This is a genomic window from Virgibacillus salexigens, from assembly GCF_000723585.1.
Taxonomy (GTDB): Bacteria; Bacillota; Bacilli; order Bacillales; family Amphibacillaceae; genus Virgibacillus; species Virgibacillus salexigens.
On record NZ_CCDP010000004.1, the window covers coordinates 57,672 to 115,342 of the forward strand.

At 37.0% G+C, this 57,671-nt stretch carries 54 protein-coding genes, 3 pseudogenes and 1 riboswitch (1 of these 58 only partly in view); of the genes and pseudogenes, 38 read left to right on the forward strand and 19 right to left on the reverse strand.

Translation table 11 applies throughout. From position 1 onward, the window contains the following. The first annotated feature begins 14 nt into the window (after nucleotides 1–14). Nucleotides 15–287: a hypothetical protein gene (locus BN990_RS20805; RefSeq protein ID WP_021290672.1), complete on the forward strand. Its 273-nt coding sequence runs from the start codon at nucleotides 15–17 to the stop codon at nucleotides 285–287. A gap of 13 nt (nucleotides 288–300) precedes the next feature. Here BN990_RS20805 and BN990_RS20810 read toward each other — a convergent pair whose 3' ends face one another. Continuing rightward, entirely contained in the window at nucleotides 301–504 is a 204-nt protein-coding gene (locus BN990_RS20810; protein WP_021290671.1) for an aspartyl-phosphate phosphatase Spo0E family protein, read from the reverse strand. 443 nt (nucleotides 505–947) lie between these two features. On the opposite strand from BN990_RS20810, the pseudogene BN990_RS22790 reads away from it, so the two are divergent. The 3 genes and pseudogenes from BN990_RS22790 to BN990_RS20820 all read left to right on the forward strand — a co-directional run. Continuing rightward, nucleotides 948–1,061: pseudogene (locus BN990_RS22790) on the forward strand (N-acetyltransferase); the annotation flags it as partial. Nucleotides 1,062–1,512: 451 nt separating this feature from the next. Beyond that, on the forward strand, nucleotides 1,513–2,286 hold the full coding sequence (locus BN990_RS20815; protein WP_021290670.1) for a GNAT family N-acetyltransferase: 774 nt from the start codon (nucleotides 1,513–1,515) through the stop codon (nucleotides 2,284–2,286). 5 nt (nucleotides 2,287–2,291) lie between these two features. Next, nucleotides 2,292–3,335 (forward strand): S66 family peptidase, encoded by a 1,044-nt coding sequence (locus BN990_RS20820; RefSeq protein ID WP_038247389.1) that lies wholly within the window; start codon nucleotides 2,292–2,294, stop codon nucleotides 3,333–3,335. A gap of 276 nt (nucleotides 3,336–3,611) precedes the next feature. Here the strand turns inward: BN990_RS20820 and BN990_RS20825 are convergent, their stop codons facing one another. The 3 genes and pseudogenes from BN990_RS20825 to hmpA form a co-directional block, all read right to left on the reverse strand. Then, the gene (locus BN990_RS20825; protein WP_021290668.1) at nucleotides 3,612–4,355 is read right to left on the reverse strand and encodes an SDR family NAD(P)-dependent oxidoreductase; all 744 of its coding nucleotides are present in this window, start codon (nucleotides 4,353–4,355) and stop codon (nucleotides 3,612–3,614) included. A gap of 18 nt (nucleotides 4,356–4,373) precedes the next feature. After that, nucleotides 4,374–5,114, reverse strand: a pseudogene (locus BN990_RS20830) (SDR family NAD(P)-dependent oxidoreductase). 325 nt (nucleotides 5,115–5,439) lie between these two features. After that, complete coding sequence (gene hmpA, locus BN990_RS20835; RefSeq protein ID WP_038247399.1) at nucleotides 5,440–6,657, reverse strand: NO-inducible flavohemoprotein; 1,218 nt, start codon at nucleotides 6,655–6,657, stop codon at nucleotides 5,440–5,442. A gap of 132 nt (nucleotides 6,658–6,789) precedes the next feature. Between hmpA and nsrR the strand changes: the two genes are divergently transcribed. From nsrR to BN990_RS20850, 3 genes are all read left to right on the forward strand, one after another. Continuing rightward, nucleotides 6,790–7,242 (forward strand): nitric oxide-sensing transcriptional repressor NsrR, encoded by a 453-nt coding sequence (gene nsrR, locus BN990_RS20840; RefSeq protein WP_031335407.1) that lies wholly within the window; start codon nucleotides 6,790–6,792, stop codon nucleotides 7,240–7,242. Between the two features lie 109 nt (nucleotides 7,243–7,351). Beyond that, a complete protein-coding gene (locus BN990_RS20845; RefSeq protein ID WP_021290663.1) occupies nucleotides 7,352–7,627 on the forward strand; it encodes a GNAT family N-acetyltransferase in 276 nt (91 codons plus the stop codon). Nucleotides 7,628–7,764: 137 nt separating this feature from the next. Further along, complete coding sequence (locus tag BN990_RS20850) at nucleotides 7,765–7,995, forward strand: excisionase family DNA-binding protein (RefSeq protein ID WP_021290662.1); 231 nt, start codon at nucleotides 7,765–7,767, stop codon at nucleotides 7,993–7,995. Between the two features lie 53 nt (nucleotides 7,996–8,048). On the opposite strand, the gene BN990_RS20855 is transcribed toward BN990_RS20850, so the two are convergent. Beyond that, complete coding sequence (locus BN990_RS20855) at nucleotides 8,049–9,479, reverse strand: aldehyde dehydrogenase family protein (RefSeq protein ID WP_021290661.1); 1,431 nt, start codon at nucleotides 9,477–9,479, stop codon at nucleotides 8,049–8,051. Between the two features lie 93 nt (nucleotides 9,480–9,572). Continuing rightward, nucleotides 9,573–10,559 carry a DmpA family aminopeptidase gene (locus BN990_RS20860; protein ID WP_021290660.1) on the reverse strand — a complete coding sequence of 329 codons (987 nt, stop codon included), beginning with the start codon at nucleotides 10,557–10,559 and terminating at the stop codon, nucleotides 9,573–9,575. A 107-nt stretch (nucleotides 10,560–10,666) separates the two neighbouring features. On the opposite strand from BN990_RS20860, the gene BN990_RS20865 reads away from it, so the two are divergent. The 11 genes and pseudogenes from BN990_RS20865 to BN990_RS20910 all read left to right on the forward strand — a co-directional run bounded on the left by BN990_RS20865 (nucleotide 10,667) and on the right by BN990_RS20910 (nucleotide 21,194). Next, the gene (locus tag BN990_RS20865) at nucleotides 10,667–11,233 is read left to right on the forward strand and encodes a TlpA family protein disulfide reductase (protein ID WP_021290659.1); all 567 of its coding nucleotides are present in this window, start codon (nucleotides 10,667–10,669) and stop codon (nucleotides 11,231–11,233) included. Between the two features lie 97 nt (nucleotides 11,234–11,330). Beyond that, the gene (locus BN990_RS20870) at nucleotides 11,331–12,440 is read left to right on the forward strand and encodes a CdaR family transcriptional regulator (RefSeq protein WP_158295269.1); all 1,110 of its coding nucleotides are present in this window, start codon (nucleotides 11,331–11,333) and stop codon (nucleotides 12,438–12,440) included. Between the two features lie 117 nt (nucleotides 12,441–12,557). After that, nucleotides 12,558–13,973: a glycolate oxidase subunit GlcD gene (glcD, locus tag BN990_RS20875; protein WP_021290657.1), complete on the forward strand. Its 1,416-nt coding sequence runs from the start codon at nucleotides 12,558–12,560 to the stop codon at nucleotides 13,971–13,973. A gap of 44 nt (nucleotides 13,974–14,017) precedes the next feature. Further along, nucleotides 14,018–15,343 (forward strand): (Fe-S)-binding protein, encoded by a 1,326-nt coding sequence (locus tag BN990_RS20880; RefSeq protein WP_051170060.1) that lies wholly within the window; start codon nucleotides 14,018–14,020, stop codon nucleotides 15,341–15,343. 85 nt (nucleotides 15,344–15,428) lie between these two features. Then, nucleotides 15,429–15,576, forward strand: a riboswitch (FMN riboswitch). Nucleotides 15,577–15,842: 266 nt separating this feature from the next. Further along, complete coding sequence (ribE, locus tag BN990_RS20885; RefSeq protein ID WP_021290654.1) at nucleotides 15,843–16,484, forward strand: riboflavin synthase; 642 nt, start codon at nucleotides 15,843–15,845, stop codon at nucleotides 16,482–16,484. A gap of 12 nt (nucleotides 16,485–16,496) precedes the next feature. Continuing rightward, a pseudogene (gene ribB, locus BN990_RS20890) lies at nucleotides 16,497–17,093 on the forward strand (3,4-dihydroxy-2-butanone-4-phosphate synthase); the annotation flags it as partial. 19 nt (nucleotides 17,094–17,112) lie between these two features. After that, nucleotides 17,113–17,577: a 6,7-dimethyl-8-ribityllumazine synthase gene (ribH, locus tag BN990_RS20895; RefSeq protein WP_021290652.1), complete on the forward strand. Its 465-nt coding sequence runs from the start codon at nucleotides 17,113–17,115 to the stop codon at nucleotides 17,575–17,577. Between the two features lie 261 nt (nucleotides 17,578–17,838). Then, nucleotides 17,839–18,018 (forward strand): hypothetical protein, encoded by a 180-nt coding sequence (locus BN990_RS20900; RefSeq protein WP_021290651.1) that lies wholly within the window; start codon nucleotides 17,839–17,841, stop codon nucleotides 18,016–18,018. A 13-nt stretch (nucleotides 18,019–18,031) separates the two neighbouring features. Beyond that, the gene (locus BN990_RS20905) at nucleotides 18,032–19,906 is read left to right on the forward strand and encodes an ABC-F family ATP-binding cassette domain-containing protein (RefSeq protein ID WP_021290650.1); all 1,875 of its coding nucleotides are present in this window, start codon (nucleotides 18,032–18,034) and stop codon (nucleotides 19,904–19,906) included. A 133-nt stretch (nucleotides 19,907–20,039) separates the two neighbouring features. Beyond that, nucleotides 20,040–20,525 carry a hypothetical protein gene (locus BN990_RS22795; RefSeq protein ID WP_148530750.1) on the forward strand — a complete coding sequence of 162 codons (486 nt, stop codon included), beginning with the start codon at nucleotides 20,040–20,042 and terminating at the stop codon, nucleotides 20,523–20,525. 87 nt (nucleotides 20,526–20,612) lie between these two features. Beyond that, nucleotides 20,613–21,194: a hypothetical protein gene (locus BN990_RS20910; RefSeq protein ID WP_021290649.1), complete on the forward strand. Its 582-nt coding sequence runs from the start codon at nucleotides 20,613–20,615 to the stop codon at nucleotides 21,192–21,194. Between the two features lie 25 nt (nucleotides 21,195–21,219). Here BN990_RS20910 and BN990_RS20915 read toward each other — a convergent pair whose 3' ends face one another. Next, nucleotides 21,220–22,938, reverse strand: a complete 1,719-nt coding sequence (locus tag BN990_RS20915) for a hypothetical protein (protein WP_021290648.1) — start codon at nucleotides 22,936–22,938, stop codon at nucleotides 21,220–21,222. A gap of 136 nt (nucleotides 22,939–23,074) precedes the next feature. Between BN990_RS20915 and BN990_RS20920 the strand changes: the two genes are divergently transcribed. Continuing rightward, the gene (locus tag BN990_RS20920; RefSeq protein WP_021290647.1) at nucleotides 23,075–24,127 is read left to right on the forward strand and encodes a C45 family autoproteolytic acyltransferase/hydolase; all 1,053 of its coding nucleotides are present in this window, start codon (nucleotides 23,075–23,077) and stop codon (nucleotides 24,125–24,127) included. 125 nt (nucleotides 24,128–24,252) lie between these two features. After that, on the forward strand, nucleotides 24,253–24,924 hold the full coding sequence (locus BN990_RS20925) for a hypothetical protein (RefSeq protein WP_021290646.1): 672 nt from the start codon (nucleotides 24,253–24,255) through the stop codon (nucleotides 24,922–24,924). Nucleotides 24,925–25,024: 100 nt separating this feature from the next. Here BN990_RS20925 and BN990_RS20930 read toward each other — a convergent pair whose 3' ends face one another. The 5 genes from BN990_RS20930 to kynU all read right to left on the reverse strand — a co-directional run bounded on the left by BN990_RS20930 (nucleotide 25,025) and on the right by kynU (nucleotide 30,686). Continuing rightward, a complete protein-coding gene (locus BN990_RS20930) occupies nucleotides 25,025–26,371 on the reverse strand; it encodes a CoA-disulfide reductase (RefSeq protein WP_021290645.1) in 1,347 nt (448 codons plus the stop codon). A 27-nt stretch (nucleotides 26,372–26,398) separates the two neighbouring features. Beyond that, nucleotides 26,399–27,742 (reverse strand): sodium-dependent transporter, encoded by a 1,344-nt coding sequence (locus tag BN990_RS20935; protein WP_021290644.1) that lies wholly within the window; start codon nucleotides 27,740–27,742, stop codon nucleotides 26,399–26,401. A gap of 184 nt (nucleotides 27,743–27,926) precedes the next feature. Continuing rightward, nucleotides 27,927–28,775, reverse strand: coding sequence for a tryptophan 2,3-dioxygenase (gene kynA / locus BN990_RS20940; RefSeq protein WP_021290643.1), 849 nt, complete (start codon nucleotides 28,773–28,775; stop codon nucleotides 27,927–27,929). Next, nucleotides 28,768–29,415 (reverse strand): arylformamidase, encoded by a 648-nt coding sequence (gene kynB, locus BN990_RS20945; protein ID WP_021290642.1) that lies wholly within the window; start codon nucleotides 29,413–29,415, stop codon nucleotides 28,768–28,770. Before kynB ends, kynA begins: the two co-directional genes overlap by 8 nt. Next, the gene (gene kynU / locus BN990_RS20950; protein WP_021290641.1) at nucleotides 29,415–30,686 is read right to left on the reverse strand and encodes a kynureninase; all 1,272 of its coding nucleotides are present in this window, start codon (nucleotides 30,684–30,686) and stop codon (nucleotides 29,415–29,417) included. Before kynU ends, kynB begins: the two co-directional genes overlap by 1 nt. A gap of 450 nt (nucleotides 30,687–31,136) precedes the next feature. Between kynU and BN990_RS20955 the strand changes: the two genes are divergently transcribed. The 6 genes from BN990_RS20955 (at nucleotide 31,137) to BN990_RS20980 (ending at nucleotide 37,928) form a co-directional block, all read left to right on the forward strand. Beyond that, complete coding sequence (locus BN990_RS20955) at nucleotides 31,137–32,306, forward strand: aminotransferase class I/II-fold pyridoxal phosphate-dependent enzyme (protein WP_038247409.1); 1,170 nt, start codon at nucleotides 31,137–31,139, stop codon at nucleotides 32,304–32,306. A 6-nt stretch (nucleotides 32,307–32,312) separates the two neighbouring features. Beyond that, entirely contained in the window at nucleotides 32,313–33,974 is a 1,662-nt protein-coding gene (locus BN990_RS20960) for a thiamine pyrophosphate-dependent enzyme (protein WP_370459223.1), read from the forward strand. Between the two features lie 25 nt (nucleotides 33,975–33,999). Next, the gene (locus tag BN990_RS20965) at nucleotides 34,000–35,493 is read left to right on the forward strand and encodes an aldehyde dehydrogenase family protein (protein ID WP_038247419.1); all 1,494 of its coding nucleotides are present in this window, start codon (nucleotides 34,000–34,002) and stop codon (nucleotides 35,491–35,493) included. A gap of 65 nt (nucleotides 35,494–35,558) precedes the next feature. Next, nucleotides 35,559–36,731, forward strand: coding sequence for a saccharopine dehydrogenase family protein (locus tag BN990_RS20970; protein WP_038247421.1), 1,173 nt, complete (start codon nucleotides 35,559–35,561; stop codon nucleotides 36,729–36,731). Between the two features lie 86 nt (nucleotides 36,732–36,817). Further along, complete coding sequence (locus BN990_RS20975; protein ID WP_021290636.1) at nucleotides 36,818–37,570, forward strand: IclR family transcriptional regulator; 753 nt, start codon at nucleotides 36,818–36,820, stop codon at nucleotides 37,568–37,570. Between the two features lie 28 nt (nucleotides 37,571–37,598). After that, the gene (locus BN990_RS20980; RefSeq protein WP_038247424.1) at nucleotides 37,599–37,928 is read left to right on the forward strand and encodes a DUF3870 domain-containing protein; all 330 of its coding nucleotides are present in this window, start codon (nucleotides 37,599–37,601) and stop codon (nucleotides 37,926–37,928) included. A 285-nt stretch (nucleotides 37,929–38,213) separates the two neighbouring features. On the opposite strand, the gene BN990_RS20985 is transcribed toward BN990_RS20980, so the two are convergent. The 4 genes from BN990_RS20985 to mreBH form a co-directional block, all read right to left on the reverse strand. Further along, nucleotides 38,214–39,665 (reverse strand): NAD-dependent succinate-semialdehyde dehydrogenase, encoded by a 1,452-nt coding sequence (locus BN990_RS20985; RefSeq protein WP_038247427.1) that lies wholly within the window; start codon nucleotides 39,663–39,665, stop codon nucleotides 38,214–38,216. An 88-nt stretch (nucleotides 39,666–39,753) separates the two neighbouring features. Next, entirely contained in the window at nucleotides 39,754–40,962 is a 1,209-nt protein-coding gene (locus BN990_RS20990; protein ID WP_021290633.1) for an acyl-CoA dehydrogenase family protein, read from the reverse strand. A 17-nt stretch (nucleotides 40,963–40,979) separates the two neighbouring features. Beyond that, a complete protein-coding gene (locus BN990_RS20995) occupies nucleotides 40,980–42,128 on the reverse strand; it encodes a CaiB/BaiF CoA transferase family protein (RefSeq protein ID WP_021290632.1) in 1,149 nt (382 codons plus the stop codon). Nucleotides 42,129–42,782: 654 nt separating this feature from the next. Further along, entirely contained in the window at nucleotides 42,783–43,790 is a 1,008-nt protein-coding gene (gene mreBH, locus BN990_RS21000) for a rod-share determining protein MreBH (protein ID WP_021290631.1), read from the reverse strand. 429 nt (nucleotides 43,791–44,219) lie between these two features. Between mreBH and BN990_RS21005 the strand changes: the two genes are divergently transcribed. The 4 genes from BN990_RS21005 to BN990_RS21020 all read left to right on the forward strand — a co-directional run bounded on the left by BN990_RS21005 (nucleotide 44,220) and on the right by BN990_RS21020 (nucleotide 47,411). Beyond that, entirely contained in the window at nucleotides 44,220–45,071 is an 852-nt protein-coding gene (locus BN990_RS21005; RefSeq protein ID WP_021290630.1) for a CAP domain-containing protein, read from the forward strand. A gap of 66 nt (nucleotides 45,072–45,137) precedes the next feature. Further along, nucleotides 45,138–45,389: a hypothetical protein gene (locus BN990_RS21010; protein ID WP_148530751.1), complete on the forward strand. Its 252-nt coding sequence runs from the start codon at nucleotides 45,138–45,140 to the stop codon at nucleotides 45,387–45,389. 323 nt (nucleotides 45,390–45,712) lie between these two features. After that, the gene (locus BN990_RS21015) at nucleotides 45,713–46,708 is read left to right on the forward strand and encodes a glutaminase (protein ID WP_021290628.1); all 996 of its coding nucleotides are present in this window, start codon (nucleotides 45,713–45,715) and stop codon (nucleotides 46,706–46,708) included. Nucleotides 46,709–46,739: 31 nt separating this feature from the next. Further along, the gene (locus tag BN990_RS21020; protein WP_021290627.1) at nucleotides 46,740–47,411 is read left to right on the forward strand and encodes an SOS response-associated peptidase; all 672 of its coding nucleotides are present in this window, start codon (nucleotides 46,740–46,742) and stop codon (nucleotides 47,409–47,411) included. A 37-nt stretch (nucleotides 47,412–47,448) separates the two neighbouring features. Here the strand turns inward: BN990_RS21020 and BN990_RS21025 are convergent, their stop codons facing one another. Continuing rightward, nucleotides 47,449–48,804, reverse strand: coding sequence for an alanine/glycine:cation symporter family protein (locus BN990_RS21025; RefSeq protein WP_021290626.1), 1,356 nt, complete (start codon nucleotides 48,802–48,804; stop codon nucleotides 47,449–47,451). A gap of 233 nt (nucleotides 48,805–49,037) precedes the next feature. On the opposite strand from BN990_RS21025, the gene BN990_RS21030 reads away from it, so the two are divergent. Genes BN990_RS21030 through BN990_RS21040 form a run of 3 tightly spaced genes read left to right on the forward strand, consistent with a single transcriptional unit; the run spans nucleotide 49,038 to nucleotide 50,697 of the window. Then, nucleotides 49,038–49,514 carry a low molecular weight protein-tyrosine-phosphatase gene (locus BN990_RS21030; protein ID WP_021290625.1) on the forward strand — a complete coding sequence of 159 codons (477 nt, stop codon included), beginning with the start codon at nucleotides 49,038–49,040 and terminating at the stop codon, nucleotides 49,512–49,514. Nucleotides 49,515–49,526: 12 nt separating this feature from the next. Continuing rightward, the gene (locus BN990_RS21035) at nucleotides 49,527–49,823 is read left to right on the forward strand and encodes a hypothetical protein (protein WP_021290624.1); all 297 of its coding nucleotides are present in this window, start codon (nucleotides 49,527–49,529) and stop codon (nucleotides 49,821–49,823) included. Between the two features lie 49 nt (nucleotides 49,824–49,872). Next, the gene (locus BN990_RS21040) at nucleotides 49,873–50,697 is read left to right on the forward strand and encodes a YihY/virulence factor BrkB family protein (RefSeq protein ID WP_038247433.1); all 825 of its coding nucleotides are present in this window, start codon (nucleotides 49,873–49,875) and stop codon (nucleotides 50,695–50,697) included. Here the strand turns inward: BN990_RS21040 and BN990_RS21045 are convergent, their stop codons facing one another. After that, nucleotides 50,698–52,614, reverse strand: coding sequence for a heavy metal translocating P-type ATPase (locus tag BN990_RS21045; RefSeq protein ID WP_021290622.1), 1,917 nt, complete (start codon nucleotides 52,612–52,614; stop codon nucleotides 50,698–50,700). Nucleotides 52,615–52,801: 187 nt separating this feature from the next. Between BN990_RS21045 and BN990_RS21050 the strand changes: the two genes are divergently transcribed. Beyond that, nucleotides 52,802–53,680, forward strand: coding sequence for a transporter substrate-binding domain-containing protein (locus BN990_RS21050; protein ID WP_038247438.1), 879 nt, complete (start codon nucleotides 52,802–52,804; stop codon nucleotides 53,678–53,680). Between the two features lie 40 nt (nucleotides 53,681–53,720). Further along, entirely contained in the window at nucleotides 53,721–54,404 is a 684-nt protein-coding gene (locus BN990_RS21055) for an amino acid ABC transporter permease (RefSeq protein ID WP_021290620.1), read from the forward strand. Between the two features lie 112 nt (nucleotides 54,405–54,516). On the opposite strand, the gene BN990_RS21060 is transcribed toward BN990_RS21055, so the two are convergent. After that, a complete protein-coding gene (locus BN990_RS21060) occupies nucleotides 54,517–55,701 on the reverse strand; it encodes an MFS transporter (RefSeq protein WP_038247439.1) in 1,185 nt (394 codons plus the stop codon). A 164-nt stretch (nucleotides 55,702–55,865) separates the two neighbouring features. Between BN990_RS21060 and BN990_RS21065 the strand changes: the two genes are divergently transcribed. The 3 genes from BN990_RS21065 to BN990_RS21075 form a co-directional block, all read left to right on the forward strand. Then, nucleotides 55,866–56,258, forward strand: a complete 393-nt coding sequence (locus BN990_RS21065) for an OsmC family protein (RefSeq protein WP_021290618.1) — start codon at nucleotides 55,866–55,868, stop codon at nucleotides 56,256–56,258. 70 nt (nucleotides 56,259–56,328) lie between these two features. Next, nucleotides 56,329–57,132, forward strand: coding sequence for a YfkD famly protein (locus BN990_RS21070; RefSeq protein ID WP_021290617.1), 804 nt, complete (start codon nucleotides 56,329–56,331; stop codon nucleotides 57,130–57,132). A 158-nt stretch (nucleotides 57,133–57,290) separates the two neighbouring features. Further along, on the forward strand, nucleotides 57,291–57,671 hold the 5' end (the start) of the coding sequence (locus BN990_RS21075; RefSeq protein WP_038247441.1) for a long-chain-fatty-acid--CoA ligase. 1,215 nt of this gene lie beyond the right edge of the window; the window shows 381 of its 1,596 coding nt (coding positions 1–381); the start codon lies at nucleotides 57,291–57,293; its stop codon lies off the right edge, out of view.

Genomic DNA, 57,671 nt, shown 5'->3' on the forward strand with positions numbered 1-57,671 from the left:
GGAGTGTGGTTCATATGTATTTAAATGGTAAGCTTATATCAGGTGAACTTGATTTAAACACAAATGATTTTATAGTAAAGCAATTTAAACAGCTCGCTACCGAATCTAATCTCTCTGAGAATCAGTTAACCAAAATCATGAGGTACTTAGACAGTCATCCTAATGTTGATGGTCAAGTATTAACTTTATATGATCAAATGCCAATCTTCTTAAATCAGGAAGAAGTGGCAAACGTTCTTGATGATTTAAGGTATATTCAATCGATGTACCAATCAAATAATGAATGATAACTCATTCAGTTCATACCCAAAACATGACAATAAATCCAGTTAAATATACTGGTTTTAAATTGTTTTGCAAATTTAATAGCGTATCAAGCTGTTGACTACATTTAACCGTTCGCTTATCAGTCAGTCCATATTTTAGACCCAATTCTATCATCTCTTTTTTTTTCTTACTAATCGCCTTGCTTAATCTTGTAACTTTTGGTTCAACGATCTTCATTTTCCTTCTTCCTTTCTTGATTATAAAAATGTTAGGGCATAAGTCTCAGAACACACAAGTGTAAGTATGATTATTTCTATATGAAAATGCAATAGTTTCAACAAAGAAAGTCAAAATGATATAAATTACGACATATTACTACTAATTTGTTTGTTATTTTATAGTAATCACTTCATAAATGTAGGGTATTTGTCTCATTTATTGTATATTTTGGTTTCAAAGTAAATAATTGGATTTACTTTGAATGTATGTTGACTTTTACACTTCATACTGCTGGGAAATTTTTATTTGGTACTCATAAAAAAGGTGATTAGAGACAGATCATTTGGCAATCAGAGGAAGATAATGTTCAAAATAACAAAATGAATTAATATTATAACACAGTACTTCGTGAGGCAATGAAGGAGGAATAAGCTGCATTTTGGCTAACCGATTGTTTTGAACTAGTAGAATTGGCCGTGGAACCTAGCTTTCAAGGAAGTGGATATGGACAACAATTTTTAGAGGAGATCTTGAAAAGAATCCCTAATCAGACAGTAGTATTAACCACACAGTAAATAATATCATTGGTCAATCATTATATAAAAAGTAAGAGTGGCGGGTATTAGCAACTCCTTCTTTCCAGATCATACAATTCCCTTTACGATTATGGGAAGAAAGATTAACGATTTTGTAAAATGATTAAGATAACGGGAAGTAACGTGGTGATTGAAGATAAGGGAAATACGCGAAGCACCTTGTGTAACTGTTTTATGACATGTTTATCTTTCCTGCTGTAACTCATTAATGGAATGTATCACATGTTACGTAAGGGCTTAACCAATTTGGGTGTTACATTGGCTATTATCAATGGATGTAAAAAAGGCTAATCATTCCATGACGAATATGATAATATGGATTTGTGTGGATTATTCAAATAATTACTAAATTAAAGTGTTCCATTACTGATAGTTTACTATTATTCTATTTTTTTGTGTGAAGAAATGATAAATAGAGGATGTTTTATGAATGATCGTGAAGACAGACTTTAAAGTTAAGCAAAAACTGTATCCCTTATTTAAAGGTCTCAAAGATACACAGATTTTAAGTTGTCTACAAGGCCATATGGGAGAAGCTTGGGTTGATGATCCAGTGCATCCGACTGTAGCTCAGATTACAGTTGGTGACTTTACCTTCTTTGCTGGAGATGCTTATTCCAATACAGCAACTGAATTATTAGGCAATATTCCTGATCGAATACTAGCTATTGTTCATACCAAAGAATGGGCAGACCAGCTAGAGGCAAGGTATCAGGGAGCCTTTGAAAAAATCAAACGATATCGCTTTCGAAAACAGGCTACCGACTTAAAGATAAAGCCACTAGAAGATTATGTCGCTAAACTACCAGAGAACTATGAATTAAAACGTATCGATCGAAGCAATATTCTAAATCCATCGTTACATGCTATTTCAGAAGATTTCACGGGAAATTTTCATTCTATAGAGGATTTTTTAGAAAGAGGGATAGGATATTGTGTTTTATATAATGGAAAGGTCGTATGTGGAGCATCGTCTTATAGTGTATATAATGATGGGATTGAAATCGAAATCGGTACAAATCCTGATTATAGAAGAAAAGGTTTGGCTAAAATTACAGCATCTGCATTAATACTAGAGTGTCTTGAAAAAGGGTGGTATCCAAGTTGGGATGCTGCTAATTTAGCATCTGCTAGATTAGCAGAACAATTAGGTTATGTGATGGAGGGAGCATATGATAGTTATTTTATAGTCAAGGAGGAATAAGAAAGGTGTTAAAAAAACCTAAACATTTATTGTCAGGAGATAAAGTAGCAACTGTTAGCCCAAGCTGGGGTGGAGCGGGAGACCCTGAATTGAGAACGCGATATGAGATAGGAGTAAAGCGTTTAAAAGACGTGTTTGGTCTACATGCTGTACCGATGCCGAATAGCTTGAAAGGGACCTCCTACTTATATGAAAATCCACAAGCACGTGCGGAAGATTTAATGATCGCATTTAAAGATCCTTCCATTAAAGCAATCATTGCTAACATCGGAGGTGATGATAGTATCCGGTTATTGCCATATTTAGATTTAGAAGTGATTCATGATAACCCCAAAATTTTTATGGGGTATTCGGATAGTACCATTCAACATCTAATCAACTTGAAAGCTGGCATATCATCATTCTATGGACCAGCAATTCTAACGGATTTTGCTGAAAATGTAGAAATGCATGCTTATACCATTCATTCCATTAAGCAAACGCTGTTTACAAGCACACCTATTGGTGAAATAGAACAGGCGACGGCTTGGACAAGTGAATTTCTAGATTGGACAGTCGAAACTAATAATCAGATTAAACGGAAGATGCAACCAAACAAAGGGTACGAGCTGCTTCAAGGTTCTGGTACTGTATCTGGACGATTAATTGGAGGGTGTATGGAGGTATTAGAATTTACAAAAGGGACCGAGCTTTGGCCGACTAGTAATCACTGGGAAAATAGTATCCTTTTTTTTGAGACTTCTGAAGTAAAATCATCACCTGTTCTACTGACCTATTGGCTGCGTAATTATGCTGCACAGGGGCTATTACAAAACACCAATGGAATTGTATTTGCAAAGCCTAAAGATGAAGCCTTTTATGAAGAATATAAAAGAGCGATACGCATGGTAATGCGTGAGTATAAGCTAGAGGATTTGCCAATATTATATAATTTGAACTTTGGTCATACCGAACCTAAAATTGTTATCCCGTATGGAGCGATGGCCGAGATCGATTGTGAACATCAAACGTTCTCCATTTTGGAAAGTGGTGTGGAACCGTTTAAATAATTATAGAGAGTTTGTAAATTTCGATATGGAGAATATGAATATTATAAAATTATTATTTTTACTAATTGCATATAGGCTACTTTTATTAGGATTATTCTATGTCTTTCGTAGGTTTCCACAACCATGCAAAAATGGATGATCCATTTAGATTTGGGCTGGACTCCTTATGATACCGATAATGCTATCTCAAACTTGGTTATCAAAACAAGAACTAGAAGAGCCTATCATGAACAAAGAGGATCAGTAAAATTTGATCCTCTTTGTTTTCCTTCTAAATTATTGTGCTGTATAGCCACCATCAACTAATAAAGTAGTTCCAGCAATAAATGACGCATCTTCACTTGCGAGGAATAGCACTGCTTTTGCCACTTCATCCGCTCGACCGAGTCTACCCATAGGGTGTAAATTGACAAGATGTTCTTTTACTTCCTTCGGCGAATCAGCAATTAACGGAGTGTCGATATACCCTGGACAAACTGCATTAACACGGATGCCTTCTTTTGAATACGTAATTCCTAATGTTTGGGTGAGTAATTTAACTCCACCTTTGGCGGCAGCGTATGCTGTCACCCCATCTTTCCCGACAAAACTATGAATGGAACCACTATTAACGATAGCTCCTCCGGTTCCTTGTTTCCGCATTTGTTCAATCGCATATTTATCGGAAAGATAAACACCTGATAAGTTAATATCCATGGTTTTTTTCCATTGCTCGTATGACATTTCATGAATATTAGCTTCATTGGCAATTCCAGCATTCGCAAACATGATATCAAGCTGTCCAAATTGACGAACCGTCTGTTCGATCATATTCTTTGTATGTTCTTCATTGGTTACATCAGCTTTAACAAATAGGGATTCATATCCTTGTTGAATTAAATCATGTGAAATCTCCTGACCACGATCGGCTAAATCAGCAATAACTACTTTAGCGCCTTCCTGTGCGAATAAACGAGCTGTAGCCTCGCCAATTCCACTAGCTCCACCTGTAATAATTGCTACTTTGTTCTCTAGTCTCATTTGCAAAAACTCCTTAAATTAATTTACTGTCGATCCATCATCAATTAGAAACTGCTCCAGTTGAAAAAGATGAATCGTCGCAAGCTAAGAATAATACCATTTTGGCAGGCTTTCCCATTCGTCCTAAGAGATAGGTTTTGTCCAATTCTTCCTTAGAACGGCCAATTTGTTCAGAAGCATAATCTGCCATTGCAGTTTCTATATACCCTGGATGGATAGAAATTACACGTACATCTGCTTGAGCGTATTCCATCGCACCATCCTTGGTCATAATCCGAACTGCACCTTTACTAGCGCCATATAAAACATGGCCAGGTGTACCGATGATTCCTGCTTCGCTGGAGGCATTAATTATGGAACCATTTTTTTGTTCGGCCATGATTGGAACATCATGTTTCATTCCTAAAAACACACCAGTTACATTAATGGACATTAGTTTATTCCAATCTTCTAATTCTGTCTCTATTAATAGTTTATTAATTGAGATTCCAGCATTATTAAATAAAATGTCGATCTGTTTATGGCTAAATAGCGTTTTTTCAACTGTTTATTTCCAACCTGCATCTTTACTAACATCATGCTTTATAAAAGTAGCTTCAGCCCCTATTGCCTTTATTTCATCTACCGATCGTTTCCGGAGTCTTCATTAATGTCAGTGAAGACAACTTTCGCTCCTTCTTTAGCAAATATCAGAGCAGTTTCTTTTCCAATCCCTGCTCCTCCACCAGTAATAATAGCGACTTTATCTTTTAATTTCATGTTATCATCTCATTTCTAGTATGATTAAAAGTGAATCAATCATGTATCTATTCTTATTTATTTCTAAGATAAAGCGATAGAGGTATACGGAAACGAAAGCTCTAAATTTAACTATTTATTTTATGTTTTCCATTCCGATTTGACCGGCCATGCTCTCAGCTACTTTCACGTCACTGGTTGCCTTAATTCATTTGATAAACGGTACCTCATTACATTCGGTGGCAATAATGTTACTTCTTAGAAAAATTCCGAACTACTTTCCGGATATAATTTTGTATCCTTGGATGGTAGTTCGGAATTAAATTTATTCTTGTTTCTTTTGCCTTTAGGCGCTAATATCTGCAGATGGTCCAAATGTTTCATAGTGAATAGCGCCGTCTTTCACCTCCATTTTTCTTAAAATACGAAGGATGGTTTGCATAAATCCATTTGGACCACAAACATAAAAAGATGCATTCGTGGTAGGAATTACACGATGGAGCCATTCATAATCAATATGACCATGTTTATCACAATCATCATGATCGTTACCATAGACAACATAATTTGTTATATTTGCATATTCCTTTGTAAGGTTTTTCACTCTGTCTTTCATTGCATGATGTTTGGCTGACCTTGCCGCATGGATAAAGATAACCTGTCGATGGGGCTGCTTTTCAATAACGGTTTCTAACATACTCATTAACGGAGTGAATCCCACGCCCCCACTAATTAGAACTAAAGGTGTTTGGCATTCTGAATCTAAGGTAAAGTCTCCAGCAGGAGCACTTATTGGCAGAATAGATCCCTCATGTATCGTTGTATGAAGAAAATTCGAAACGATCCCTTTGGGATATGCATTTCCCGGTTCACGTTTTACACTAATTCTATAAAATTCGGCATTCGGAGCAGTTGATAAACTATATTGTCGTAGGTGATCAAAGGGCTCATCTTCTATTTGTGCCTTAATGGTTATATATTGTCCTGGTCTGTATTTAGGTATTGGTAAACCATCCGTTGGTTTTAGGTAAAAAGAGGTAATTACTTCGCTTTCTACAACTTTTTTAATCACCGTGAAATCACGGTATCCTACCCAACCACCTATTTTTTGTTGTGTTTGTTCATACATTTCTGTTTCTATGGTTATAAACATTTCTGCGATGACGTTATATGCCATTTCCCAAGCTTTTAATATTTCCTCATTTGCTGTATCCCCTAAGACTTCTTTAATCGCTAATAGCAGATATTTTCCAACAATTGGATATTGTTCAGCTTTTATATTTATGCTCGTATGCTTATGTGCGATTTGTTTTATATGAGGAACTATTTCTTCTAAGTGTTCAATATTTGCTGCAGCTGCATAAATAGTATTTGCTAATGCTTTTGATTGTGCACCTTTTTGTTGATTCGTTTGATTAAAGATATTGTTTAATTCCGGATGATTCGCAAGCATCAGACGATAAAATTGTTTTGTTATTTTTTCTCCGTGTTCTTGTAATACTGGTACAGTCGCTTTAATAACGTCTATTGTTCTCTTGTCTAAGCTTTCCGTGGCATTTGTCATAAAAACTACTCCTTTAAAAGATGTATTTTTAATACACCTTTATTGTATGGAACTATTTTTCCTATTACAATGGGGATGAAGTCAATATGTGTTACAATAATGTGAAGTTATTAACAAGTGAGTGTGATGAGGGTGAATTTAAAGAAATATACAGACTATGCATTACGTGTGTTAATATTTACAGGATTAAAATCAAAGCAAGAACTGGCAACCATTAAGCAAATTTCTGACGTATATAATATTTCTCAGGAGCATTTAAAAAAAGTAGTTCATGAACTTTCAAAAAGAGAATTAATCGTGTCTGTAAGAGGTAGAAACGGTGGTATCAAGTTAGCTAAACCTGCAAATGAAATTAATGTCGGAATATTAATTCGCCAGCTTGAAAATGATTTTATAATGCTAGAGTGTTTTGATAAAGGAACAAATCACTGTGTGATTTCTCCGGGTTGTACGTTAAAACATGTAATTAATAAGGCGCTAGTTGCTTTTTTTAAAGTTCTTGAAGCGTATACTTTAGATGACTTAATAAAAAATGAAGAAGAACTTCAAAAACTAATGGGAATTACCATTCAAAAAGGGGAATAATTTAAGGGGATAACTTGGAAATAATTGATTGGATTACTGTATATTGCATAGATTCCTCGTTTTGTTTAAGACTAGTATATAAAACATTTCGAAGAAGGAGTAGTATCGCATGAACATTCAAAAAGGTGACCAAAAATTTTTTCTTGGGGAAGATGAACAGTACCCAAAAGCTGTCATAACGTATGGTTTTTCTGACGATGGGGATGTTGTTATCAATCATACAGAAGTCTCGGATGACTTACGTGGTCAAGGAGTGGCGGGGAAGTTGGTAGAGGAAGTCGTGAATTATGCTAGAGAAGAAGGGAAAAAAGTAAATCCTGTTTGTCCCTATGCCAAAAATAAAATGGAAAGAACGCCGGAATATAGGGATATCCTGGTACAATAATGAGTTGAAATTGACTAGGGATTCTCTTGTTTTTAGACTAGGTATTGGAATAGTATAATGAAGGACATAAGCAAGGTAGTGGTACAATTTCTTAGGTAAGTTACATTTCCAAAATGTATAGAAAGGGATGGAGGACAATGTATCTAACCATATCGGAGACAGCGGATTATTTATCTATGGAGGAACAAAAGATTAATGCGCTTGTTTTACAGGGAAGAATTCGAGCGGTTCACGATGGAGATCAATATTTAATTAATAAAGAACAATTCACTACTCATCTTGAACAAATGGAGAAATATCGAAAAATGATACAAGATTATTTAAATGAGCCTATTCCTGAGGATATAGATGTGAAGGATGAAGATTAACGAATATGTAAAGAGGTTCTTCCAATATGGAAGAACCTCTCCTTTGTGTTTGCTTAAGAAGGTAACCCGAGCACTGCTTTTTCTTCTAGATATTCTTCAATTCCAAAGTCGCCCCATTCGCGGCCAATGCCAGATTGCTTATATCCGCCAAATGGTGCAAAGAAGTCAGTTGGTGCATTATTTATTTGGATTTGGCCAGCCTTAATATGATTAGCTACAAAGGTTAATGTTTCTTTATCCTTTCCAACTACATAACCCGCAAGTCCGTAAATGGTGTCATTAGCAATTTCGATTGCTTGATCTAAATCATCATATGTGATGATTGTTTGAACTGGACCAAAAATCTCTTCTTGAGCAATTGCCATATCATTGGATACATCCGTAAATACGGTGGGTTTAGCGAAGTATCCTGTTTCTAGACCTTCTGGTTTTCCTTTACCGCCAACTAGCAATGTTGCACCTTCATCTATCCCTTTTTGGATATAGGATTGAACAGTATCCCATTGATCTTTGGAGACAAGTGGGCCTGTTGTATTTTCTTTTTGTTGAGGATCTCCATACTTAAAGGAAGGTAATACTTTCTTAATCGCTTCTTCAAAATCCGATTTCATAGAGCTTGGAATAATGGCACGTGTTGCCGCTGAACAAACTTGTCCTGTATTCATCATAATATTGGAAACTGCTGTTTTTGCAGCTTCTTCAACATCGGCATCTTCTAGAACAACAAGTGGTGATTTACCACCAAGTTCTAGAGCTACTTTTTTAATTGTTTTTGCTCCATTTTGCATAATTTTCTCCCCAACTTTTCCTGATCCTGTAAAGGATACAAAGTCAATATCTGGATGTGCACTAATCCCATTGCCAATGGTAGAACCAGTGCCATTTACAAGGTTGAATGCACCTTTTGGAACACCAGCTTTATCAATAATTTCAGCTAGCATAATTGCCGCAAACGGGGTCATGGATGCAGGTTTTAGAACAACTGGGCTCCCTGCTGCTATCGCTCCTGCAATCTTCGTAGATGTTTGATTGGTAGGGAAGTTCCATGGCGTAATTAAACCACTAACACCAATGGATTCTTTACGGATCGTATGTCCACCTCGCTCCTCTTCAAATGTAATGGATTTTAATGCTTCTGCTGCATGAGTAAAATGATTATATCCCATTTGATAATGCACATCTTCAGATATTGACAGGGGAGCACCTAATTCAGCAGTCATGACCTCAATAAATTCATCTTTTCTTTTTTCATATTCCGCAGCAATGCTTTCAAGCATTTGAATACGTTCTTCTTTCGTTGTTTTTGAAAATGCTGGAAGTACAGCTTTAGCTGCATCTACTGCTTTATCTAAATCTTCGCTTGTACCTGAACTAATTTGACCGATTATTTCTTCTGTTGCTGGATTAATAACATCAATGGTTTCGGAACCAGTCGATTCCACCCATTCGCCATTAATAAAATGTTTTAAATTTGTGCGTTTCATATGAGAACTCTTCCTTTCCATCAGAGTTTTTCTTATAACGTTGTACTCTGTGTATTCCCAGTGCATTAAATTTAAAACATTCGTACCAAGTGATTATACTAAAGGTGCTCTTTCAATAATTCTTCCTTTTCTCCCAACCGTAGTTACGGCTGTTTTTAATGACCGCACGACTGCTTCTTCAATTATTTCTGTAACTGCTTGAAATAACTGATTCATAATTGGATGCTCATCACGCAAGTAGGTCAAGGATGCTTTCATAGATTGCTTATTCTGGTGATAGGTATGTGCGGTAGAAAACGCAATAGCGATATCTCCACTACCATTATCTAAGTGACTTCCAGTTCGTCCAAGACCAGCTGCACAACGTTTGGCTATTCGATTCAATTGACGATCATACAGAGGAGCATCCGTTGCAATTATCATCATAATCGATCCATCAGGGGTATCTAATTCTATAGTTGGCCAGGAAGCAAATTGTGCATCCTCGCGTTTACCATAGTTACTGACAATTAAACAGCCAATGTGATACTGTTCATTTTGATCTTCTACTATTCGTGATGCAGTACCTACTCCTCCTTTATAACCAAAACAGACCATCCCTTTTCCGGCACCAATTGCACCTTCTTCTACAGGGGAAGTACTTGCTGTCTGAATGGCTTCTATAGCATGAACTGGAGAAATGGCTGGATACCTTGCTGAATTTAAATAACTGTCATTACATTCACCAACGACAATATTAATTGAACTAGCGGTATCACCAATTTCTTCTGTTGTTTTAAGCATGTATTCCATGGTTCCTTGCCATACATAACCAACACTAAAAGTGTTCGTCAACATAATTGGTGATTCAATGAGACCTAGCTCATTTACTTGGATCAGCCCTGTTGTTTTTCCATATCCATTTAGTATAGCACTACCAGCATGCACTTTATCTCGAAAAACATTTCGATTATGTGGGAGGATGGCTGTCACTCCAGTACAAACTGTTGTTTCCTTATCGATTTGATGATGTAAAGTAACATGCCCAACGGATACCCCAGAAATATCAGTAATGCAATTGGATTTTCCTTTTCTCAACATCCCATTTAGTCCCCCTTTTTTAGTATTATATCAAAGTAGTATGTTGACGTAATTGATGTGGAATAATAAAGCCAAATAATATATGAAGGAATTCAAGGAGGACATGTATGAAACATAGTAAACGAATATTGGTTTCCATTATTGCTGTTGCTGGAATTATCTATTTCCTTTCTGTTAGTGATTTTTCAGCTCGCCAAGAAGAAAAAAACACACAGCCAGTGAATAATACAATAAAGCCAACTAACCTGGATACAGGTATTCATGTCGGGAAGCTTGCTCCTGATTTCACACTGAAGGGACTGGATGGAAAGGAATATCGATTAGAAGATTTTAAAGGGAAGAAAGTAATGGTAAACTTTTGGGCATCTTGGTGCCCTCCTTGTAGAAATGAAATGCCGGATATGCAACGTTTTTATGAGGATAAAGATATCGTTATCCTAGCAGTTAATTTAACCGATACGGAAAGAAAGGCAGAAGATGTTCAGCAATTTGCCAAGGAATATAAGTTATCTTTTCCTATACTTTTAGATAAAGACGGAAAAGTCAGTGAGAATTATCAAATAAAACCAATTCCCACAACGTATTTAATTGATTCAAAAGGTTATATTCATTATAAAGCGTTTGGGGCAATGTCTTATGAGTTAATGATTCAAGAATTTGAAAAGATGAAGTAGGGTGAAAACAGTTGGAAGGAAATTTACTTCTGGCTGTTTTATTTTTTAGTCTATTTTATACTAAGAATAGTATATAAAAGGAATTGGGTGAATGGAAATGGACAGTCTATTTCAAACCGATCGATTATACCAATCGATTGTACTGGAAATTAATCGTTTAATAAAGGAACAAGTAATATTAACAAACGATCAAGGAGTTATTGTGGCAAGCACGAACACAGAAAGGCTTGGCATCTTTCATGAAGGTGCTTTTCTTGCAATGCAAAAAAAAGAAAAGATGATTATGACGGATCAATTGGTTCATCAGTTGCAAGGTGTAAGGCACGGCATTGTTATCCCCATCATTATTAACGATGCTCCCTTAGGAGTGCTGGGTATTACTGGTGATCCACAAATTGTTGAACCATATGCAATGCTTGTCCAGAAAGTAACCGAATTATTTATCCATGATTCCCTAACAAGAATCAATCAGGAAAGTAAGATGCGTGATATTGAATTTTTTATATTTGATTGGCTAAATCATACCATTGATCTAACAAGTTTAGATGAGAGAAGTAATTTTTTACAAATTAATATGTACCAATACCATCAAGTTATCGTGCTTAAAAGCAAGGAGACCCATTTTAATCTTTCTTATCACCAATTAGAAATGGTCAAGAATATTTGGGATTATACAATAGAGGTGCTGTTTATTCGATGGGGACAAGATAGAATTGTTATGCTTATTGAAGATATCGATCAATACAGACTATCAAAAAAAATCAATTACTTCTTAGAACGAGTGGAGCAAATAAATGGGTTCCGATTATATGCTGGAATTGGGAGACAGACAAGTACGGAGCGGCTATCTGATTCATTTTCACAGGCAATAAAGGCATGTGAACATGCGAATCAGCAATCACCTGTTGTATTTGAATCTGATTTACGATTCGAGATGCTTCAACATGAATTATCTTCTGAAACGAAACATCAATTTGTTAAGCGGACATTAGGGAAGTTAATCACCGATAAGGTCTTGATGCATACACTAAACAGTTGGTTTGAACATGATATGCAGATGCAGGTTACTGCTGATCATTTACATATTCATAAGAATACCTTAACCTACCGTTTAAATCGAATTGCTTCATGGACGCAGCTTGATCTAAAAAGTATTGATGATTTAATGCTCCTATATATAGGATTCCGATTTTCTCTGGAAGAATAGTAACTGTGCATATGTACAAATGTATCCGTTATCTAATGAAAATATTTGTGTTTATAGACATATTTTTTTTCGTTAATATTTTATAAAATAAAAATAGTATGAAATAGGAGAATGCATATGTTACATAGTGAAGTGAAAGGGAAATTGCTAGCCATTGTTGGAGCTGAGAATGTAGAGGATAATAATGCGAGCTTATTAGCTTATTCTTATGATTCTACAGCAAGATTCCAAGCATTACCTGATGCCATGGTTGCCCCTCGCAACACAGAAGAGGTAGCTGGTGTGGTGAAGGTTTGTAATGAACATAAGATTCCAATTGTCCCGCGTGGTTCTGGGACAAATTTATGCGCTGGTACGACACCAACAAAAGGTGGAATTGTTCTTATATTTAAACACATGAATCACATATTGGAAATAGATCAAGAAAATCTAACCATGACTGTAGAACCAGGCGTTTATACGAAAGATATTTTAAATGCTGCTATCGATGTTGGTTTGTTTTACCCTCCCGATCCCGGATCCATGCATATTTCACAAATTGGCGGCAATATTAGTGAAAATTCTGGAGGTCTTCGTGGATTGAAGTACGGTGTTACTAGAGATTATGTGCTTGGTCTCGAGATTGTTTTACCTAACGGTGAAGTCATCCAAACAGGTGGGAAATTGGCTAAAGATGTTGCAGGTTATGATTTAACTAGGTTATATATAGGAGCGGAAGGGACACTTGGAGTCATTACGAAAGCTATCTTGAAGTTAATCCCTCAGCCAGAAACAAAAAAGACAATGCTAGCACTTTATGAGGATTTAGAAGCAGCTGCTGAAACCGTTTCTGCAATTATTGCGAATCGAATTATTCCTGCAACATTAGAATTTCTTGATCAAGCAACTGTTCAAGTAGTTGAAGATTTTGCTGAAATCGGTTTGCCAGTTGAGGCGAAGGCGGTATTATTAATTGAACAAGATGGTCCACCTGAAGTAGTAGACCGTGATATGGATAAGATTGAAGAACTATGTAAGGATAATCGCGCATTTGACGTCCAAGTAGCGAAAACAGTGGAGGAAGCAGAGCAATTAACCGCTGCAAGGAGATCCGCATTATCTGCGTTATCCCGTTTAAAGCCGACTACGATTTTGGAGGATGCTACCGTACCACGGTCTGAAATTGCAAAAATGGTAAAAGCAATTGGTGAAATTGCAGAAAAATATCAATTAAACATTTGTACATTTGGTCATGCTGGGGATGGTAATTTACACCCTACTTGTCTAACAGATGCTAGGGATGAAGCAGAAATTGAATTAGTAGAAAAAGCGTTTGAAGAGATTTTTCAACAGGCAGTAGCATTAGGTGGCACAATTACCGGAGAACATGGAGTAGGCATGATGAAGCTGCCTTATTTACACCTGAAAGCTGGAGAACATGGGATTGAGGCAATGCGAAGTATTAAACAGGCGATTGATCCAAATGGAATTATGAATCCTGGGAAAATGATTGAACCAAAAGGGAGACAGAGAATGGTGGTGGAACACCAGTGAATATACAAGAAAAACAACAAATTCAGCAAGCTTTTCAAGAGACGATGGATTATGATGAATTAATGAATTGTACACGATGCGGCTTCTGTTTACCAAGCTGTCCGACATATATCGAAACCGGAAGAAACGAAGTGCATTCCCCCAGGGGGCGGATTGCTTTAATGAAAGGGCTTGTAGATGGAGTGATTGAGCCTAGCCAAGAAGTAAAGGATTCGATTGATATGTGCCTAGGCTGTAGAGCATGTGAACCAGTTTGTCCATCTGGCGTAAAGTTTGGTAGGTTATTAGAACAGGCAAGAGATGCCATATATCAACATAAGAAACAAACTTTACCTGAAAAACTAATCAAAGGCATCTTCTTTAAAAATATATTTCCATATCAAAATCGAATGATGGGGGTAACAGGGCTGTTAAGTTTTTATCAACGGTCTGGTGCGCAGAAGCTTGCCCAAGCAACAGGGGTTATGAACTTGTTTCCTGAAAGTATGCGTTCAATGGAAAAGGTGTTGCCAAGCGTCCCAAAGAAAAGTCAAATGAAAGATCGTCCTCGGCATTTACAACCTCTAAAATTAGAGAAAAAAAAGAAAGTAGCTTTTTTCTCTGGCTGTCTCATGGACACGATGTTTATGCATACCAATGACGCTACTGTAAAATTGCTGCAGTATGCAGGTTGCGAAATTGTCGTACCTTCTTTACAAGCATGCTGTGGTGCTCTACATGGGCATAGTGGAGAAATGGAGCAGGCAAGAGAAATGGCCAAACGCAATATTCAGGCATTTGAAGAAGTGGAAGTGGATTATATAATTTCGAATGCTGGAGGGTGCGGTGCCTTTTTAGTAGAATACGATCATTTATTAAAGAATGATTCAGAATGGAGTACTCGTGCAAAGCGTTTTTGTAATAAGGTTAAAGACATAACAAGTATATTAATTGAATTGGATTTTCATAAACAGCCACTATCTTTGGATAATCAAATCGTTACTTATCAAGATTCCTGTCATTTGAAAAATGGTCAAAGAACATTTATGGAACCTAGACAGCTGCTTGAATCCATCGATGGTGTACATTATGTAGAAATGAAGGATGCCGGTCGATGCTGTGGATCAGCAGGAATTTACAATATTGTGCAATCAGAAATGTCGATGCAGATATTGGATTACAAGATGGAGCAAGCACAGAATACGAAGGCGAAAACAATCGTTACAGCTAATCCCGGCTGTTTGTTACAAATGAAACTAGGAATTGAACGTGAAGGACGATCTAATGAAATGGAAGCTGTTCATATTGTTGATCTCTTACTTCAGGCATATGAAAATGTAAATGTTCGAAGCAATCTACATGATGAAGCAGCAACTTATATAAGAGCATAAACCAATTTTGATCAGTTAAAAGTATAAATGAGTTGCGGTTTTTCATATTTTATTATATAACTGTATTACAAGTTCATAGTTAATTAGTTTCCTTCGGGGTCGGGTGAAATTCCCAATCGGCGGTGATGAAGCAATAGGCTTCTTAGTCCGTGACCCGTGCGGCAATATGCCAAGCGGTGGATCTGGTGCAACTCCAGAGCCGACAGTTAAAGTCTGGATGGGAGAAGGAATTTTAATCGTTCAACATGCATCGTAACTTAGTATTATTTGATTACGTTTATTGGTCATTTTAAAAATTGGATGACTTCTATACGTGTTTTAGCATGTGTTGATCAAAATTCTGTACGTAAAGCCTCTGAAGTGAATTCAGAGGCTTTTTTTATACTGAATAAAGGAAGGTATCCTCAGTATAAACTCTCGCTATTTTTCTTGGTGAAGTCCGTTCTGCCAAGTATACTAATGTCCCGAGTACTACAAAGAGATAAAGGGAGTGAATTATTTGTTTACTGGAATTATTGAGGAAAAAGGTATCATTCGATCAATGGAACAATTATCCAAATATGCGATGTCATTAACCGTGAATGCTGAAAAGATACTAATGGATATGGAAGTTGGTGATAGTATCGCTGTCAATGGTACTTGTCTAACCGTTACGTCCTTTGATAACAAGAGCTTTTCAGCGGAAGTGATGCCTGAAACCGTAACGTCCACATCTTTACGTACACTTAAGACAGGTTCTGCAGTTAACCTAGAAAGAGCAATGGCTGCTAATCGTAGATTTGGAGGTCATTTTGTTACTGGGCATGTAGATGGAACCGGAAAGGTTGTTGGAAAATATTACAAGGAAAATGCGATCTATTATGACATTGAGTTGAATAAAGCTCTAGAGAGATATGTATTAAAAAAAGGGTCCATTGCAGTTGATGGAGTGAGCCTGACCATCTTTCATGTTCAGGGGAATGTGTTCACAATATCACTTATACCTCACACAGCTTCTGCTACGATATTGGGGAAAAAAGATAAAGGCAATCTCGTCAATATTGAATGTGACGTGCTTGCAAGACAAGTGGACCGACTTATTTCGTATTCTACCGAGTCGCAGGAGCTTGATGAAGATTTCCTGAAAAATACTGGTTTTTAAGGGGGAACAGTAATGAACACAATCCAAGAAGCGATCGATCAATTAAAAGCTGGTCAAGCAATTATTGTTGTGGACGATGAAAATAGAGAGAATGAAGGAGATCTTGTAGCCCTTTCTGATAGGATAACACCTACTATGATAAATTTTATGATCACCCATGGGAAAGGGCTCGTCTGTACTAGCATTGAATCCGATGTAGCAGAAAGAGTAGGGCTTTCTTTAATGACTTCGAATTCAAACGATCCATTGTCAACAGCTTTTACTGTCAGTATAGATTATAAAGAAACGACTACAGGAATTAGTGCATATGAACGCGCTACAACCATTCGAGCACTGGTCAATAAGTTTGCTATGAAAGAAGATTTTAAACAGCCGGGACATGTATTTCCTTTAATTGCAAAAGAAGGCGGCGTTCTAACACGTCCAGGGCATACCGAAGCATCTGTAGATTTGGCAAAACTTTGTGGAGCTTCTCCTTCTGGGGTTATTTGTGAAATTATTAATGAGGATGGAACGATGGCAAGAGTGCCAGATTTGGAGAAAATGGCAGACAAATTTCAATTATGCATGATCTCAATTGAAGATTTAATAAGTTATTTAACAAAAAGAGTAGAGGAGTGTAAGTAAGATGGCAAAAGTTGTAGCAGGAAACTTAGTAGGGACCGATTTACGAATAGGGATTGTAGTAAGTAGATTTAACGATTTTATAACAAGCAAATTATTAGAAGGGGCTAAGGATGCCTTAACTCGACATGGAATAGCAGAACAGGACATTACTGTTGCATGGGTTCCTGGCGCATATGAAATTCCATTAGTTGCTAAGAAAATGGCCTTACAAACAGAATATGATGCAATTATTACCTTAGGAACAGTGATCCGAGGTTCAACTCCTCATTTTGATTATGTTTGTAATGAAGCAGCAAAAGGTGTATCGCAGGCTTCACTACAATCAGAAAAGCCTGTTATTTTTGGTATTCTAACGACCGAAACGATTGAACAAGCGATTGAGCGAGCTGGGACAAAAGCTGGAAATAAAGGAGCAGAAGCAGCACTCTCAGCTATTGAGATGGCAAACTTATTACGTTCCTTATAGGTTGATAATCAAATGCAACAGAAACCATATTCTCCCCTTCGTGTAGACAGGATCATCGAATGCTGTTTACGTTGGGGTTTTTTTATGTTAGAAGATCTGAGCTCTTTTTGAGATAATTATTGTAAGTACGTATCTGCTATCCAGCTTATGTTGGAAAAATAAATAGCGATAGGATAAACTGAATAAATGGGGCATTTTTGACTGAAATCATAGAGCATGTTGCAATATACGTGTTTCGGTGTTAATTCGGGGGAGATGAATATGAAACTATTAATTGGTCAATTAGTACTAATTGCTGTGGTCTGGACGTCGATGGCTGTTTTTTTTTCTGAGATGACAGAAGCGAGTAAAATTATATTTTACCTTGTGACATCTTGGATGCTATTGTTGATTGTACTGATTATTAAAACATGGATAAAAGGAAGAACCAATAGAGATTGAAGGATGAGCGTGTATGTTAACCGTTGAAAATATAACTAAAACATTCGGAGAGAAGACATTATTTGATCAAATATCTTGTACCATTACGGAACGGGAAAGAATAGGTTTAATTGGTGTTAATGGTACGGGGAAGTCAACTTTCTTAAAGACACTTGCTGGTATAGAAGTTCCTGAAGAAGGTGTTATTCAACATGCCAAAAATTATCAAATTGAATATTTGCCTCAAGAACCAAAGTTAGATCCTGCTTTAAAGGTAATTGATCAAATCTATTATGGGGATTCGCAAATGATGAACGTAATGCGAGGGTATGAACAAGCTTTAATAGATTTACAGCATGATGCAATGAGTGAGTCAGCACAAGCCAATCTGTTTCATATGCAACAAAAAATGGACGAAATGGGTGCGTGGGAGGCAAATACAAAAGCAAAGACAGTACTAACCAAGCTGGGGATTACCGATTTTAATAAACCAGTAAGAGCCCTTTCAGGAGGTCAAAAAAAACGCGTTGCAATTGCAAAAGCACTTATCCAGCCTGCAGACTTGTTAATCTTAGATGAACCGACAAACCATTTAGATAATGAATCCATTGAATGGTTGGAAAAGTACTTACTCACCTATCCAGGGTCATTGTTATTAGTTACGCATGACCGCTATTTCTTAAACCGTGTAACCAATCGTATTTTTGAGTTAGACAAAGGAAAGTTGTATACGTATATGGGGAATTACGAGATCTTTCTTGAAAAAAAGGCGGAACGGGAAGCGTTAGAAAAAAGTAATGAGTTGAAGCATGCGAATACATTACGAAGAGAACTTGCCTGGCTAAAACGAGGGGCAAAAGCTCGTTCTACAAAACAAAAGGCGAGAGTTCAACGCGTGCATGACATGAAGGAACAGACTTTTGATACCAAGAAAGAGACACTTCATGTACCTGTTGGTTCTGTTCGACTTGGCAAACAGGTTATAGAATTGAAACATGTGGAAAAGTCGTATGAAGGCAATCAGGTACTAACCGATTTTAATCAATTAATTGTACCGGGAGACCGCTTGGGCATCGTAGGAGCAAATGGAACTGGGAAAACGACATTGCTAAATATAATGGCAAACCGCTTTGCACCAGATAGTGGAGAAGTTACTATTGGTGAAACAGTTAAAATTGGCTACTATACCCAAGGAGACGAAGAGCTCGACGGTAATTTACGAATCATTGATTATATTAAAGAAGTAGCAGAAGTCATTCATACGATAGATGGAACAGTTATTACAGCAGAACAAATGCTAGAGCATTTCCTATTTTCTCGATCAGAACAATGGACCTATATTCGCAAATTATCTGGTGGAGAAAAACGGCGTTTATATTTATTGAAAGTGCTAATGAAAGAACCCAATGTTTTATTCTTGGATGAACCAACCAATGATTTAGATACACAAACGCTAAGTGTATTGGAAGAATATCTGGATTATTTCCCTGGTGTTGTCATTACCGTATCGCATGATCGCTATTTTTTAGATCGAGTGGTCGATCGTTTACTTATTTTTCATGGCAATGGAAGCACAAGTTCGTATCATGGAAATTATACGGATTATATGGAGAAGCAAGGAGTTGAAACAGCTGCTGCGAAATCTGAAGATCTTCATAAGTCTAAAAACAACAAACCGAAAAAACAAAAGAAAAAATTGTCGTATCAAGATCAAAAAGAGTGGAATGAAATTGAAGATGTCATCACGCAATTAGAAGAAAAGCTTGAAGCAGTCCAGTCTGATATTGCAGGTGCTGGCAGTGATGCTGAAACTGTACAGCAGCTATATAAAGATCAACAAGAAATAGAAGCGGAACTAGAAGCGAAAATAGCAAGATGGGAAGAGCTTTCCTTATTAATCGAAGAGTAAAGGTATTACCTGTTTGTCAGCTGTCGATCGCATCGACAGCTTTTTTATAATTCTTAAAGCAAATTCCAAAAATTTGATAAGTTACTGCTTGATGAAGGAATAATTAGGGGAACTACAGCAACAGTATTGGGAAATGACATCGAATATAGGTACATGGTATTTTTGGTTCAATATCGTGTGTTTTATACTTCCATTAATTATCCTTATTATTGTTATTGATCGGAAAAGAATATTTGAAATTTGTTTCTATGGTTATTCTGTTCATATTTTAGCATCAAGAGTAGATAGCTTTCTTGAAAGTAATAATTATCTTGTTCATCCCCATAGTTTAACTTATTTGCTTCCTAGCGATGTGACAGTGACTTCAGTAGTTTTGCCTGTTAGTTTTATATTTATTTATCAATACTGCACAAATCAAAAGAAGAACTTTTATTTCTATGCTTTATTATTGTCTCTCGTCATTTCTTATGGTCTTGACTCTATGTTCCTTGCAGTAGGCTTCCTGAAACTACATCAGGGGATGAATTTAACTTACTTATGTATCATTAATTTTGCAGTAGCATGTTTGGCATTCTGGTTAACGAATTTGTTCCGGTTGTTAAAGAATCGGGGTATATAAGCTCAAATAATTGCTGTGTTTTCTGTATAAGGAAGAAAATAATAGCTTAAACTAACCACAATAATGCGTAATTAGGTGGTTATTCAGATGAATGTTGATGCGTTATATCATCAAATATACGAACTTAAGGAGCAACTTTCATTCCTTCGAACAGAATACTGGTACCAAACCTCTGGTGTTGATACGTGGTATTTTTGGTTTAATATTGCCAGTTATATTGTACCGCTAGTTATTTTATACTTATTTATCGATCGAAGACGTGTCTTTGAAATCGGGTTTTTTGGCTATTCGATTCATATGCTTTGGGGCTATACAAATAACTTTTTAAGTATAAATAATTTATTGGTCCATCCCCATAGCTTTTCCTTCTTAATACCTGTTGGTTTGTCTGTAACAGCAGTAATACTGCCTGTTGGATTTATGTTCATTTACCAATACTGTACGAATCATAAAAAGAACTACTATTTCTATGCTATTTTACTTTCTGTTCTTTTTGCTTATGGGTTCGGTGCATTTAGTATTGCTGTAAACTTATTAGAATTGCATAAATGGATGACATTAACCTATGTTTTCCTAATTGATGTTATGGTAGCCTTTTTAGCTTATTGGCTAACAAAATTTTTCATCTGGATAGGAAGGCAATCCACAAAACAACAGGCAAAGGATTAAGTACGTCCTTTGCCTGTTGTTAGCATTATTGTGAAAGAGCATCGATGGTTATTGTCTCAACAATTGCTGTTTGATTGTCCCGCATATTTGCTTCCAGTTCAACCTTGTCTCCTGTTTGTAGGAAGATTGATTTAGGAGCTTTTCCAGAGTTTACCGTATAAATCGTCGGGTCATCCTCAAGTAAAAATTGCACAATTTGTTTTGTATCTTGTGTCGTAACAATAACTCTCTCGATCGTACCAGCTCTTTTTTCCAATGCTGCTTCTTCCGTAGATTCCACATTACTTGGATCCTGTGCTAGTGCTAATCGATAGGCATCTAATGTACTTCTTGCCGTGTCTCCAAATACAACGAAGTCTGAATCAGCAGCTTTGATATAAGCATAATGCTTAAATAGCCCATTGGGATCTAGCACGTTCACAACCCATGTTGGATTGCCATCAATATTATAGAGAATTGGCATGGACCCCGTCCAATTCTTCTCAGGAAATTCTTTATTTACAATTTCCTTTGCACCTTTACTGTCCATAATTCCATTATTTTTATCCCCGTTAAAATAGGTTAACTCACCGGTTCTTGCGTTAATTAATGTATAACCAAGTGCAGAGTCAATATTTTCTTTTGGAGATGACATATCTGTGAAATAATGCATTTCTCCATTTTCATCAAAAATTGGCGTTACATTGCTTTCTGTTCCAGATTCATTAGGAATTTTTACATCCTTTTTACCAAAGATAGAATTGAGCCATCCATGCACATACTTCCCAAAGTAATCATTTTCATCTGAAGCCATTTCTGAACTAATTGGCCCATCGACGAAACGTGGCGCTTCCTTAGCTCGATATAATTTTACATTGCCGGTTACTGGATCAACCATAGCAACATGTATTTTTTCTAGATTTGGTTTATTTGTCATCCCAATTGGTTTATAGAGAGTTTGAACATACCAAGGTTTTCCTTCTCCATCCACTTCAATTTGGGCTTCACCACTTTGAATATAATCCGGATAAGCATTATAAACCGTTCTTGTTACATTATGATGAAAGTAACTAGAGTTGGTATAGCGCATATTACTATTATGGAACTCAGGTTGTGCATTGACATCCGTGGCCGAAATTGTGAAATAACCTTCTGTCTCTTTGCCTCGGAAATATCTCCAGAAACCAGTAAATTCTACAGGTGCTACAAAAACGATATCTTCACCTATTTTTTGAACTTGTAATTTACCTAAATCATAGAATTGTGTATTTGGTACAACACTCATTGCCTTTTGTACTTTATTACGAGCAGATTCTGGTGATACCACGATCGGTGTTGCATCTTTATCCAATGGCTTTGCCTCATCTACTTCTTCTGTTGTGATTGAATCATGTGTGTCATCTAAGGTGAAAATACCCATTACGAAGAATCCAGGAATAGCTATGATGGCGAATAAAATAATTGCCCCAGTAATCGCATCAAATTGCTTACTGGATTTTGTAAAAGGCTGACTAGAAGTCAATACATATAATCCGACCATCCCAACAAATCCGATAATGATGTTAGCAATGGTTATTGTTGGAATTGTAATTGCCGGCATGAAAATATAAACGATAATAATGCCGATAATAAAAAGGGTAGCAAATACGATGCCAACTGCTTTTAGTGTGGTCATGCGAAATTTTTTGTTTTTAAGCACAAAAAATCCAGCAATGACAAAATACAAAATAAATGAGAGAATGGTTGTCGTTAAAATTCCTGTCATAATTTCATCTCCTATTCTTAACTCTACTATTATATACGTAGGATTGTTATAAAAAGTTTCAAGAAAGGCAATTTGATTTTCAACTGGAATAAAAATCATTAAAATAGGGAGAGATGCAGAAAAAGGGGGGATCGGTTTGAAGCAAATTTATAGTGATGTCATCCAATTTAGGGGGAATCATTATCAATATGGCTGTATGCAGGGTAAAGCTTTAAAGGATTCTTATATATTAGAGAATCGAAAGAAGCAGTGGAAAATTAGGCAGCCGCGATTTGCCATTCATGAACAAGAAGTAAAAGCAGCTATTACTCCCATTGCCCCAGGTATTTGGGACGAATTGCGCGGATTAAGGGATGCATTGGATTGGACAATGGAGGATGTATTGCTGGAATTTGGCGGGTTCCGCTTGGAATATAAAAAAAGTGGATGCTCTATATTCACAGGTAGTGAATATATGATTCGTAATTATGACTATCATCCGAAAACGTATGAGGGTCGCTATACTGTATTTCAACCACGTGATCAGGGATATGCGACGATTGCTCCTTCCCAACGTATAACAGGGAGAATGGATGGTATGAATGAACATGGGTTGGCGATGGGCTATAATTTTATTCATCGTCGCAAACCTGGAGACGGATTTATATGTAATATGATTGGAAGAATGATTCTTGAAAACTGTAAGAACACGGATGAAGCCGTTCAATTACTAAAAGAAATACCGCATCGCCACTCATTTAGCTATGTTTTATTAGATAAAAATGGGGAAACCTTTATTGTAGAAGCTTCACCTCGATCGGTTCAGGTACGTCAATCGAATGTTTGTACGAATCATTTTGAACAATTAACTAAGGAAAATCGGTATCATTTGGATGATTCATATCGCAGGCAGCAAGCTATACAAGCACAAGAAAAGGAGACAATGACTGCATACCAGGCATTTACAATGATGAATGATTCCACCAGAGGGGTATTCTCAAAAAAATATAAACATTGGGCTGGTACCATTCATACATCCGCGTACTTTCCAAAAGAATTAAAGGTTTGGTTTGCTCTAGGAGGAGATCGAGAACCATTTGTTTTTCACTTTAAAAACTGGTTAAATGGCGATGACTTTAACACTAGTCGGATAATTGGAGAGGTGGATACAGAGCTGCCATTTGTTCATATGGAAGGAAATGTGCGGTGATTAGTAATTTTGTGAAAAGCATGTTTAAATTTGAGAAGTTTATGGGAAAATAAATTTATACTTTCTTTTTTTATAACAGCAGTTATAATATACTCAGGTGAAATATCAAAGTAGGAGGTAACCTAATGAAGCTCTTTCAGGTACGGAAAGGTCAATTCGTTTTCTATCGAAATGAATTGCATAAGGTGTATTCGGTTAAACCGATGTTTAAAAAATCAGTTCACTTATATCGTTTAAAAGATATGCAGCAGATTCTAACGAAAGCAAGTGAAATCGAATTGTATCGTCCGCAACATAATGATACATTTATTTTTTATGGAAAACGATATACGATTGATAAAGATAAACGACCAGAGCCAGGTGATTATATTTTAATTATTAAGCCTGCTCCCGATTTTCTCGATCATTATTCGCTTAATTCCATAGAAAAAGTCGATAGCGTGGAAGATGGGAATGTTGTAACGACAAGAGATAATGGTGTGAAACACAGTGAATATGTGGTAATGGTACCAGGAAAATCAGATGCAAGTCGTGAGATTGCTTATTACGATAAAAGCCTTGTTCCAGAAGAACAACAAATTCAAGATGAATCAATTAGTTATTTAGCTGAAAGTGATGGCAATATCAAACCGGTTGTCGGTGATATTTATATCGATGTAAATAATGAAACGAAAGCAATGATTGTTGCGATGACGGAAGATGAAGTAGTCTTTGGTCATGGTGTACGTATTCATGTAGCCGATCTATTAAATGAAGAAAATTATAAATTAGTATATCGTTTTGAAGAGGATCTATAAGGTATATCAACTTCAAATCACAAGATTTTAATTTAAGAATCAACTGAAGATGAACAAAAAAACTGTGCGATTGAAAGAATGAATCGCACAGTTTTTCTTATTATTTTTCTTCTAATTTCGAACTTGCTTTATAACCAAGTACATTAATGGGATCTTTAGGGCTAGAATATGGCGGGGCATAGGCCAATTCTAATTCAGGTAAATCAGTCACCGTGAGATTTCCCTTTATTGCAGTTGCTAAAACGGCTAACCGTTTGTCGACCCCAGCAAATCCAACCACCTGTGCGCCATAGATCTTTCCGTCCTGTTTACTAAATAATACTTTTAACCATATTTCTCCAGATCCGGGATAATAGCTGGCGTTAGACATGGTTTTAAGGGTCGCGGTTTCATAGTCTCGGTTTAGAGACTTTAAACGATCTGTATTCAGTCCAGTGGAGCCAATCGTTAAGTCAAATAGTTTTAGAATATTAGAACCTAGTGTGCCCTTATAGGGGATTTGTTGCCCTTTGATATGACTAGCTATAATAAATGCTTGTCGATGGGCAGGTCCTGCCAAAGCAATATTTCTTGGAATATCTATGATGGCATCTTTCGTTTCCACAACATCACCTAGTGCATATATATTTGGGTCATTAGTTTGCATAAACGCATTAACTTTTATTGCACCGGTATCCCCAATTGCAAGTGATGCATCTTCAGCAAGCTTTGTATTTGGTTTAACCCCTATTGCTAGAATAGTCATATCAGCTTGAATAGAGGTACCACCATTTAAGTGGAGCGTTTGCCCTTGGTTAGAAAAATAATAGAGAGCGTCATTAAGTACAACGGTGACATTGTTTTTCTTAAGATGATCTTCAATCATCTGTGCCATGTCTGAATCGACTATATTCATTACTTGTGACGATTGATCGATTAACGTACAATCTATGCCTTTGCTATACAGGTTTTCCACCATTTCCAATCCAATAAACCCAGCTCCGATAATTGCTGCTGAGGTTGGCTTTTCCTGCTCAATAAAGGAATGAATCGCATCCATATCTGGAATAGAATGTAAGCAAAACGTGCGCTTCATGTCCATTCCGTTAAATGAAGGAGCAACGGCTGAAGCTCCAGGTGATAAGATGAGTGTATCATAGGATTCGGTATGAATTTGTGAATCCTGTCTATACTCAATTTCTTTCGTTGTACGTTGAATCGCTGTTACTTCTGCATGGACTCGTACATCTACCTGATATTTCGCTTGGAAGTCTCCTGTTGCATATAAAATATCTTCTCTGTTTGGTATCTTATTCCCGATGTAGTAAGGCATACCGCAATTAGAAAAGGAGATATATTCCCCTTTCTCAAAGATAATAATTTCTGCATCTTGGTTATCTCTACGAATTTGAGCGGCTACAGTAGCGCCGCCACCTACTCCGCCAATAATAAGAATTTTTTGCGTCAATGCAATCACCTCCAGGCATAGTTTACCCTATATAATGCCGATTGAACCTAAGAAGACAATAATAATAGTAATCGGAACAAGCCAACGCATATTCTGCAACCATACATTATATATCCCATTAGATAGCTGGTTTCCATAAGAAAATTCTTGTTTAATTAACGTCTTATCCATTTTATACCCAATAAATAGAGCGATAAATAAACACCCACCAGGAAGCATAATATTACTTACTAAAAAGTCAGTAGCATCAAATACGGTTTTTCCAAAAATGGTAAAGTCAGCTAAACTGCTTGAAGATAAAGCAGCTGGAATACCAGCGATAAAAACAAGTATACCTGATATAAATGCTGTTTTCTTCCTAGAACGCTGTTTCTTTTCAGTGAACGCAGCTGTGATAATCTCTAACATACTAAAGGAGGATGTTAGAACCGCAAATAAGAATAATAAGAGGAATAAACTCAAGAATATTTCACCAAATGGCATTTGTGCAAATGCCTCCGGTAGTACAATGAATAATAGTCCTGGACCTTCTGCTGGCTCTAAACCAAATGCGAAAACAACAGGGAAGATAGCAAGCCCGGCTAACAATGAAACGAAAATATTCATAATTGAAACAGATCCGGCAGACATTGGGAGACTGACATCCTTCTTTAAGTAGGAACTATATGTAACCATAACAGAGATACCTACAGCAAGTGAGAAGAATGATTGCCCAAGTGCATAGAGTACATTTTCGGCATTTAACTTAGAAAAGTCCGGTTGAAGGAAAAAGCGGAGTCCTTCCATAGCACCTTCAAAAGTTAGTGAACGAATGACAAGTATGATAAAAAAGATAAATAATAATGGCATCAGTACTTTACTTGTTTTTTCAATCCCATCTTTAATTCCAAAAGAGACTACCATAATATTAATTAGAATAAATAATAGATGACCAATCAATGTAATTAACGGATTTCCCGTAATGGTAGCGAATAAATCTGCATAATTCGCCGTGTCGCTAATGATCAGACCTGGAATCGAAATAGCACTATAGATTAATACCCATCCACCAACAACACTGTAAAAGGACATAAGTAGAAAAGCGCCAACGACTCCCCAATGTCCAATGAATGACCAGCCAGTTTTAGGGGCTAGCTTTTGATAAGCTGTTACTGCTTCTTTCTGCGCTCCTCTACCAATAATAAACTCTGCTATTAATATAGGAAGACCAATGATTACTGTAAATGCGATGAATAACAAGAAAAAGGCCCCTCCGCCGTTCATTCCTGTCATATAAGGGAATTTCCAAATTGCTCCTAGGCCGATAGCTGCTCCAGCAGAAGATAAGATGAACCCTATCTTTGTCGACCATTGTTCTTTTTTAGGTTGCATACAAAACGTCTTCCTTTCTTTCTTTTTCTTCCATTTTTAGTACAAATGATATGTACAGGGAGGCGCAAACCTCCCCTTATGAATTAAGTTTCACTTTATTTACATTGATCGTAAAAGTCAAGTGATTTTATCTTGGTTTTATCTTAGTTCCACGCTTTTTATTAATATGGTCCTCATTTTCGGATTATAACTTGCTTCTTATTTCCCATAATTCTGGAAAGAAGGGGTGATCTAGCACTTTCTTTAAGTATCCAACACCAGATGATCCTCCTGTTCCCATTTTGTGGCCAATAATTCGTTCCACTGTTTTCATATGTCGAAAACGCCATTGTTGAAACCAATCTTCGATATCGACGAGTTTTTCTGCAAGCTGGTATAAATCCCAGTATTGATTTACATTCTTATATATAGTCATCCATGCTTGTTCGACAGTTTCATCCTTTTCATACGTTTTCGAAAAATCACGCGTCACTATGTCTGGGTTTATAGGAAAACCATTATCTGCCAAAGCTTGAATAGCAACATCATATAAACCGGGAGCATGATAAGCATGATAGAGCATTTGATGAACTTCTGGATCCTTTTCGTATATTTTTAAGATGAATGGCGTTTTATAGCCGAGTACAAATTCAACTAATCGATATTGGTAAGATTGGAAACCAGAGGCGTTTCCTAACTTATCGCGAAACTCCATGTATTCCGCTGGTGTTAAGGTTGATAGCACATCCCAAGCTTGAATAATTTGCGACTGTATCTTAGACACACGGGATAGCATTTTAAATGACGCTTGCAGATCGCCACGCTTAATCGCAGCGACAGCCGCCTGGGTTTCATGAATGATTAATTTTAACCACAATTCACTAACATGATGAATAATAATAAATAACATTTCATCATGATGATCCGATAGCCGCTTTTGGCTGGAGAGTAATGTATCTAGCTGCAAATAATCTCCATATGTCATTTTTTCCTTGAAATTTGTATGAATTCCTTGTTCCGAATCAAAGGTACGATCCATATGTTTGTTAGTCATCCTGTTGGCCCCTTTCCTTTGGACGTAAGACTGCCCGTACTGGGCTACCATCGGCACCCTGAATAGGTAATGGAAGAGCTATAAGCTCGTAGATACCTGGCGAAACCTGATCAAGCGTAATATTTTCTAGAATATGGATGCCATGCTTATGAAGCGTATGATGTGTTCGTAAGTCCTTGCTTTCAGGTGGGTCCACAGATGGGATATCAACCCCAAGCAAGGTAACTTCTTTTTCTTGTAAAAAGGCTGCAATAGATGGATCTAACCTGGGGATGTTTTCTGGAAAACGTGTTGGAATATTAGGTAGTGATGTACGTAATAGGACACGTTTTATATTTGCTGGCCAGGTCAATTGATTCAATACATTGTCGGTTATTTTATCTACATGACTTACATCAAAAACGACAGCATCACCAACATAATGATTGATGTCAAGTTGTTCAACAGTACTACCATTTGCATCAAAATGGTATGGTGCGTCGATATGCGTTCCGATATGAAGACTGGTAGTTATTTGGCCAATATTTACAGATGTTGTTTCTTTTATTGATGCCGTTAATGAGTATGAAAATGGTGTATCGCCAGGCCAGTTAGCTATGTTATTTGTTAGTGGTTGAGAGATATCGATCCAGTCTGTCATTATGCAATGACACCTCGCTTATTTTCAAAGTTTTTATAGGCCTTGTTTTCCATAATCGTTTTTAAGATTTGTACCATCTTCCATATTTCTTCAAACGTATTATAGAGAGCAACAGGAGCTAAACGGATTCCGTTTGGATTTCGGAAGTCTGGAATGACACCTTCTGCCTTTAATGCTTTACAAATTCGAGCTGCTTCAGGATGTTCCAAATAGATATGTCCACCCCGTAATTCATCTGCTTTAGGATTTGCGATAAAGAATCCTTGTTCCTGAAGTTCAACTTCAATAAGTTTCATTAAGTAGTTGGTTAATTCAAGCGACTTTTTTCGAATTCTGGCTATTCCAATTTCTTCAAACATTTCTAAGGAGCCGATTAATGGTGCTGCACTTAACACATGTGGGGTGCCAATTTGATAGGCACCTGCACTTTCTGCTGGTGTTAACGTATGGTCCATATCAAATTGTTTTTCCTTATTCGAGCTGAACCATCCTGCTAGTCCAGGGTTGTTACCAAAATGCTTTTGGTTAACGTATAAACCGCCGACACTACCAGGTCCTCCATTTAAATGCTTATATGTACACCAGAAGGCGAAATCAACTCCCCATTCAGATAATTGATGTGGAATGGAGCCAATTGAATGGCAAAGATCGAACCCGACAATAATCCCCCGTTTATGAGCTTCTACGGTAATGGTTTCCATATCTAAAATTTGACCACTACGATATAGTACACCAGGAAGCACAAGCATAGCTACTTCTTCTGACATTGCTTCAATAATCGTATTTGTATTTAAGGTGTTTCCGTCTTTACTTTTAACCTGAATCAAATGATCTTCTGGTTGTAGTCCTTTTAACCGTAACTGGCTCTTTAATGCATAAATATCTGACGGGAAGTTTAATTCATCCGCTAAAATTTTCGTCTTTTTTCCCCTTGGCTGAAAAAAGCTTGCTGTCAGCTGATGAAGGTTGGTTGTAGTTGACCCAGTAATGATTACTTCTTCTGGCCTTGCACCAATTAGGTGGGCGGACATCTTTCCTAATTTTTCTGATAAATAGAACCAAGGATATGCCCCTTCTGACCAACCATCAATTCCATATTCTTTCCAGGATTCCATGAGCATTTCTACGGTTTTTTTTGCCCGTTTGGATAATATGCCTAACGAATTTCCATCAAAGTAGATTTTATCAGGAGAAAGGTAAAACTCCTCTCGGTATGTCGATAATTCATCTTCACTATCTAAATGGCGTGCATAGGAAATGTCCGTCTTCATTTTTAAGGTACCTCATTTCTTCGAATTATGATCTTAAACACTATTATTATTCTAACAAAATTACAGAAGGATGTTAGTGTTAATTACTAGAAGATTTTTAGTACTAAAAAAAGTTCATCTAATAAAATACTCAAAATTAGGAGTGTGCAGGTATTTTATTCGTAATATAAATCCCACTACACACATATTGTTTTCTGATAGGCCAATTGCATTTTTGATAAAAATTATTAGACCTTTATTCCTGGTCAGTAGCTTTGTTCAGCAATTAAAAAGTTGCTGTTTGTCATGTTAAGAAGGGGAATGAGGGAACAAATATGTATTTACCATAGCAATAAATAGTACTTTGGAATGATTTGTTTTCAGTATATTGTAAATTTTATGATGCTGATTTATACTATTGGTAAATAAATGAAACAGCATTTCATTATATGAAATATAGGGAGGATTAGGATGGCTTTTATTTCTGATAAAGTAGAAAGCTTACCACCATATTTGTTTTCGGAATTTCAGAAAAAGAAAAAGCAGCTTATCAGTAATGGCGTCGATTGTATAGATTTAGGAATCGGTGCACCTGATTTACCGACGCCTGATTTTGTATGTCAGATATTAATGGAGGAAGTGAAACATTCAGCAAATCATCGCTATTCTACTTATAGTGGTTTACTGGAATTTAAACAAGCAGTCGCTCATTTTTATAAACAACAATACGGCGTAATTCTTAATCCTGAAACAGAAGTATTGGCACTTATCGGCTCAAAAGAAGGAATTGCTAATTTAATCCAGGCCGTAATTAATCCAGATGACAAGGTAATTGTACCAGATCCAGGTTATCCGGTTTATCGTACTGGAGTTCATTTGGCTGGTGGTGAGAGTATTTCTTTGCCTCTCGATCATGACAATAATTACACTCCCATGTTTCACCGTCTTTCTGCTGCAGATGCCCATCAAGCGAAATTAATGTTCTTAAATTATCCGAGCAATCCAACAGCTGCAGTAGCGGATATGTCTACTTATTTGGAAGCGATTACATTTTGTCGGGATCATGGAATCATTTTAGCCAATGATGCAGCGTATGACCTTGTAACGTTTGAAGATTATCAGTCACCAAGTGTTTTACAAATTCCTGATGCCAAAGATTATGCTGTTGAATTAGGTTCTCTTTCCAAAAGTTTTAATATGACTGGATGGCGAATTGGTTACATTGTTGGAAATCAAGAAATAATTCAATCGCTGGCTACCTTAAAAAGTAATATTGATACTTGCCAGTTTATCCCAATTCAAAAAGCTGCAGCCGCAGCTTTAACGAGTGATCTATCCTGTGTTCAGGCAAATAATGCTGTTTACAAACAGCGTATGGAAAAATTGTACGCTGCATTGACCAAGGTTGGACTGAAGGTGAGAAAACCAAGAGGAACAATATTTATTTGGGCAGAAGTACCAAAGGGCTATAATTCCATGTCATTTGCCAATCAACTATTAGATGAGGCAGGACTTATTGTAACCCCAGGAATTGCTTTTGGAGCAAATGGTGAAGGATTTATCCGCATCTCATTATCTGTTAGCTCGGAAAGGTTGGATGAAGTCATTTATCGGTTACACCAGTTTGAATGGAAGGAGTGATTAAAAATACAGATGACAAAAACAAAAGAATCAGCGGCAAAGGCGATCATAACTTGTTTAAAAAAAGAAAATATAGAACGCGTTTTTTGTGTACCAGGGGAAAGTTATCTACCTGTATTGGATGCGCTTTATGATGAAAGCACTATTCAAGTAATATCAGCAAGGCATGAGGGAGGGGCGTCCTTCATGGCTGAAGGCTATGCCAAATCTGCATTAAAACCAGGTGTTTTGCTTGCTACAAGAGGAGTAGGTGCAGCGAATTTATCAATTGGTGTTCATACAGCATATCAAGACTCTACGCCAATGGTTGTATTCTTAGGTCAGGTACACAGTAAATTTAGAGGAAGAGAAGGGTTTCAAGAGGTTGATTTAGATCAGTATTTTCAATCCATTGCTAAGTGGACTGTTGAATTAAAAGATGCAGAACGAACACCAGAAATCGTACAACGTGCTTTTCGAATTGCCAAATCAGGCAGACCAGGTCCAGTAATTATTTCATTGCCAGAGGATGTTTTAAAGGAAGAAGCGTATATGCAATATGGTCCTGTGATACCTCGTCCAGCACCAGCACCTTCTCCTGCTGAATTGAAGCAGGTAGAGATGCTTTTATCAAAAGCTAAGCAGCCAATCATCATTGCTGGCGGCGGGGTAAAGAATGCAAATGCAGAACCCTGCTTAAAAAAATTCGCAGAAACCTTTAATATACCAGTTCTAACAGCGTTTCGCCGTCATGATGTATTTCCAAATGATCATTTGTTATATGCAGGACATTTGGGCTTAGGAACTTCAAAAGAAGTACTTGATACAGTGAAATTAGCGGATGTGGTATTGGCATTAGGAACACGATTGTCTGAAGTAACTACCCAGGATTACGCACTCCTATCGTCCAACCAGCGGCTTATTCATATCGATATTGACTACAATAGCATTGGCAAAAGCTTTGCTCCAGACATAGGCATTGTAGCTGATATGAAGGAAGCCTTTGATCAGTTGCAAACAGTAAATGTAATGCATGCTTGGTCGGATTGGGCTTTTGATCGAAATGCAGCTTATGCTAGATCCTGTCGGTTAGATGTGAAAGAAACAGATCCCATTAATACGCAAATTATTGAATACCTAATTAAAATATTACCAGAGAATACTGTGATCACGAATGATGCCGGGAATTTTGCTGGTTGGGTTCATCATTTTTATCCATTTAAGGTTGCACATACGTATGTTGGGCCTACTTCTGGAGCGATGGGGTATGGATTACCGGGGGCAATTGGAGCAAAACTTGCTCTTCCAGATCGCTTAGTCGTTGGTTTTTCCGGTGATGGAGGGTTTATGATGACTTGTCAAGAACTGGAGACCGCTGTGAGATATGATATTCCAGTCATATGTCTCGTTTTTAATAATAAGATGTATGGTACGATTCGCATGCACCAAGAAATGCACTTTCCAGAAAAAGTGATCGCTACGGATTTAGGAGATGTGTCTTTTAAGGATATGGCAATAAGTGTTGGGGCAATTGGTTATCGTGTAGCTTCATCGCAGGAATTTAAAGTTGCTTTTGCGGAAGCATGTCAATTAAGAAAACCGGTTGTGATTGAAATATTGACAGATCCAGAGCAGATTTCTGTTTCATCAACCATTACTCAACTTCGAGAAAGGTCCATGAAACAGTAATATATTAAATAAAGGAGGTTTTATTATGACAGCAACGTTACAAACAAAAAAACTACGAAATTTTATTGATGGAGATTGGGTAGAGGTAGAAGCTTCAACAGCCGTTATTAATCCTGCAACAGGGGAAGAAATTGTTCAAGTTCCATTATCCAGCAGCGAAAATGTTCATCAAGCAGTATATGCTGCTAAACAGGCTCAAAAAGAATGGGCTCTCGTTCCAGCCCCTCAACGAGCGGAAGTACTATATCGCGTTGGTTATTTAATGAAAGAACGTAAGGAAAGACTATCGCAGTTATTAACAATGGAAAATGGAAAAGTGATTGAAGAAGCCCGTGGGGAAGTGCAAGAAGGTATCGATATGGCATTTTATATGGCTGGTGAAGGACGGAGGTTATTTGGGCAAACGACGCCGGCAGAATTAAAAGATAAATTCGCTATGAGCCAGCGTTGTCCAGTAGGAGTTGTGGGAATCATCACTCCTTGGAATTTTCCAATAGCTATAGCAACATGGAAGTCCTTCCCAGCAATTGTAGCTGGAAATGCAGTTATCTGGAAACCAGCTACTGAAACACCAATTATGGCTTATGAATTAGCGTCCATTTTTGAAGAAGCTGGGTTACCAAAAGGAATCATGAATGTTGTATTTGGCACTGGTTCAACAGTTGGAGATGCAATGGTTCATCATGAAGATATTCGCATTATTTCATTTACTGGTTCCAATGATACAGGTAGAAATATTGCAGCGGAATGTGGAAAGCAATTAAAGAAAGTATCCCTTGAAATGGGTGGAAAAAACGCGGTTATTGTTATGGAAGATGCTGATGTGGACCTCGCAGTGGAAGGAATTTTATGGAGTGCATTCGGTACAAGCGGCCAACGTTGCACAGCATGTAGTAGAGTGATTGTTCATGAAGATGTAAAGTCTACCTTAGAGGAGCGTCTCCTTGCAGAAATGGAAAAATTAACAATTGGAAATGGATTGGATGAAAGGAATAAAATTGGCCCAATCATTAATCAAAAAGGAGTAGAAAAGATAAAATCATATATTCAGATTGGAAAAGATGAAGGGGCAAAGCTTCTTGCTGGAGGTTATGAATGGAAAGACGATTCGCATCAAGATGGAATCTTCTTTGCTCCAACCTTATTTACGGATGCTAATTCTTCGATGCGGATAGCCCAAGAGGAAATATTTGGACCAGTCGTGTCGTTGATTCCGGTGGAAAGCTTTGAAGAAGCTATTAAGGTAAACAATGGAGTAACCTTCGGATTGTCAAGCTCCATTTTTACAAAAGACGTGAACCGTGTTTTTCAAGCGCAGCGGGATTTAGATACTGGCATCGTATATGTGAATGCGGGTACGACTGGTGCAGAAATACATCTACCTTTTGGTGGAACCAAAGGGACTGGGAACGGTCACCGAGATTCTGGTGTGCAGGCATTAGATGTGTTTACAGAGTGGAAAGCAGTTTATGTAGACTACAGTGGTAAATTACAACGTGCTCAAATTGATGTAGATTAATTGTAAAGTAGGGACTCGTATTGACTGGAAAAGTTTAGGAATCTTTGGTAGAAGGAGTGGATTGGATGAAGATAGGTGTTCTAGGTTCAGGGTTAATGGGGAAAGAAGCTGCTCGTGATCTAGCTGCAAGTGATGATGTCACATCTATCGGTTTGGCAGATATTGATATAGCACGAGCACAACAGGTATGTGACCAATTAAAATCTGCTAAACTATCAGCTTATCAAGTAAATGCAGCGGATCAACAGGATTTAGCTAATTATATGAGGCAGTTTGATGTAATTATCAATGCATTGTTTTATTCGTTTAATGAAATCGTTGCAAAAACGGCGATTGAAGTAGGTGTCAGCGCTGTAGATTTAGGTGGCCACATCGGTCATGTAACGGATAAGGTATTAACGTTAAAAGAACAGGCGAAAGCTGCTGGAGTAACGTTAATTCCAGATCTAGGTGTAGCACCTGGAATGATTAATATTTTATCGGGCCTTGGTAATAGTAGGCTAGATCATTTAGATTCCATTAAATTATATGTTGGAGGTATTCCTGTAAAACCTGAAGCACCTTTAGAATATAACCATGTTTTTTCTATGGAAGGGGTATTTGATCATTATACCGATCCATCGTTAATCATTCGGAATGGTATAAAGCAGGAAATCCCTTCGCTTTCCGAGGTAGAACGTGTCTATTTTGAAAAATTTGGTCCATTGGAAGCTTTCCATACTTCTGGAGGGACGTCAACTTTATCCATATCTTATCCTCATTTAAAAACCTTAGAATATAAAACGATTCGCTATCCAGGTCATGCAGAAAAATTCAAGCTGCTTGTTGATTTAAATCTAACAAAAGCTGGTTATGAAGTAGAAATGAATGGACAAAAAGTTAGTCCAAGAGATGTGTTTTTAAAAGTGCTTGATCCTATTGTTGAACTAGGAGATAAGGATGATGCCGTCTTACTAAGAGTAATTGTTTCCGGTGAAAAAGAAGGACGACAAAAAACATATGCTTATGAAATGACAACGTATAAGGATAGAGCGAACCAAGTTACAGCGATGGCTAGAGCAACAGCAAATACGATTTCTGTAGTAGCCCAAATGATTGGAAATAACAAAATTACGAAGAAAGGGGTGTATCCACCAGAACAAATTGTACCAGGAGAAGTATATATCGCTGAGATGGAAAAACGTGGTGTTATGATTGTAGAAAAAGAAAGTACAGAAAAAACACATGTAAATACGTAAAATGAAGGTTATCCCTCTGCAATGATAGCGGAGGGATTTACCTATATCCGTGAACTAGCTATTCAATTGTCTTAAGGAGCTTGCCTATGAATCAAAGTGTGAATAAAGCATTAAAATTACTAGACTTGTTTAGAGAAGGATCGCATGAATTATCATTGAAAGATATTGCAGATCAAGCTAGAATACCTAAACCTACAGCATACCGGCTTTTAACGGTTTTAGAACAGAATGGTTTCTTACATAAATCAAAAGAATCGGAACAGGAGGCAAGGTATCGGTTAGGTTTAAAATTACTAGAGCTTGGCAACCTTGTTTCTGATAGACTAGAAGTAAGAGGAATTGCTTTACCATATATGGAGGAATTAGCGAAAGAAATAAATGAAGTCATTCACTTAGTCATTATTAATCAAGACGAAGCAACTTATATAGAAAAAGTGGAAAGTTCACGTGCACTGAGGCTTTATACAAAAGTGGGAAAAAGTGTTCCGTTGTACATCGGTTCTGGTCCAAAATTGTTATTAGCCTTCCAAACCAAAGAGAGGCAAGAGGAAATTATCAATCAATCAGAGCTTGTGGCTATTCATCGTCCAATTGAGAAAGAGCGTTTAAGAGTAGAATTACAACAAATTCAAGCACAAGGGTACGCATATAGTATTGCTGAACAAGACGAGGATACAACTGGAATATCTTATCCCATTTACAATCATCAGCAGCAGGTTATTGCTGCACTAGCCGTAAGTGGTCTCACAAGTCATTTCGAAGGAGATGATTTAGAACATATTAAGGTAGAAACAAAAATAACAGCACTAGACATTTCACGAAGGCTTGGTTATCGATAAGCTGTGTGGATGGGGGAGGAGATAAGAAATGAACACAATATTTATCGCAGGTCATGCAAGATTACCATCAGGAATGGCTGCTCAAAGTATTTATGAGACATTAACCATTACAGCAGAAATTGATAAAAAATATGGTGTTATAGTAGCGGCAGGATGTACATTAGCTACCGACCACGGCAAAAGTTTCGTTCAACAATTATTACGAGGTCACAGTTTACAAGATGGTATTGATAAACCAGTTGAAATATTAAAGTCACATTATCTAGGAAAGGCAGGTAATGCGTTAGCTTCTGCTTTAAAAGATTTGTACAAGCAATATGTGGTGCTTTGTGAGAATACCAGTGAACGAACATCTTAAAAGAAAGAGATTAGAATGATAGTGTAAAGCAAAATTCGTAATGAACGATTTTAATTTAGTGAAGTTAGATGGGGAGGCAGTTGATATTGTTGAGACGTCTCAACGAACAATATGGCTCACTCAGGTAATACGATTTTGCTTACCCGAGTGAGCTGATAACGTGCTCGCGAAGGACAAGAAGGATCGTTTTCCAAATCACTTCAGAAATATATTCTCAGCAGCAGGTGAATAACACAAAAACCTAAGGCGTTTTTGATTTTCGTGGCGAATGTAATGAACTTGCCTTTACTTAGAATCGATTCCTATCGAGATGTATTTTTTCTCTAGGAATTCATCCATACCATGATGACCGCCTTCTTTACCGATACCAGACTGTTTAATTCCACCAAATGGAGCTTCAGGTGTCGCTGGAAATACATCATTCACGCCTACGATGCCATAGTCGAGCTTCTCAGAAACGCGAATGGCTCGATTTGTATTCTCAGTGAAAACATATGCTGCTAAGCCATAATCTGTATTATTTGCTTGCTTAATCACTTCTGATTCATCTGTAAAGGTTTGAATGGGGATGACAGGGCCGAAGGTTTCTTCATGCATAATCTTCATCTCATCAGAAATGTTTGATAGGATTGTCGGCTTATAATAATGTCCATCTAACTTGTCATTCCATTGTTCACCACCACATTCAACAATAGCACCTTTTTCCGTGGCATCTTTTACATGATCATGTACTTTTTCACAAGCTTTTTGATTAATTAATGGACCAAGGTCTACCTCGTTCTCTAAACCAGATCCTAGTTTTAATTGAGAAACTTTGACTTTTAATAGATTAGCGAAATCATTGGCAATATGTTGATGAACATAGAGACGATTGGTGCATATACATGTTTGGCCATTATTTCTAAACTTACTGCCTATAACGAGGGAAGTGGCTTTATCCAAATCTGCATCCGCAAAGACAATACTTGGTGCGTGACCACCTAATTCAAGGGAGAGTTTTTTAACCTGCTGTGCACTTTCACGGATTAAATACTTCCCTACTGCAGTAGAACCAGTGAATGTAATATGTTGAACTACTTTATTCGTAAGTAATTGTTGTCCAATGGCTTTGGCATCTCCAGTCACTAAATTAACAACACCATTTGGAACTCCAGCACGCTCAAAGATTTTCATGATTTCGATTGCGGAAAGAGGTGTCTCGGGTGCTGGTTTTAAAACAACCGTACATCCTGCAGCTAAGGCAGGTGCTAGTTTTCTGGTGATCATGGAAGAAGGAAAGTTCCAAGGTGTTATCGCTCCAACAACCCCAACTGCTTGAGGAATCACCATCAGACGTTTTGAATTAGTTGATGAAGGGAGCCACTCTCCATAATTTCGACTAGCCTCTTCTGCATACCATAATAAAAAGTTAGCAGCCCCTTTAACTTCACCAATTGCTTCGTTTAATGGTTTTCCTTGTTCCATAGTTAAGATTTTACCTAATCGTTCTGCATCTTCCTGCATTAGCTGATACGCCTTATATAAATAACGAGATCGTTCTCTCCCGGTTTTTTGACTCCACTGTGGAAAAGCTTCGTCTGCCGCTGTAATTGCTTTAGTTGTTTCCTTAGCTCCAGCATGCGCGACCTTGGTGATCGGTTCTAAGGTGGCAGGATTATAAATTGTTTCTGTATGAGCTTCGCTAATAGCTTCCCATTTCCCATTAATAAAGATACTTTTAGTCAGCGATTCAAACATATAAGCAGCCTCCTTGTAACAAGTTCAAACACCTGGTATAACCAGGTGTCTCTCGTTTATTTATAGTCTATTCAAAAAGCTCGTTGAATTAGAACTTAGTGAACTCACTTTGATTCCATGCGGGTAGCATTTTATTTAAATTTTTATCTTGTCGGTATCCAAGTGCGTATTCTGCTTGCATCACCGTATGAATTTCTCTCGTACCTTCATAAATTACAGGTGCTTTTGAATTTCGAAGATAGCGTTCTACTGGGTATTCATCTGAATATCCGTAAGCACCATGGACCTGAACAGCATCATCCGCAGCCTTATTTGCAAAATCGCATGCTTGCCATTTCGCTAAAGATGTTTCTCTCGTATTACGTTTTCCTTCATTCTTCAGCTCACCTGCTCGGTATACCAGTAGTCTGCTCATCTGTAATCCTGCTTCCATATTTGCAATCATTTGCTGGACAAGTTGATGTTTACCAATCTCCTTGCCAAATGTTGCTCGTTCGTGGCAATACTTCACACTTGCTTCTAGGCACGCCATAATTTGACCAACTGCACCAGCAGCTACAGTAAATCTACCATTATCTAATGCAGACATAGCAATTTTAAATCCTTCTCCTTCTTCACCAAGTAAGTTTTCCTTTGGTACTTTGATGTGATCGAAGAAAATTTCACCTGTATTACCTGAACGAATACCTAGTTTTCCTTTAATTGCTTTGGACGAGAATCCTTCCCATTCTCTTTCAATGATAAATGCCGAGATTCCTTTATGTTTTTCTGAACGATCCTTCGTATATGCAAACACAAGAAAGTGGTCGGCCATATCACATAAAGAAATCCATGTTTTTTGACCATTTAAAATATAATAATCTCCTTGTTTTACAGCAGTTGTTTCCATACTAGCAACGTCTGAACCAGCCCCAGGCTCGGTTAAACCAAAGGCCCCAATTTTCATACCTTTTGCTTGTGGTACGAGGTACTTTTGTTTTTGTTCTTCATTTCCCCATTGAAGTAAAGTCATGCTATTTAAACCTGTATGAACAGACACAGCTGTACGAAATGCAGTATCTCCTCGTTCTAATTCCTCACAAACAATTGCAAGCGAATTATAGTCCATACCACTGCCGCCATATTCTTCAGGTATACAAACACCCATGAGTCCTAACTCTGCAAGTTTAGGAATGATAGCGGGATCAAATTTCCCTTGTCTATCCCATTCGCTGATATAAGGCATAATTTCCTTATCTGTAAGATTACGTACGGTTTCTCTTAGCATTTCTTGTTCTTCTGTAAAATGGAAGTTCATAAACACATCTCCTTTTATTAATTGGTTGGATTTTCATTAAGAATAGCTTGATTATGTTCACCTGGATCAGGTGGATGATGTCGATATGAAACAGGAGTACGAGACAATTTTAATGGACTGCCTATCATGTTGATGATACCGGCTGTTGGATGTGACAGATCGATGAACATGTTTCGTGCATTTAATTGTGCATCATTAGCTACTTCAGCAATATTCTGAATTGGTCCGCATGGAATGCCTCTTGCCTTACACTCATCCATCCACTCATTTGCTTCCTTTTGTAAGAATAATTCTTGTAGAACAGGTATCAGTTTGTCACGATGCTTAACCCGATCAGGATTAGTAGTAAATCTAGGGTCTGTTTTTAAATCGGGCTTTTGAATAATATCGCATAACGCTTGAAATTGCTTGTCATTTCCAACTGCAATGACCATTTCTCCGTCTTTTGCACAAAAGGTTTGATAGGGGACAATATTTGCATGATGATTTCCAAGTTGGAATGGGATTTGACCGGACATTAAATAATTACTTCCTACATTTACAAGAGCACTTACTGCTGCATCATATAGGGCAATATCGAGTTTTTGTCCTTTTCCAGATTGGTTTCTTTCAATTAATGCACCTTGTATGCCAATACATGCGTACATCCCTGTTAATATATCTGAAATAGCAACCCCCATTTTCTGTGGTCCAGTTTCTTTATCACCAGTTATACTCATAAGTCCGCTCATGGCTTGAATGATAAAATCATAACCTGGCATATCCTTCAATGGACCAGTTTCACCAAATCCAGTAATTGAACAATAAATAAGTCCTGAGTTAATAGATGATAATGTGTCATAGTCTAAACCAAATCGTTCCATTGTTCCTGTACGAAAGTTATTAATAATTACATCGCTATTTTTTACAAGATTTTTGATTTGAGTAATCCCTTCTTGCGATTTTAAATCAAGGGTAATGCTTTTTTTATTGCGATTTGCACATAGATAATAAGCACTAACACCTTCTTGAAAAGGTGGCCCCCATCTTCGTGTTTCATCACTTCCACCAGGAGCTTCTACTTTGATAACTTCAGCCCCTAGATCCCCAAGAATCATTGAACAGTAAGGACCAGCCAACACTCGGGACAAATCAAGAATACGAATATGTTCCAGAGCACCTGTCATGTTTTCACTCCTTTTATAAAGAATAGGTTAATTATCATAGCTTCTTAAGCATATGATGAGAAGTCGGTAAAAAATAAAAAAGCCAATTCAAACAAATTACAGAACTTCTGTAATTCAATCTGAACTGGCTTTTATCTGTTGAGTCAGTTCTGGCATGGAACTGTGAACAGATTAGGCAGCGAATTGATAGGTAATTAAAAGAGCTATTTAGCAACAAGCTAATTAATTCTTATTTTTCAGTATACTATGATAATTAATATTTGTAAACGCTTTCCGGGACGATTTTTTGATAAAAATCCCCAGGCAATTAGATGCCTGGGTGTAAACTTATGAATATAAGCAATATAGAAGAGGACAACGACTAATGAGACTTCCTTCGACTCCCAGTTATCATCGGTTCCTGAAAGTCACCGTAATTCCTTTATTGAGGAACGGAAGACCGACGAAAAACGGCACGATGCTTGCCAACGTCGAACCATCCCCGAATACCGGGGCGAGCCCATACGTCGCCTAACGGTCTTAAAAGCTTTTCTGATGTCTAGCATGAAAGGGCTACCTCCTAGAGGACTAAAGCGTCCTTCCTTTGTGGTAAAAACCACCACATCGGAAGGAACTTAAGCTTGTTGGAGGTATTTGCCTTTTATGCTTTTCTTTCTACTTTGTGGCTTTTTGCAGTTTTGTGATCATTTTTAATGCGCGTCCGGTTCCGACTGCTACGGATTCTAAAGGATTTGGTGCAAGATGGACAGGGACGATAATTTCAGTAGATAACCATTCTTGCATGCCATTAAGCATGGAGCCACCGCCTGTTAGAACAATACCATGATCTACAATATCTCCACTTAATTCTGGAGGGCAGTTTTCTAATGTAGCACGTATGGTCTCTAGAACTTGTTCCAAGGATTCTTTTAATGCAAGGTGAATTTCTTGAGATGTAATTGTAACCGTCTTAGGTAAACCTGTTACCATATCACGTCCTCGGATTTCCATTGTTTCATCTTTGTGATTCGGATGTGCATAACCAATTTCCATCTTGATATTCTCAGCCGTACGTTCACCAATTAGGATATTATAATTCTTGCGGATGTGATGAATGATTTCTTCATCCATTTTATCTCCACCAATACGAACGGAATTACAGGAAACGACACCTCCGAATGAAATAATTCCTACTTCTGAAGTACCGCCTCCGATGTCGACAATGACATTGGCAACAGGCTCATCAACTGGCAGATCAGCACCAATTGCAGCAGCAATTGGCTCTTCAATAAGATGGACTTGTTTTGCTCCATAGCTTGTGACAGCATTGTGGATAGCACGACGTTCTACGGTAGTACTGCCTGATGGTGTACAAACAACTACAACTGGTTTTCGCATGGACATGCCAATTTTCTTACTAACTTTCTTCAAAAATTCTTTTAACATTTGTGCAGTGACATCATAATCCGCAATCACTCCATCTTTTAGTGGGCGAATCGGTATGATATTTTGTGGGGTTTTACCCACCATTTCCTTTGCTTCTGCTCCAACAGCGACTACTTGCTTGGTATTTACATCAATTGCTACAACAGATGGTTCATTCAAAACGATTCCTTTTGACTTTGAGTATATTAGAATGTTTGCAGTACCAAGATCGATTCCAATCTCCGCAGTAGATAACATAATATAGATCCTCCAATGATGACAGATTTCTTTTATATAAATTCTCTTCTTTCATATAGTTTTAGGGGGTAGATATACAAGTGTTAGTAATTAGTAATAGATTTTTTTCCAAATATCCTTATTATACAACAAAAAAACTATTATTTACGACAGAATACGTAACATTTGGATTACAAATTGATAGAATTTGTAATAAACAAGCCGCTTTTTTTAGGTTGTCAAGCCGAATTTTGATGAAATTTTTTCCTCTACTATTATTATTTTCATGTATACCCTATTTTCCCATGAAACTAACTCCTATTAATATAAGGTTTTTAGATTTAAAGAGCAAGAGAAAATACGATTGGTAACGGCTGCCAAAAATATTACAAAAAATCCATGCTATGATGATCTTGCACGAAACAAAAACCAAAGGAGTGTGTAAGAAACATGTTTAAAAAAATAGGTGTAGTTACAGCTTTATCTACAGCTTTACTATTCGGGGGAGCTTTTTCATCTTCTGCTGATGCTTCTGCCAAAGATCAATCTCAGGATCAAATTTATAAAGTCTTCTATTCTATCAATGGACAAACAAAGACAATTACAGAAGACAATATAAATGATCTTTTAAATAAATATATGAATAAATTACAATTAAATTGGAACCAAATTAATTGGGATAAGATTAATATAGAAGAAAAACCAGCAGAAAATGAAAAACCTGCTCAAGAAGAACAAACAAATCAGGCTGACAAACCAGCTCAAGAAAAACCAGAAGAACCAAAACAACCAGAACAGTCACAAGAACAAGAAACACAAGATAAAGAACAGCCTGCACAAGAGCAACAACCGGAGCAAAACACGAATCAACAACAAACAGAAGAACAACAAAATCAAAATCAAGAACAGTCTCAATCTGAAGAATTGAGTCAATTTGAACAAGAAGTTGTTGAACTAACAAACCAAGAACGTGCAAAACAAGGTCTTTCTGAATTAAAAGTTGATACTGAACTAAGTAAAGTTGCACGTGAAAAATCGAATGATATGGCAACAAATGGCTACTTTGCGCACAATAGCCCAACTTACGGTTCACCATTTGATATGATGAAACAATTCGGTATTAGCTATACAACTGCAGGAGAAAATATTGCTAAAGGGCAACAAACTCCTCAAGAAGTAGTTGATGCTTGGATGAACAGTCAAGGTCACCGTGAAAACATTATGAACCCTGACTTCACTCATATTGGAGTAGGGTATGTTGAACAAGGTAACCACTGGACGCAACAATTTATTGGAAAATAAATATACGAATCTATGAAAGAGATTGACTGCGGTCAATCTCTTTTTTTTTACCAATTATTCCTCTAGATGGAACTTTTACAATTTGTGTTTATTGATCGTCATGATCGTAAGCAGTCAGTTAAAGTAGAGGTGCCAATTGTGCCAGTTACAATCACCGGTATATACCGAATGTACGAACAACAAGACGGTAAGATAAAGGATGATTCCGATGTAAAACGATCTATTGAGGAGGCAATTCATCCGGAATCATATCATGCTAAAAGCAGTAACGAAATAGCTGAAGGGGTCCAAGAAATAATAGAAAAACGATTGCAATAAGAAGATGCTGATCAAGTTGAGGAGCTAGTAAAGCGCTGATTTAGGAAGAGCGAAAGGAAAAAGGAATTTAAACCGAACTATTTTCTGCAACTATTCAGAGAATAGTTCGGTTTTTGGTTTTTTAAAATATAAGTTCTACCAAAAAACGGAATAATGGATTCATTAATTCTATTAATTGTAATAGTCATGACTTCAGGAGATCAAATTGGTACTGGGGGCAGCAGTGATTAGTTGTAGAGTTTCCGTTTTATTATGTATCCTCCCTTTTTGTTTATAAGTTTCTTTTTTTAAATACGAGGCATACTAGTAGGGAGGTGATATAGTTGATTCAAGGTACGGTGAACTGGAATACAAAAATAACCCAAGATTGGTTGCAGAATTATGTAGACGATTGGGTAACTTTTTATCAAAAGCAAACAAAGGATGGAGAAGTGGCTTCTTATATTCCCATTTTAAAAGAAGCTGATCCAAAACACTTAGGAATATCCATTTTAGGCAATAATGGACTATCAGTTCGTTCCGGAAATGTCGATACAACGTTTACGATCCAAAGTATTTCAAAAGTGTTTTGTTTTATTGTGGCGTGTATGGAAAGAGGGGTAGCATACGTGCTTGATCGAGTCGATGTTGAGCCAACTGGCGAGGCATTTAATTCAATCATGCATTTGGAAATGCGAAAATTAAAAAAGCCTTTCAACCCTTTTGTAAATGCAGGAGCGATTACAGTTACTTCTATGTTAAATGGGAAAACGCCGGATGAAAAACTAGAACCTTTATTTCAATTGCTGGAAAAAATTCTCGGTCATCGTCCATCATTGAACTTAGATGTATATGAATCAGAAAGAGATTCTTCTATACGAAATCGGGCAATTGGTTATTATTTAGTTGAATTAGACTACCTTGAATCAAATATGGATATTACGTTAGAAACCTATTTTAAACAATGTTCCATTGAAGTAAGTATTGATGATTTAGCAATAATTGGCCGAGTGTTAGCAAATGATGGATTGGATATGCAGACGGATGAGGAAATTATTCCTCGTAAAATTGCAAGATTAGCTAAGGCATTAATGCTCACATGCGGTATGTATGATGCATCTGGTAAATTTGCTGCTTATGTTGGTATTCCTGCTAAAAGTGGGGTATCTGGTGGAATTATCGCTGTAGCCCCACCAAGAGTAAGAGAGGAAGTCTTACCATTTACAGAAGGATGTGGGATAGGGGTATATGGTCCTGCCTTGGATAATCAAGGAAATAGTATAGCAGGAATAAAATTACTGAAGCATATTGCAACGAAGTGGGATTTAAGTATATTCTAAATGAAATATAGTGGCTATAGAGGTGAAGCGGATGTGTGGAAGGTATACATTATTGGCAGATGAATTAGAGATTTTGACGGCCTTTGATTTAGAGCAAGACACAATTGAAGGATATATACCAAGTTATAATATCGCTCCTGGTCAGCAAGTGTTAGCAATCATTCACGATGGGAAACAGAAACGAGCAGGTTTATTGAAGTGGGGACTTGTACCTAAGTGGGCGGAAGATGAGAAAATTGGTTATAAGATGATAAATGCACGTAGTGAGACCGCCCATCAAAAACCGAGCTTCAAACAGCTAATGGGAAAGAAGCGCTGCTTGATCCTTGCCGATAGTTTCTACGAATGGAAACAGACTTCTGATGGGAAACAGCCACAACGAATTGAGTTGGAAAACCGTAAAGTATTTACTTTTGCTGGCCTTTGGGATAAGTGGGAACATAAAGGAAAGCAACTGTTCACCTGTACCATTCTAACCAAAAAAGCAAATACCTTTATGCAAGACATTCATCATCGTATGCCAATCATTCTTCCTAAACATAAAGAGGATGAATGGATTCAACCAGTAAAGATGGAACCACTTGTATCGCAGCAACTCTTAGAGTCTTTTGACGAGGATCAATTAAAAGCTTATGCAGTTCATACCTATGTGAATTCAGCTGAAAATAATGATGAGCAATGTATTGTACCGTTAACATCATAAAAGGGATGAGCTGTCATCGCTCATCCCTTTTATAAGATTATGTTCTACTTTCTGCCTTTTCTTGTGTTTTTTCTTGTTTGGCTACTTTAAGGAATTTCTTTGTTTCATAAGCTACAACTCCGGAAAGACCAAGTAAGCCAATTAAGTTCGGTACTGCCATGAGCGCATTCATAATATCAGAAATACCCCAAACAATATCTAATTTTTCCATGGCTCCGTACATGACAGCAATAACAAAAACAAACCGATAATACGGTATAGCCTTGTCACTAAATAGATATGAAAAACACTTTTCCCCATAATAAGACCAACCTACTAATGTAGAAAAAGCAAATAATATAATTCCAATTGTAACAATATAGCCACCAACATCACCTAAGAAATAAGAAAAAGATGCTGCAGTTAACTCTGTACCTTCTAGTCCACCTTGATACATATCTGCCATCACAATTGTAATACCTGTAATTGAACAGACAATAATCGTATCAATAAATACCTGAGTCATCGATACTAAAGCTTGACGACCTGGGTAATCTGTTTTCGCTGCAGCAGCAGCAATAGGTGCGGAACCTAGTCCAGCTTCGTTGGAGAATACACCACGAGCTACTCCGTAGCGTATAACCGTACCTAAGATACCGCCACCGATTGCACTTCCTGTAAAGGCGTCTGTAAAGATTAAGCTAATTGCGCTTGGAAGAAGGTCTAAATTCATGATCATAATAATTAATCCGCCAATAATATACAATAATGCCATGATAGGTACAAAAAATGCTGTCACACGACCGATGCTTTTAATTCCTCCAAGAATAACAATACCAACTAATACAGTGAGTACGATTCCAGTTAGCCAAGTTGGGATATTAAATGAGGTTTGCAGTGCATCGGATACAGAATTCGATTGTACCATGTTTCCAATTCCAAATGCGGCGATGGAGCCAAAAATAGCAAATAAAACACCTAACCATTTGGCATTTAATCCCTTTTCTAAGTAGTACATTGGACCGCCGGACATTTGACCTTTACTATCTTCTACCCGATATTTAACTGCAAGAATGGCTTCAGAATATTTTGTTGCCATTCCAAATAATGCAGAAATCCACATCCAAAAGACAGCTCCCGGACCTCCTAATACTACTGCTGTTGCTACCCCAACAATGTTACCAGTTCCTATGGTAGCCGCCATTGCTGTTGTTAAGGCTTCATAATGGCTAATATCGCCTTTTGATTTTTTATCTTGTCTTGTTGGTCGAAAAGCAAGTTTCAAAGCGTAAGGTAGTGTTCTGAATTGTAAGAAACCTAATCGAAAGGTTAAGTATAATCCAGTTCCAACAATTAAAATTAATGTTGGAGGACCCCACACAAAGCTACTTATTGCATTGATGATGTCCATCATAATCTTTTTCCCCCTTTTTCTACCTATATTAAATATTCCGAAAAAAGAGAGCGTATGTCAAGTTGTTTCATGTAAATGTATAAGTTTCCGTGTTGCAAAAAGGTTGAATGGGTACGTTTTCTTTGACAATTTGTACAAGGAAGGTAAAAATTGGTATTCTATATAAATAGAAACCTTTGCCTGACAGAAGGTTTGTTGCTTATAATAGAAGAAATAGAAGGCAGGTGTGCTTTATGATTCGCGTCTTATTTGCATGTCTTGGCAATATTTGTCGATCTCCAATGGCAGAAGCAATATTTCTTGATCTTATAAAAAAAGACCGGCTTACGGAATATATTACTGTGGATTCAGCTGGTACCGGGAGCTGGCATATGGGTGAAGAACCCCATCAAGAGACGAAAGAAATTTTAACCAACAATAATATATCTTGGAAAGGACTGGTGGCAAGGCAAGTCGATGCAAGTGATGTGAATCAATTTGATTATATTATTGCAATGGATGATCAAAATAAACATGATCTGCTACAATTATTTGGGGCTAGCCAACAACCAATAATAATTGCAAAGTTGATGGATTTTGTAAATCAACCGGAAAAATCAAATATACCTGATCCCTACTATACAGGGAATTTTTCAGATACATATCAATTGGTTTTGGAAGGTTGTCAGCAATTACTGCAATTTATTAAAGAAAAACATTCAATTTCATAAGGAGCGATAACGATGGGAAAAAGAAAACTATTTTTAGGTGTATTTATTGGTGCAACAGTAGGTGCGCTTGTCAGCCTTTTTGATAAGGAAACAAGAGCATACAGTAAAGAGAAGTTAACAGCAGCCAAATCAGGTACTAGTTATCTAATGAAGCATCCATCAGATGCTGTGCATACGGTGCGTTCAGCGTTCGATACTTTTAATCAAGCATTCACACGTGGTGCGGAAAGTACATTGAACGCACTCGATCAAGTAGAATCAACACTTGAAAGTTTTGCTAATAAAAACCAAACAGATCGAATAGAATAAAGGCAAGCTTGGTTATAGGTTGCTGAGGAAAATGTCTAGGGGTGTGGCAATGGAAAAAAAGATCGTTCAATTTGGTAAGCAGCTGTATCAAAGGATGGAAGAAGTGGATGTCTTTGGTTTAGCTGCACAACTTGCTTATTTTTTTCTATTGTCGTTATTTCCGTTCTTGCTGTTTTTAGTAACTTTAGTTGGGTATTTACCAATCGATGAATTAGCAATACTCGATATTATTGCTACCTATGCACCACCACAAATTGTTGAGTTAATTACATCAAATGTTACACAATTAATTCGCCAACAAAATGGGGGATTATTATCTTTTGGGATTATTGCTACGTTATGGGCAGCTTCCAATGGTGTAAATTCGCTCATGCGCGGGTTTAATCATGCTTATGAAGTCGAAGAAAACCGTTCGTTTATCGTATCACGTTTAATTGCGATTGTTTTAACGATAGCGATGGTAGCAGTCATGATTATCGCCTTATTATTACCTGTTTTCGGAAGAACCTTAGGGATCTATCTTTTTTCCTTTGTTGGTTTATCTGAAGGGTTTGTTTCCGTATGGGAAACATTACGATGGGTAGTATCATCAGTTGTGTTCTTTATTGTGTTTTTAGCGCTTTACAAGCTGGCACCCAATAAGCGTATTTATTTTAAGAATGCAATTCCTGGGGCATTGTTCGCTACGATTTCATGGCAATTAGCTTCCCTTGGATTCTCCTATTATGTTAGTACAATCGGGAATTACTCAGCCACATATGGGAGTCTTGGTGCTGTAATAGTCCTAATGATTTGGTTTTATTTATCTGGGATTATTATAATGACTGGTGGCTTAATTAATTCGGTTATACGAAAAAACAGGCTGTTGGAATAGTTATTTCAACAGCCTTAATCCATTTAATATAACTAAGATCGTACTTCCTTCATGACCTACTACCCCTAATGGGAGATCGAGTATTTGCAAGAAATTCGTTGTAATTAATAGCAAAATGACACTAAGCGAGAACCAGATATTTTGTTTTATAATCGTATTCATTTTCTTTGAAACACTTATTGCATTGGTAATCTTAGTCAGATCATTTTTCATTAATACGACATCGGCAGTTTCTAAAGCAACATCCGTCCCTTCCCCCATAGCAATTCCTAGGTTAGCAGTAGCTAATGCCGGCCCATCATTAATGCCATCTCCAACCATGGCAATATGGTGGTATTTATTTTTGATTTGTTTTAAATAATCGACTTTATCTTTTGGAAGACAATTCGCAGCATAATGATCGATTTTTGCTTCTTTCGCTATTGCTTTTGCCGTTAAATCATGATCACCAGTTAACATAATGGTATAGATTCCTAGCTGTTTTAATTGTTTAATAGCTTTTACACTGTCTTTCCGAACTGTATCTTTTAATGCAATTAGTGCTACGATAGTTGCTTCTTTTTTTACATAAACAATCGTTTTTCCTTCAGCTGCAAGGTCTTTCGTGTATGGATCAAAAAATGAACTAAAGCCAATATACGCTGGTTTGCCTATTCTCCAATGTTCACCATTTATTTCCGCATTCACGCCATTTCCCGAAGCGGTTATTACATTGTCAATGAACAGTTTGTCTATAATAGCTTCTTCGCTACAGTAATCTGTAATTGCCACTGCCAAAGGATGGGTAGATTCTTGTTCTATCGCCCTTACTGTAGTCATAATTACATGCTCATCATAGTCGGGGTGAATAATAAAATTGGTTACTTCCGGCTTTCCTTTAGTTAGTGTCCCCGTTTTATCAAAAGCAATTGCCTTCATGTGGCTCATGTTTTCAATGTGTACACCGCCCTTAAACAATACGCCTTTTTTAGCACTATTGGAAATAGCAGATAAAGTGGCAGGCATGATCGATGCCACAAGCGCACAAGGAGAAGCAACAACAAGTAATATCATCGCCCGATAAATACTCTCAAGAAGTGACCAGTTAAATAGAAAATAGGGAATAAACATCATAAGTACGACCATGGCTAATACTGTTTTCACATAGGCACCTTCGAACTTTTCAATAAATAATTGCGATGGAGATTTTTCTTCTTTCGCTGTTTGGACCATTTCTATGATTTTTTGAAAAACAGTTTGGTTAGCGGGCTTGGTTATTTGTATGGAAATAGAACCATCTAAAGCAACTGTTCCTGCAAAAACCTCATTCGAGTCACCCTTTGTTACAGGAATGGATTCACCAGTAATGGCACTCTCATCAATTGCTGTGGAGCCTTGAATAATACTTCCATCTGCTGGAATTCGTTCACCAGCTCGTACATAGATAACATCATCTATATGTAAGCTGGAAACCGGAACAACTTCCTTTTTGCCTTCAATTATACGTGTCGCTTCTTCGGGTTGAAGATCCATTAAGGCGGCTATTTCTCGATTGCTTCGATTCATTGTATATGTTTCCAAAGCGCCTGAAAGAGCAAATATAAAAATTAAAATCGCTCCCTCTGTCCAATATCCAATAGCTGAAGAACCAATAGCTGCTAAGACCATAAGCATTTCTACATTTAATTCTTTGTTTTGGATGGTTTCCGTAATTCCTTCTTTTGCTTTAAAATATCCCCCAATTATAAAGGCAGTTAGATGAAGTAAAATCCACAAGTTGTGGGAAAGGTACCCCTCCATACTCCAAGTAAATAAAATAAGTAATCCACTCACTAAAGCGGCTATTAATTCTTTATGTTCACGTAATTTGTTAGTTACCTTGGATGCTTTTCCATCTTGAGTAGGTAAGTCATACAATGTATTTGTTTTAACTGACATTCTAATCAGCACCTCCATCATTAAAATCATTTATTTATAATAATTACAAATAAATATTTATTATTATATTATCACTATATTAAATAAAGTCAAGAAGAGAATTGTAAAATTTAACTATTGTAAAAATTAATCGAAAGCTGTTACAATCAAATTTGTAAATTAAATATAACAATAGGGGTGTTGGAGGATGAGTAAGATTAAATTATTGCTTTCATTACTTGTTTTAATAGTCATTATTAGTGCTTGCGATGATTCTGAAGGTAATAGTAACAGTAGTGGTAATGAAGATGAAACAGATAAGAGATGGCAAGAAATTCAAGATTCAGGGGAACTAGTTGTTGGTACTTCTGGAACGTTGTTAGCTGCTTCCTATTATGACGGAGAAGAAGAAAATCAGGATCAGCTAACTGGTTATGATGTTGAAGTAATGCGTGAGGTAGCAAAGCGATTAGATCTTGATATTTCTTTTGAAATCATGGGGGTTGACAGTATGCTGCCTGCTGTAAAAAGCGGGAGAATCGATGTAGCAGCAAATGATATTGAAGCTACAGATAAACGGAAAGAAGAGTTTAATTTTAGTAATCCTTACAAATATTCCTATTCCACGATGGTTGTACGTAAAGAAGATAATTCAGGTATTGAGTCTTTGGAAGATCTAGAAGGTAAAATAGCTGGTGGTGGAGCGACTACTGTATATAGCCAAATTGCGGAGCATTTTGGAGCAGAAGTAAAAACATATGGAAATGCACCAAACGAAGCTTACTTACGAGATGTTCATAATGGAAGGACAGACGTGATAGTAAATGATTACTACCTATCGAAGTTTGGGGTAGCTGGTTTCCCAGATTTTGATATTCATTTACATCCAGATTTAAAGTTTCACCCTACAGAGCAAGCAGTTGTTATACCTAAAGGTGCAGATACTTTGACTAAAAAGATTAATCAAGCACTTATAGAAATGCGGGAAGATGGAACATTAACAAAATTAGCAGAGCAGTTTTATAAAGAAGATGCATCTCAAAAGCCAGAAGGAGACATTCAGGAAATAGAAGGACTCGATCTTTAGATATTGGTCTGTTTAAGCTTACGTAAAAGGAGAATTTGCAATGAATTTCAATGGATTTGATTTCGGTGGACTGTTTGATATTGAATTAGCACTAGAAAGTCTTCCTTTCGTCTTAGGTGGTTTACCGATGACATTGCTTGTATCCTTTGTTGGAATGGCGTTAGGATTGGTATTAGGTTTATTTCTGGCTTTGGCTAGAGGATCAAACCGCTTTATCTTTCGTCTACCAGCGCGAACGTATATTTCATTTATGCGCGGTACCCCAATGCTGGTATTTTTATTTATCCTTTATTTTGGATTACCGGTTGTTGGGATTAAATTAACCGCCTTAGTAGCGGCTTGCCTTGGCTTTGGCTTGAATAGCGCAGCCTATATTGCCGAAATAGATCGGTCCTCATTAAATAGTATTGATGTAGGGCAGTGGGAGTCAGCAAAAGCACTTAACTTAACTTATTGGCAGACACTTCGAAAGATCATTCTGCCTCAAGCAATGCGAATTGCTATTCCACCTCTTACAAATGTATTTATGGATATAGTTAAAGCAACTTCATTGGCTGCTGTTATTACCGTTCCTGAATTGTTCCAAAAAACACAGATTATAGCGGGACGTGAATTTGATGCGATGACAATGTATGTACTTGTTGCTCTCATCTATTGGCCGGTTTGTATTCTCATATCCTTGGTACAAGATCGGTTGGAAAAGCGATATAGTAAATTTGTTTAATAGGAAAACTTTGTTATAACGTAAACAAAACCATGACAACTGGTTCAGCCCCCACGTGAGCAAATAGAATTCACTGTGGGGGCTTTATACGTTGCTTTTCCGTATTTTCATTTTATTTTTGAGATGAATGATCTGTCGTAAGCGTATTTCGGTTAGGGCGTTGTAAGTAAATGGCAAGTGTTATTATTACTAAGACGATCGTAATGAGATAGAAAAACGAAATATTTTCTAGTGCATCGATATAATAGCCACCAATAAATGGTCCACTTATACTACCGATACTAAACATAATACCAACCATTAAATTTCCTGCAGGTAGTAAATTACCCGGTAGTAAATCCGTCATATAGGAAATCCCTAAAGAGAATAATGAACCGACACACATACCTGCTAGACTAAACAAAATAAATAGTGCTGGAATAGATTTCTCCAATATACCCGTCAGAGCAAAACATAAAGAACCGATCGTTAAGACGGTTATAAGCACATTCTTTCTTCCAAACCGATCACTTAAAGCTCCTAAAGGGAATTGAGTAATCAAACTACCAATTGCGAAACAAGGAATGATTAAGGCTAAAGTGTCAACCTCGTGCCCAATTCGTAATCCATATACAGGGAAGATACTATGTAAAGAAGCCTCCAAAAAACCATATCCGAAACCAGGAAGTAAAGCCACCCACGCTATTTTAGCTGTTTGCACAAAACGTTGTAGAGAAGTGGTTGGATAAGCACTATGTACTTCTTGCTCAGGCCATTGATTTCGAATAAAGATTAAGGTAGACCATACGAATAAACTCAAGATGGCCGCTATGATAAACGGAAGGGATTGATGAATGGATAATAGCCGTGTCATTAATGGTCCTAAAGCAAAACCTAGACTAAATGACAGTCCGTAGAAAGCAATACTTTTTCCCCTCGTTTCTTTTGTAGTAGTTGCGGTAATCCAAGTTTGTGTACCAAAATGCAGCATTTGATCTCCAATACCAATGGCCATACGTAAAATAAACCAAAACCACAATGATTCCCAAATGGGAAAAATCGCTAAAGATAGGATTACCAGCATGCCACCTACCGTAATAACTGGTTTAAATCCAAATTTATGCATTGGTTTTTCCATAAAAGGAGAAGCTATTAATACACCAATATATAAGCCAGTAGCATGTAACCCATTAATAGTCGAAGATATACCATTTTGCTCTAAAATAATGGAAAGTAAGGGAAGTAGCATTCCTTGTGAAAATCCGGATATCAATACAAGTCCAATTAATATCCAAAAACGATAATCCTTTGCATTCATTGTTCATCACCTTAACAAGATTTCTAATTTAATTATCTGTCTTAAATTTAATTGCTAAACATGAAAAGGTCAATAACTGTAAAAGAAGATGCAAGATCGTTTATGATAAGAAGGAAGTAGGGTAAGGATTTATGAAGATGATTAAATTTATGGAGGGAATAATAATGGAACTATACTTAAAGGAAAATGGGCTTAGAACGAGCTTAGAATATGGTGAACTTGAAATTTCTGGGGATGAAACGTATGGTTTTCGACCTTATCAGCTTATGATTGCATCCATTGCAGGTTGCAGTGGATCTGTCTTTCGAAAGATTTTAGCAAAGCAACGCATCGAAGTGGAAGATATTCAAATTACTGCTGAGGCAACAAGAAATCCCGACGAAGCAAACCGAATCGAAAAGATAACCTTACATTTTATAATAAAAGGACATCATTTAGATCCTGAAAAAATGTACAAAAACTTGGCAATTGCTAGAAAAAACTGTTCAATGGTACGTTCAGTTGAGAACAGTATCGAAATTGAAGAAACGGTGAAGACGATTGAATTGAGTCGTTAAAATTTTCTGGACGAGGTATAAAATTCATATGTCAGAAAGAAACTAAGGGAAAAAGAAAGGACTAACATATATGAAAAAACATCATTGGCTTTTTCCGCTATCCATCATAGCTCTTATGTTTACTTTTGTATTCCCAATAAGTAGTTTAGGTGCAGAAAAAGAAGATAAAAAAGACCCATATGAAATACCTAGTCATGTGCTTAACATTTCAAAAGATAATACTTTTCCAAATTCTACGGAGGACCAAGAAGTAATTGAACCAAGTGAACTAACCAAAGAACTAATGGATGAACTAGAGATGAAAATAGAAAATCCAGTTCTAATAAAAATGTTAAATGAAACATCGTTAAACCCATCCCCTATAGCGCTTGGCTATCGTGGTATGGTATATATTGGCCGTTGGCCTCTAAATTACGAGTCATTAGAAACAACAATTAATTGGGAGTATCAACAAATTAATTCGAATGAAATCAACAATACTGGTGGGACAGAAGCGCAAGAGCTTAATTATGTCCAACAGGAACAAAAAGAAATTAAAGGCGCATTAACAAACAAAATCAACAATCCCGATGACGTAAAGAAAATGATGTTATTAAAGTCTAAGGAGAAAACAAAGCTTCCGCTTTCTTATCAAACCGTTATTGGAAAAAACACAAAAAAGGACAATACCTATAATGTCCCAGCTAGTAAGCATGCCACGCTTAATTCCTACGCCCCGGCAGTAAATGAAAAAGGACAAATTACATTTGGAGAAGTATATATAAAGTTAAAAGGTTCCAAAAAGTCCATTGTTGTAAAAAATGTTACAAAGCAAGGGATAGGTGCATGGATTCCAATCCAAGATCATGTCTCATTCTCATACAATGTAAAATAGGTAAAAATGCTATCGACGAATCGATAGCATTTTTCCTTTACAGAAAGTGTATTTTATGGATTGATTTTTTAATCTCTTCTGTTATAATTTTAATTAAATATTCAGAACATACTAATCGGTTAGTATGAATTTCTTGTGAATAGGAGGTATGTTACTTAATGGAGAACCTATGGTTGGAACATATTCCTGAAGGAAATCCTAGTGAAATTCAAATCCCAGAAGAACCGCTACCTAGTTTATTCTCCAAATCAGTTGAAATGTATCCAGATCATATTGCAATTACTTTTTTTAATCAAACCCTAACTTACAGGGAGTTGGATAATCAAATAAAGAATGTGGCACGCTCTTTATTTCAGATGGGTGTTAGTAGATCGGATAAAGTAGCTCTTATGTTACCGAATTGTCCGCAATATGTGATTAGCTATTATGCAACCCTATATTGTGGAGCCACGATTGTACAACTTAATCCAATGTACAAAGCTGCTGAATTACTTCATGTATTAAATGATTCGGAAGCAGAAGTGTTAATCGTACACGAT

Coding starts and splice junctions, on each gene's coding strand:
- BN990_RS20825 (WP_021290668.1), bottom strand. CDS start 4,355: ATGAGACTAGAGAACAAAGTAGCAATTATTACAGGTGGAGCTAGTGGA.
- BN990_RS20880 (WP_051170060.1), top strand. CDS start 14,018: ATGGATTATGATGAATTAATGAATTGTACACGATGCGGCTTCTGTTTA.
- BN990_RS21010 (WP_148530751.1), top strand. CDS start 45,138: ATGGAACTTTTACAATTTGTGTTTATTGATCGTCATGATCGTAAGCAG.
- BN990_RS20915 (WP_021290648.1), bottom strand. CDS start 22,938: ATGACAGGAATTTTAACGACAACCATTCTCTCATTTATTTTGTATTTT.
- BN990_RS20855 (WP_021290661.1), bottom strand. CDS start 9,479: ATGAAACGCACAAATTTAAAACATTTTATTAATGGCGAATGGGTGGAA.
- BN990_RS20990 (WP_021290633.1), bottom strand. CDS start 40,962: ATGAACTTCCATTTTACAGAAGAACAAGAAATGCTAAGAGAAACCGTA.
- BN990_RS20985 (WP_038247427.1), bottom strand. CDS start 39,665: ATGTTTGAATCGCTGACTAAAAGTATCTTTATTAATGGGAAATGGGAA.
- BN990_RS20925 (WP_021290646.1), top strand. CDS start 24,253: ATGAAGCTCTTTCAGGTACGGAAAGGTCAATTCGTTTTCTATCGAAAT.
- kynA (WP_021290643.1), bottom strand. CDS start 28,775: ATGACTAACAAACATATGGATCGTACCTTTGATTCGGAACAAGGAATT.
- ribH (WP_021290652.1), top strand. CDS start 17,113: ATGGCAAAAGTTGTAGCAGGAAACTTAGTAGGGACCGATTTACGAATA.
- BN990_RS21045 (WP_021290622.1), bottom strand. CDS start 52,614: ATGTCAGTTAAAACAAATACATTGTATGACTTACCTACTCAAGATGGA.
- hmpA (WP_038247399.1), bottom strand. CDS start 6,657: ATGACAAATGCCACGGAAAGCTTAGACAAGAGAACAATAGACGTTATT.
- BN990_RS20845 (WP_021290663.1), top strand. CDS start 7,352: ATGAACATTCAAAAAGGTGACCAAAAATTTTTTCTTGGGGAAGATGAA.
- BN990_RS20965 (WP_038247419.1), top strand. CDS start 34,000: ATGACAGCAACGTTACAAACAAAAAAACTACGAAATTTTATTGATGGA.
- BN990_RS20805 (WP_021290672.1), top strand. CDS start 15: ATGTATTTAAATGGTAAGCTTATATCAGGTGAACTTGATTTAAACACA.
- BN990_RS20860 (WP_021290660.1), bottom strand. CDS start 10,559: ATGTTGAGAAAAGGAAAATCCAATTGCATTACTGATATTTCTGGGGTA.
- BN990_RS21055 (WP_021290620.1), top strand. CDS start 53,721: ATGAATTTCAATGGATTTGATTTCGGTGGACTGTTTGATATTGAATTA.
- BN990_RS20995 (WP_021290632.1), bottom strand. CDS start 42,128: ATGACAGGTGCTCTGGAACATATTCGTATTCTTGATTTGTCCCGAGTG.
- BN990_RS20970 (WP_038247421.1), top strand. CDS start 35,559: ATGAAGATAGGTGTTCTAGGTTCAGGGTTAATGGGGAAAGAAGCTGCT.
- BN990_RS20865 (WP_021290659.1), top strand. CDS start 10,667: ATGAAACATAGTAAACGAATATTGGTTTCCATTATTGCTGTTGCTGGA.
- BN990_RS20870 (WP_158295269.1), top strand. CDS start 11,331: ATGGACAGTCTATTTCAAACCGATCGATTATACCAATCGATTGTACTG.
- BN990_RS21050 (WP_038247438.1), top strand. CDS start 52,802: ATGAGTAAGATTAAATTATTGCTTTCATTACTTGTTTTAATAGTCATT.
- BN990_RS22795 (WP_148530750.1), top strand. CDS start 20,040: ATGACATCGAATATAGGTACATGGTATTTTTGGTTCAATATCGTGTGT.
- BN990_RS20815 (WP_021290670.1), top strand. CDS start 1,513: ATGATCGTGAAGACAGACTTTAAAGTTAAGCAAAAACTGTATCCCTTA.
- BN990_RS21020 (WP_021290627.1), top strand. CDS start 46,740: ATGTGTGGAAGGTATACATTATTGGCAGATGAATTAGAGATTTTGACG.
- BN990_RS20980 (WP_038247424.1), top strand. CDS start 37,599: ATGAACACAATATTTATCGCAGGTCATGCAAGATTACCATCAGGAATG.
- BN990_RS20810 (WP_021290671.1), bottom strand. CDS start 504: ATGAAGATCGTTGAACCAAAAGTTACAAGATTAAGCAAGGCGATTAGT.
- kynB (WP_021290642.1), bottom strand. CDS start 29,415: ATGACAGACTGGATCGATATCTCTCAACCACTAACAAATAACATAGCT.
- BN990_RS21040 (WP_038247433.1), top strand. CDS start 49,873: ATGGAAAAAAAGATCGTTCAATTTGGTAAGCAGCTGTATCAAAGGATG.
- kynU (WP_021290641.1), bottom strand. CDS start 30,686: ATGAAGACGGACATTTCCTATGCACGCCATTTAGATAGTGAAGATGAA.
- BN990_RS20910 (WP_021290649.1), top strand. CDS start 20,613: ATGAATGTTGATGCGTTATATCATCAAATATACGAACTTAAGGAGCAA.
- mreBH (WP_021290631.1), bottom strand. CDS start 43,790: ATGTTATCTACTGCGGAGATTGGAATCGATCTTGGTACTGCAAACATT.
- BN990_RS20905 (WP_021290650.1), top strand. CDS start 18,032: ATGTTAACCGTTGAAAATATAACTAAAACATTCGGAGAGAAGACATTA.
- BN990_RS20955 (WP_038247409.1), top strand. CDS start 31,137: ATGGCTTTTATTTCTGATAAAGTAGAAAGCTTACCACCATATTTGTTT.
- BN990_RS21025 (WP_021290626.1), bottom strand. CDS start 48,804: ATGATGGACATCATCAATGCAATAAGTAGCTTTGTGTGGGGTCCTCCA.
- BN990_RS21070 (WP_021290617.1), top strand. CDS start 56,329: ATGAAAAAACATCATTGGCTTTTTCCGCTATCCATCATAGCTCTTATG.
- BN990_RS21060 (WP_038247439.1), bottom strand. CDS start 55,701: ATGAATGCAAAGGATTATCGTTTTTGGATATTAATTGGACTTGTATTG.
- BN990_RS21035 (WP_021290624.1), top strand. CDS start 49,527: ATGGGAAAAAGAAAACTATTTTTAGGTGTATTTATTGGTGCAACAGTA.
- BN990_RS21065 (WP_021290618.1), top strand. CDS start 55,866: ATGGAACTATACTTAAAGGAAAATGGGCTTAGAACGAGCTTAGAATAT.
- BN990_RS20975 (WP_021290636.1), top strand. CDS start 36,818: ATGAATCAAAGTGTGAATAAAGCATTAAAATTACTAGACTTGTTTAGA.
- glcD (WP_021290657.1), top strand. CDS start 12,558: ATGTTACATAGTGAAGTGAAAGGGAAATTGCTAGCCATTGTTGGAGCT.
- BN990_RS21005 (WP_021290630.1), top strand. CDS start 44,220: ATGTTTAAAAAAATAGGTGTAGTTACAGCTTTATCTACAGCTTTACTA.
- BN990_RS20900 (WP_021290651.1), top strand. CDS start 17,839: ATGAAACTATTAATTGGTCAATTAGTACTAATTGCTGTGGTCTGGACG.
- BN990_RS20850 (WP_021290662.1), top strand. CDS start 7,765: ATGTATCTAACCATATCGGAGACAGCGGATTATTTATCTATGGAGGAA.
- BN990_RS21030 (WP_021290625.1), top strand. CDS start 49,038: ATGATTCGCGTCTTATTTGCATGTCTTGGCAATATTTGTCGATCTCCA.
- BN990_RS20935 (WP_021290644.1), bottom strand. CDS start 27,742: ATGCAACCTAAAAAAGAACAATGGTCGACAAAGATAGGGTTCATCTTA.